Here is a 55,640-nt window from a genome sequence, read left to right as displayed (position 1 = left end):
ATAAGTCACATGTTCAACTCGGGTGGATTTGCAGGCTTCGCATGATCGGTGACTATGTCAATGGTCGTTGCCACGGGAATGGCCGATATCGGCGATATCCCGGGTTTGCCGGAGTTATTCCACGGGGACCGGCTCCCTGGCTGCGCGTGATTTGCGGAGTTCGGCCAATCGCAGCGCCGAGCGCAGATCGCCGACCTCGTGGATACGCATCGAACCGATCTTGGTTTTCTCCGATCCCGGTGGTACCAGCGCGGTGGTGAAGCCGAGTCGCTCGGCCTCGGCCAGGCGCCGCGACAGCCCGGTGACCTTGCGGACCTCGCCCGCCAGCCCGACCTCGCCCAGGATCACCCAGCCCGCGGGAAGCGCGATATCGGCCTCGGCGGAGGCGATGGCCAGCGCGATGGCCAGGTCGGCCGTCGGCTCGTTCAGGCGCATGCCGCCGACGGTGGCGGCGTACACGTCGTGCTTGCCCAGGAACACCCGCCCACGGCTCTGCAGGACGGCCAGCACCATGGCGACGCGGTTGTAGTCCAGGCCGCTCACCGCGCGCCGTGGCTGCGGGATCTCGGTCTTCACGGTCAGCCCCTGCACCTCCGCCACCAGCGGGCGCTTGCCGTCCATCGCGACGGTCACCGCGGTACCGGGGACGGTGTCGGTGCGGTGGTGCAGGAACAGGCCCGACGGGTCGTCGACGCAGGCGATGCCGTCTTCGTGCAGTTCGAAGCAGCCCACCTCGTCGGCGCTGCCGAAACGGTTCTTGATGCCGCGGATCATGCGCAGCGTCGAGTTCTTGTCGCCCTCGAATTGCAGCACCACGTCGACCAGATGCTCGAGGGTGCGCGGACCGGCGACATTGCCGTCCTTGGTGACGTGGCCGACCAGCAGCACCGCGATCCCGCTGGCCTTCGCCAGCGAGGTCAGCGCCGCGGTCACCGCGCGCACCTGGGTGACGCCGCCGATCACGCCGTCCACCTCGGGCGCGAGCATGGTCTGCACCGAGTCGACCACCAGCAGTGTCGGCCGCACCTGTTCCACGTGCCCGAGCACGATCGACAGGTCCGATTCGGCGGCCAGGTACACCCGGTCGTGCACCGCGCCGGTGCGGTCGGCCCGCAGCCGCACCTGCCCGGCCGACTCCTCCGCGGTCACGTACAGCGAGGTCTCGCTGCGCTGGGCGGCCCAGCGGTGCGCGACCTCGAGCAGCAGGGTCGACTTGCCGACGCCGGGCTCACCCGAGAGCAGCACCACTGATCCGGGCACCACGCCGCCGCCGAGCACCCGGTCCAGCTCGCTCACCCCGGTCGAGCGGGCCTGGGTGATCTTGGCGTCGATCTGCGACAGCGGCGCCGCAGCCGTGCTCGGCAGCATCGCGCGCCTGCCCGGCGCCGCGGCGGCCGCGGACACGGCCACCTCGTTCACCGTGCCCCAGGCGCCGCAATCCGGGCACTTACCCACCCATTTGGACACCTCGTGCGAGCACGCGGTGCACCGGAAGACAGCTTTGGTCTTGGCCACACGCGCACCCTACGGACCGGCTCCGACAAAAGAAAAGCCGCCGCGGACACGCCGCGACGGCTCTCTGTTCGGCCTGGTCTCAGTGACCGGCGCCCTCGGGGGCCGGGCCGGACTTCTCGTTCTCGACGCGGTCGACCTCGGCGGCGTCGACCGGGACCGACACCTGCACGGTGCCCGCGTCCTTGAAGTTGAAGGTGACGTTGTAGGTCAGGCCGGGGTAGATCTGCTTGCTCAGGCCGGTGATCTCGATCGAGCCGGGCTTGGCCTCGGGATCGATCGAGGGCACGTCGTGACCGGCCGCGGACGTGGTGGGCGCCGCGGAGGTGGTCGGGGCCGCGGTGGTGGTCGGCGCGGCCGTGGTGGTCGGCGTGGCGCCGTGGTGGTCGTCGGACTCGGCGGCGGCGACCTTCACCGGGCCCGCGACGACGGTCTGCTGCGGCTTCAGCACGAACTTGGGGTCGCCCGCCGGGCCGGTGAGCTTGACGGTGCCGAGGTCGGTGGTGACGCTGGTCAGCTCGTCGGTGACGGTCTCGCTGCCGTTGATGATCGACAGCGCGATCACCGCCTTGCCGCCCTTGTCGTGCTCCGCCGGGGACGCCGGGTAGATGATATGCACGTTGCGCAGCGAGATCGGGCCCACGTTCGCGTGGTTGCCGTTGATCGCGGCGGCCTGCGACGAGGTCTGCGTGTGCTGGCCGGCACTGCAGCCGCTCAGGGCGATACCCGCGGCGGCGGCGAGCGCGGCAACCGTCGCCATGCGACGTCGCGCCGACGGGGCGGTCACAGCTTTCAGGGCAGTCACGGTTTGTCCTCCATGTCGACCGGGCTCACTCCGTCCACACAGCGGATCGGAGGGTAGTAACTAGGCAGCGTAGTAGTTCGCTTCGCGCGCGTGGCGTCCGGGCTCGCGACGCGCGGGCGCGGAAGTAACAGTTCGGTGTCTCGGACGGGGTTGCCGGATCGGTGCCGGGGGAGTGGGGCGCGGATACGGCTCGCTGTGCTGGTGGTTAACCCGTTCTGGCGCAACACAATGCACACCAATTCCGCGTTGTCAACCCCTACGATGGCCTCGTTGTGGCCCTGACCTGCACAGTTGATCGCGCCGTTATCGAGTCGCATGTTAAACTGTGAACATCGAAAGGGGCACGGGACACATGATTTTTAAGGTCGGAGACACCGTCGTTTACCCCCACCACGGAGCGGCGCTGATCGAAGCAATCGAGACCCGCACCATCAAGGGTGTGCAGAAAGAGTATCTGGTCCTGAAGGTCGCGCAAGGCGACCTGACCGTTCGGGTTCCCGCGGAGAACGCCGAATATGTCGGCGTCCGTGACGTCGTCGGCCAGGAGGGTCTCGACCGCGTCTTCCAGGTGCTGCGCGCGCCACACACGGAGGAGCCGACCAACTGGTCCCGCCGTTACAAGGCCAACCTCGAGAAGCTCGCCTCCGGCGATGTGAACAAGGTGGCCGAGGTCGTGCGCGACCTGTGGCGTCGCGAGCAGGATCGCGGCCTGTCCGCCGGTGAGAAGCGGATGCTGGCCAAGGCTCGCCAGATCCTCGTCGGTGAGCTCGCGCTCGCCGAGGGCACCGACGACGGCAAGGCCGAATCGCTGCTCGACGAGGTCCTCGCCGCGGCTTCCTAGAGTGCGACCTGTCGTAGCACTGGTCCCTGCCGCCGGTCGTGGCGTGCGCCTGGGTGAATCCACCCCGAAGGCGTTCGTCCCGGTCGGCGGCACACCTATGGTCCGGCTGGCCGTCGACGGGCTGATCGCGTCCGGTGCGGTGCACCGGGTCGTCGTGGTCGTGCCCGCCGAGCTGGTCGATGCCGCGTCCGCTCTGCTGTCAACCTCCTCGCTGACCGGCGGTTCGATGCCCCCTGTGCCGGTGCAGGTCGTCGTTGGCGGCGCCGAGCGCACCGATTCGGTGCGCGCCGGGATCGCGGCCGCGCCCGACGCCGCGTTCTACCTCGTGCACGACGCCGCTCGCGCGCTCACTCCACCGGAGCTGATCGCGCGGGTGGCCGCCGAGCTGCACGCGGGCAGTCCCGCCGTCGTGCCCGCCCTACCGGTCGTCGACACCGTGAAATCGGTCGACGACGCCGGCGTCGTCACCGGCACCCCCGATCGCGCCCACCTGCGCGCCATCCAGACCCCCCAGGGCTTCGCCGCCGACCTGCTGCGCGAGGCGTACGCCACCGAGGTCGGCGCGACCGACGACGCGGGCCTGGTCGAACGCCTCGGCGTCGCCGTGCGCACCGTCGCGGGCGACCCGCTCGCCTTCAAGATCACCACCCCGCTCGACCTGCGCCTGGCCGACGCCCTGCGCGCCGATCAGGCCACCGTCGAAGCACCACGTGCCGCGCAGGCGGTCGCGCGATGAGAGTCGGCATCGGCAGCGATGTGCACCCCATCGAGCCAGGTCGTCCCTGCTGGATGGCCGGTCTGCTGTTCCCCGACGCCGACGGCTGCGCCGGGCACTCCGACGGTGACGTCGCCGCGCACGCGCTCTGCGACGCGCTGCTCTCGGCCGCAGGCCTCGGCGATGTCGGCGCCGCCTTCGGCGTCGGCCGTCCCGAATGGGCCGGGGTCACCGGCGCCGCCATGCTCACCGAGGTCCGCAGGCTGCTGGCCGAGGAGGGCTTCGAGGTCGTCAACGCCGCGGTGCAGGTCATCGGCAATCGCCCGAAGATCGGGCCGCGCCGCGTCGAAGCCCAGAAAGTGCTGGGCGAACTGCTCGACGCGCCGGTCTCCGTTTCCGGCACCACCACGGACGGTCTCGGGCTGACCGGCCGCGGCGAAGGCATCGCGGCCATCGCCACCTGTCTGATCGCGGCGTGTTCGTAGCCCGCACGGGCCCCGAAAATTTCCTGCCGCACCACGCTTTCTCGCCGCTTCGTTCCGCCGTCGTACAACCACGGCGAGCCACGAACCGGCCGGTCATCTCCACCACCATCCCACCGACTAGGATCGAATGCCGTGACCTTGCGCCTTTTTGACACCGACACGCGGACCCTGCGGGAATTCACCCCGCTGGTCCCCGGCCGTGCCTCGGTGTATCTGTGTGGGGCCACCGTGCAGGGTCAGCCCCATATCGGGCACGTGCGCAGCGGCGTCGCGTTCGATGTGCTGCGCCGCTGGCTGCTCGCGCACGACTACGACGTCCGGTTCATCCGCAATGTCACCGATATCGACGACAAGATCCTGAACAAGGCCGCCGAGGCGGGCAGGCCGTGGTGGGAATGGGCCGCCACGCACGAGCGCGCCTTCGACGCGGCCTACGAGGTGCTCGGCGTGCTGCCGCCCTCGGCCGAGCCGCGCGCCACCGGCCACATCACCCAGATGGTCGGGCTGATGGAGCGTCTGATCGAGCGCGGCCACGCCTACGCCGCCGACGGTGACGTCTACTTCGACGTGCTGAGCTGGCCGAACTACGGCGAGCTGTCCGGCCACAAACTCGACGACGTGCACCAGGGCGAGACCCCGACCCGCGGCAAGCGCGACCCGCGCGATTTCACGCTGTGGAAGTCGGCCAAGCCGGGCGAGCCGAGCTGGCCCTCGCCGTGGGGCCCCGGCCGCCCCGGCTGGCACCTGGAATGCTCGGCCATGGCCGAGTTCTATCTGGGCCCCGAATTCGATATCCACTGCGGTGGTATGGATTTGATTTTCCCGCACCACGAGAACGAGATCGCTCAGTCCAAGGCGGCCGGTGACGGTTTCGCGCGTTACTGGCTGCACAACGGCTGGGTGACGATGGGCGGGGAGAAGATGTCGAAGTCGCTCGGCAATGTGCTCTCGGTGCCGAATGTGCTCAGCCGGGTCCGCCCGGTCGAATTGCGTTTCTATCTGGGCAGCGCGCATTACCGCTCGATGCTCGAATACTCCGACAAAGCACTCGACGACGCGGTCGCCTCGTATCAGCGCATCGAGGCATTCGTGCATCGCGTGCTGGACCGGGCCGGCGAGGTCCCGATCGGTAAATGGACCGACGGATTCGCCGCCGCGATCGACGACGATCTGGCGATTCCGAAGGCGCTGGCCGAAATTCACCACGTGGTGCACGAGGGCAATCGCGCGCTGGAGGCGGGCACCGTGGAGACCGCGGCCGAATTGGCCGGTCAGGTCCGCGCGATGCTCGGCATCCTCGGCGTCGACCCGCTCGACCCGCACTGGTACACCCCGGCCGACAACTCGGCGGCGCTGGAGGCGCTCGACGTGCTGGTCCGCTCCGAGCTGGATCGCCGGGCGAGCGCGCGGGCGGAGAAGAACTGGGCAGAGGCCGATGCCGCGCGGGATCGGCTCGTGGCGGCGGGTATCGAGGTCACCGACACCCCGCAGGGGCCGGAATGGTCGCTGGGCGCAGCTAGCGGAAAGGCGAACTGATGGCAGGCAATTCACAGCGACGCGGAGCGATCAGGAAGGGCGGCACCAAGAAGGGTGCCGTCGTCGGTTCCGGCGGCAAGCGCCGCCGCGGCCTCGAGGGCAGGGGCGCGACGCCGCCCGCCACCGAGCGCACCAAGCATCCCGCCGCCAAGCGCGCCGCGGCCGCCGCCAAAGCCAAAGCGGCGCAGTCCCGTCCGACCGGTAAGGCCGGGGTGCCGCGGGTCGGCCGCAAGTCCGACGACGGTCCCGAGCTGGTGCTCGGCCGCAACCCCGTGCTCGAGTGCCTGCGCGCCGACGTGCCGGCCACTGCGCTCTACGTGGCTGTCGGCACCGAGAACGACGACCGCCTCTCCGAGAGCGTGCAGCGCGCTGCCGACATGGGCATCTCCATCCTCGAGGTGCCGCGCACCGATCTGGATCGGCTCAGCGCCAACGGTTTGCACCAGGGCGTCGCCCTGCAGGTGCCGCCGTACCGCTACGCCCACCCGGACGACCTGATGGACCGGGTGAAGACCTCCGGCGAGCCGGGTCTGCTGGTCGCGCTGGACAACATCTCCGATCCGCGCAACCTCGGCGCGGTCATCCGCTCGGTCGCCGCGTTCGGCGGTCAGGGCGTGGTCATCCCGCAGCGGCGCAGCGCCAGCGTCACCGCGGTGGCCTGGCGGACCAGCGCGGGCGCCGCAGCGCGCCTGCCCGTCGCGAGGGCGACCAACCTGACCCGCACGCTGAAGGACTGGGCGTCCCAGGGCTTCCAGATCGTCGGCCTCGACGCCGGCGGTGACACCCCGCTCGACGAGTTCGACGGCAGCGTGCCGACGGTCGTCGTCGTCGGGTCCGAGGGCAAGGGTCTCTCGCGCCTGGTGCGCGAGAACTGCGACTCGATCCTGAGCATCCCGATGGCCGGTCCGGTCGAGTCGCTCAACGCCTCGGTCGCCGCCGGTGTGGTCCTCGCCGACATCGCCAGGCAGCGCCGTCTGGGCTGACCCCGCGCGGTTTCCGGGCAAATCGGCTCTGTCGCCGTAGAATTCGATGCGTGGCGATACCCAACCAGCCGATCGGTGAGACGGTCGAGCACCCGCAGGCCAACCTGATCCTGACGCTCGGGCTGCTCAGCCCGTTCTGCTGCGGGATCTTCGGGCCGGTCGCGTGGGTGCTCGGCAAGCGGGCCCTCAACGAGATCGACGCGTCCTACGGCGCCCTCTCCGGGCGCTCCCAGGTGTTGATCGGGTACATCGCGGGCGTCATCGGCACCATCTTGATGGTGTTGTTCGCGATGCTCTACATCGCGGGTTCCTGCAACGGGAACTTCTGACCCTCAGTCCAGGCTGGGGCGCTCCTCGGGGGCGTCCCAGGCCGGCCATTCCGCGCTGATGCTGCCGGTCCACTTGGGCTGACGGCGCTCCTTGAACGCGGCCATCGCCTCGCCGCCGTCGATGCTCTTGGCGACGTGCGCGTTGAGCTCGGATTCGAGCTGCCCGACGACGGCGGGTGTCATCCCGAGGCTCTCCCAGATCAGTCGCTTGGTCAGCGCGACCGGCAGCGGAGCGGGCCCGTTGGCGATGTCGTGGGCGACCGCCATCGCGGTGGGCAAGACCTCGCCCGCGGGCAGGCTGGCATTGGCCAGGCCCATCGACTTGGCCTCGTCGCCGTCGAAGGTGCGTCCGGTCAGCATGATGTCGGCGGCGTTGGCCAGCCCGGCCAGGCGTGGCACGGTCCAGTGCGCGTAGCCGTCGGCGAGCACACCGCGGCGGACCTGGCTGAGCCCGTAGACGGCGTCGCGGGCGAAGTACCGCAGGTCGCATTGCAGCGCCAGGGCCAGCCCGATCCCGACCGCGTGGCCGTTGACGGCCGCGATCACCGGCTTGCGGACCTGCCACGGCGGCGGATCCAGCGACACCTCGCCGTTGACCCGGGCGGACAGATCCGCGCCCGCGCAGAAGGCGGGCGCGGTGCCGGTGATCACGACGGCGCGAATCGAGTCCTCGCTGTCGCAGCGGCGCAGCGCCGCGCTGAGCTCGGCGGCCATCGTCGGGGTGACGGCGTTCTGCTGGGCCGGCCGGTTGAGCGTGAGCACGGCGACTCCGGCAGAGACATCGACGAGCAGTTCCGAACTCATGGGATCGAATGGTACTAGCGGGCGGGCGTCAGCGGCCGGAGACGGTGGCTTGCGTGGCCCGGCCTGCCGCGCCCGAGGTCATTCGCGCAGCAGATGCTTGCCGATGGCGTACTTGTGCACCTCGGTCGGGCCGTCGTAGAGGCGGAACGCGCGCATGTCCCGGAACAGCATCTCCACGACCGTCTCGTCGCTGATCCCGATCCCGCCGAGCACCTGCACACAGCGGTCGGTGACCTTGAACAGCTCCTCGGAGACGTAGGACTTGGCCATCGACGACTCGTGCCTGGCCTGCTGCCCCTGATCCATCAGCCAGCAGCTGTGCCAGATGGTCAGCCTGCACTGGTGCAGCGCCACCTCGTTGTCGGCGAGCATGAACGACACGCCCTCGTGCTCGCCGATCGGCCTGCCGAACGCGGTGCGGGTGCGCGCGTACTCGACGGCGATGTGCTGCGCCCGTTCGGCCGCGCCGAGCCAGCGCATGCAGTGCGTGAGCCGGGCGGGCGCCAGCCGCAGCTGGGCGTAGCGCAGGGCCTGCCCGGTGCGGCCGAGCACGGCCGAGGGCGGCAGCGTCAGGTTCTCGAACCGCACGACGGCGTGCCCGCCGACGTAGTTGCGGTCCATCGTGTTCATGATCCGCTCGATGACGATGCCCTCGGTGCCGCCGTCGGCGAGGAACAGCGTCGGGCCCGCGGGCAGGTGCGGGTTCTCGGCGAGGCGGGCCATGATGATCCAGGTCTTGGCGCCGTCGGCGCCGGTGATCAGCCACTTGCGCCCGTTGATCACGAAGTTCTCGCCGTCGAACACCGCTTCGGTGCGCAGCTGACCAGGGTCGGAGCCGGCGCCGTCGGGTTCGGTCATCGCGAACACCGAGCGCTGTTCGCCGCGGATCATCGGCATCAGGTACCGGTCCACCTGGTCCGGGTCGGCGACCTTGCCGAGCAGGAACATATTGCCCTCGTCGGGCGCGGCGCAGTTCATCGCGACCGGGCCGAGCGTCGACCAGCCCGCGGCCTCGTAGACCACCGCCTGCTCGACATGGGACAGGCCGAGCCCGCCGTATTCCACCGGGGCCTGGACGGTCAGCAGCTTCTCGGCCCTGGCCAGGTCGACGAGTTCGGCGCGCAGGTCGTCGTTCGGACCGTGCGCGGTGAGGCGCGGATCGCGTTCGAACGGCACGATCTGTTCGGCGACGAAGGCGCGAACTCGATCCCGCAGGGCGGCCAGATCTTCCGGGACGGCGAAGTCGATCATGCTGTGTAGTCTGCTCGCCCGCGCCCCGGTTCGGGCAATTTCGGCCCCAAGTGGCACCAAATTTCAGCGAGCGGTGGCCAGCCGCCGATTGCGGTGGCCGACGAACCGGCACACCAGATAGATGGTGAACGAGATTCCGGTGACGAACGTCGACACCGGTACCCCGGGCGCCAGCGACAGCAGCAGCCCGCCCACCGCCGCGACCTCGGCGAAGACCACCGACAGCACCGTCGCCCGCAGCGGGCTCGCGGTCAGCTGCGCCGCCGCGGCGGCCGGGGTGATCAGCAGCGCCAGCACCAGCAGCGCGCCGACGATCTGCACGCCGAAGGCGGCGGTGATGCCGAGCAGCACCGCGAACACCACCGACAGCGCCCGCACCGGCACCCCGCGCGCCACCGCGACCTCGGGGTCGGAGCTGGCGAACAGCAGCGGCCGGTAGATCACCGCGAGCACGGCGAGCACGGCCGCGGTGCAGGTGACCAGCAGCGCGAGCCCGTCGTAGCCGACGCTGGCGACCTGGCCGGTGAGCAGCGAGAACTTCGAGCCGGCCCGGTCCGGTGCCAGCCACAGGAACAACACGGACAGGCCGAGACCGAACGAGAGCACCACCGCGATCACCGAATCGCGTTCCCGCGCACGGGAACCGAGCCAGCCGAACAGGACGGCGGCGACCACCGATCCGGCGATCGCGCCGATCCCGACGCCGACACCGGCGAGCAGCGCCGCCGACGCGCCGGTCAGCGAGAGCTCGCTGGTGCCGTGCACGGCGAACGACATCTGCCTGCTGACGATCAGCGGCCCGATCAGTCCGGCGAGCAGCCCGAGCAGCGCGCTCGCGAGCAGCGCCTGCTGGACGAAGTCGTAGGTGAGCAGGTCGGCGGTGGTGCCGAGGTCGAACATCTGGTGCAGCACCTTGGTCAGCTTGTCCATCAGGCGGTACCGCCGAGCGCGTCCATGTCATCGCCGGTGCCGACGACGACGAGCCGATCCCGCACCCGCAGCACCTCGACCTCGGTGCCGTAGAGCTCCGAGAGCGTCGCCGAGGTCATCACCTCGTCGGGGGTGCCGATCCGGAACTCGCCGTCGACCAGGTAGAGCACCCGGTTGACCATCGGCAGGATCGGGTTGATCTCGTGGGTCACGAACAGCACGGCCGTGTCGTGTTCGCGGCGGCGCTTGTCGACGAGTTCGGCGACCAGCCGCTGGTTGGCCAGGTCCAGGCTGAGCAGCGGTTCGTCGCAGAGCAGCACCGCCGGGTCGCCGACGAGTGCCTGCGCGACCCGCAGCCGCTGCTGCTCACCGCCGGAGAGGGTGTCCAGCGGGGCGTGCGCGAAACGCTGCGCGCCGACCGCGGCCACGGCGGCCTCGACCTTGCGCGCCCGCTCCCGGCGGCCACGCCAGCCGAGTCCCCACCGGTGCCCGTCGACGCCGAGTCCGACCAGATCGAGCCCGCGCAACTGCACCCCGGCGTCGATCGTCTTCTGTTGCGGCACATAGCCGATGCCCGGATTGCCGACCCCGGCGGGCGCGCCCGCGACCTCCGCGGTGCCCGAGCCCAGTTCCAGCAGGCCGAGCAGGACGCGCAGCAGCGAGGTCTTGCCGGAGCCGTTGGGCCCGAGAACGGCGATGAATTCCCCTGGCGCCACATCGAGATCGAGATCGCGCCACAGGGCGCGCTCGCCGAAGGACAGGCTCGCCCCGCGCAGCCGGATGGCCCCGCCGACGGGGTCGGCGGGGGCGATCGGCGCGGCGGGCGGGGCCGCTCCCTCGGTCGTGGACATGGCGATCAGCGCAGCGCCGCGGCGAGCGCCTTGGCGTTCGCGGTCTGCCACTGGATGTAATCGACCCCGGCGGGCAGGGTTTCGGTGACCTCGACGACGTTGACCCCCGAGCTCTGGGCGGCGGCCCGCAGGTCCTGGGTGATCTTGTCCTGGGTCTGGGTGTTGTAGATCAGCGCCTTGACCTGCTTGCCGGTGATCAGGTCGCGGGTGGCGGCGACGGCGGCGGGCGCCGGGTCGGTCTCCTGCTCGATCGCTTCCTGGAACTCGTGCGGGGTCTTGTCCTGCGCGGTCGCGGCCAGCAGCAGGTAGTGCGCGAGCGGCTCGGACTGGGCGACCGGCGCGTTCGGGTGCTGGGTGGCGATGGTGCCGGTGATGGTGCTGACACCGATCAGCTGGTTCTTGAAGGCGGTCGCGCGCTCGGTGTAGGCGGCGGCGTTGGCGGTGTCGACCTCGCCGAGCTGGGCGGCGATCCGGTCGGCGACCGCGGCGACGGTGGTGACGTCGTACCAGACGTGCTCGTTGTCGTCGCTCTTGTCGGTCCGCTGCTCGAACGCCTCGACGGTCCGCTTGTTCTTGCCCGAGATGGCCTTCTCGATGAACTCGTCGTAGTGCCCGCCGTTGAACACCACCAGATCGGCGTCGCTGATCTTGGCGGTGTCGGTCGCCGACGTCTCGAACGAGTGCGGGTCGGCGGCGGGATCGCTGATGATCGAGGTGACCTGCACGTCCGGCCCCGCGACCGCCGTCGCGATAGAGCCCCACACATTGGTGGAGGCCACGATCGAGAGACCGTCGCTGTCCTTCGAGCTGCCCCCGCAGGCCGTGAGCACGACCGCGGCCGCCACTCCCGCCGTGAGACCGGCACACATGCGGGCGAATCGACTGTTCACGCGGTACTCCTGGCCGTGCTCGATCAGGCACGGCGAGCTGTGCCCTAGATCATAATGGAAATCGTTACCGTTTTACTTTAGCAGGAACGAGTACTCGGTACGAACCACACGGAAAAGCCGGGCTCGGAGTCCGAGCCCGGCTTTGCGGTGATCCGTCAGACCAGGACGTCGGCGGGCTGGCTGAGCAGTTGGGCGCAGCGCAGCAGGCCGAGGTGGCTGTAGGCCTGGGGGTGGTTGCCGAGGGAGCGTTCGGCGACCGGGTCGTACTCCTCGCTCAGCAGGCCGGTCGGCCCGGCGGCCGCGACGAGCTGGGCGAACAGCGCTTCGGCGTCGGAGCGCCTGCCGATGAGCAGGTAGGCCTCCACCAGCCAGGCGGCGCACAGGTGGAACCCGCCCTCGCCGCCGGGCAGGCCGTCGTCGTGGTGGTAGCGGTAGACCGTCGCGCCGCTGCGCAGTTCGGCCTCGGTCGCGACCACCGTGGCGGCGAACCGCGGGTCGGCCGGGTCGATCAGCCCGCTCAGGCCGATGTGCAGCGTCGCGGCGTCGAGGTCGGTGCCGTCGTAGGCGGCGGTGTAGGACTGCACCTCCTCGTTCCAGCCCTTCGCCTTCACCTCCTCGGAGATGGTGTCGCGCAGCGTCGCCCACTCGGGATCGACCGGGCGGTCGAAGCGCGCGGCCAGGGTCAGCGCGCGATCGATCGTGAGCCAGCCCATCACCTTCGAGTACACGTGGTGGCGCGGGTTGCCGCGGATCTCCCAGATGCCGTGATCGGGTTCGGTCCAGCGCCGCTGCACCGCCGAGACCATGGCGTGCACCAGTTCCCAGTCGGCGTCGGGCAGCGCCTTGACCGCCTCGACCGCGCCCTGACGTTCCCGCTCGTGCGCCATCGAGGTGATCAGGTCGACGATCGGCCCGAACACGTCGAGCTGCACCTGCATGTTCGCCGCGTTGCCGACGCGCACCGGCCGCGAACCGGCGTAGCCCGGCAGCAGGTCGATGACGGCCTCGGGCGGCAGCGTCTCGCCGTAGATCGTGTACAGCGGGTGCAGGCGCTCCGGGCCGGGCAGGGTGTCGAGGACCCGGTGCACCCAGCCGAGGAACTCCTCGGCCTCGGTCAGCGAGCCCAGCGTCACCAGCGCCTGCGCGGTCAGCGAGGCGTCGCGCAGCCAGCAGTAGCGGTAGTCCCAGTTGCGCACGCCGCCGATGTCCTCGGGCAGCGAGGTGGTGGCCGCCGCCAGGATCGAGCCGGACGGGCGGTGCACGAGCCCGCGCAGGGTCAGTGCGGAGCGCTTCATCAGATCCGGCTTGAGCGGCGGCAGCTGCAGCCCGGCCGCCCACTGCGACCAGTACTGCTCGGCCAGCTGACGGCGCTGGTGCTCCGGCGTCATCGAGGGGGCCAGATCGGCGGTGCCGCAGCGCAATTCGAGGATCACCGGCGCGCTGGCCGGATCGACGACGGCGCGTGCCTGCTCGTTGGTGCCGTCGGAGGAGATCTCCCACTCCACGCCGGGCGAGCGCAGCACCATCGGATCGTTGGTGCCGCTGACCCGCAGGCCGTTGGGCACCGCTTCGATGCGCACCGGCACCTGGCCGAATTCCGGCCGCGGCGCGAAGGTCACGACGGCCTTCGCGTCACCGGTGATCACCCGGGTCAGGTCGGTGCGGTCGGGGGCGACGTCGTGCGGCAGGTAATCGGTGACCTGCAAACTGGCCCAGCGGGTTTGGACGGTCATCGTGCCGTCCACGTACCGCTGCGACAGCGGCAGGCCCGCCCGCTCCGGCGCCACCGTGAAGTGGCCGGCGCCCGCGCCGCCGAGCAGGTGCGCGAACACCGCCGCGGAATCCGGCTCGGGGTGGCAGAACCAGGTGACCGTCGCGTCGGGGGTGAGCAGCGCGACCGAGCGCGGGCTGGCCAGCATGCTCAGCCGCTCGATCCGGGGCGCGCTGGCACCGGCCAGCCAGGTCCGGCGCTCCTCCACCAGGAACGCCAGCGCGCGCGCCACGTCCTCGGTCGAGCTCACCCGCAGTTTGGCCAGGCTCTCGCCGTCGCCGACCTTGATGCCGACGTCGGGACCCGACAGCACCCGGAACGCCTTCTCGTCGGTGACGTCGTCACCGAAGAACACTGCGGCCGAGGCGCTTTCCTGATGCCGGATGGTGTCCAGCGCGGTGCCCTTGTCGGTGGGAATCACCGCGAGCTCGATCACCGCCTTGCCTTCGGTCACCTGGACGCCGACCCAGCAGGCCGGGCCCTGGCGCACGGAGTTCAGTGCGCGCCTGCCGATCTCGGGGCTGGCGTTGCGCACGTGCAGTGCGGCGCTTGCCGGTTTCGACTCGACGGTCACACCGGGGTTCTCGGCCGCGATCTGCGCGAAGGCGGTCTGGATCTCGGCGAGCAGTTGTTTGGCGTCGTTGTCGATCGCGTGCACGAAGCCGACGTCGAACTCCGAACCGTGACTACCGATCAGCTGCACCTCGACCGGCAGGCGCGACAGCGCGGCCAGATCGCGTAGTGCCCGACCGGAAATCACCGCGGCGGTCGTGTTGGCCAACCCCGCCAGCGCGCGTAAGGCGCTGACCGATTCCCGTTGGGGAAACGCTTTCGCGGGGTCGGACACGATCGGGGCAATAGTCCCGTCGTAGTCCGAGGCAACCAAGAGCCGTGGCACGCGCGCAACCGACGCCAGTGCACGGCGGACATCCAAGGGCAGATCCTGTGCGCTCACGCATCCAACCTAGTGATGGGAGGAGTTGATCAGGGGGCGCGAAAAACAATACTGCGTCAATTTTGCCGCGCGAGCGGCGCGGCGGGTTGTGCGCTCGGGTGTCGGCCGGTTGCTCGCGACCGCGCCGCTAATTCCGGGCCTTTCGCCCATCGGGGCGGACCGTGTTCGCCGAGCTCATCGGGCCCGCGGGCCGGTCGGGGAGGCCCGCGGGGCTGGTAGATGCATGGTTCCGCATATGCGACGTCGGCTATGCATCTTCTCAGGGGAAGACGCGCAGCCGACGCGTGTCAACGGGCGTGGGTGATTTGTGGTCTATCCGCGATCGCCCAGCAACAGGTCGACGGTGAGCTCGAGCCGTTCCGTGACGTCGGTCGCCGAAGCGCGGCGGGTGAGCCACGCGACGAGGTTGGACAGCCACACATCGGAGATGACCCTGGCGATGGCGAGCTGACGCTCGTCGGGCTCGCCGTCGCTCATCGCGCGGGCGAAGACCCGGTCCATCACCTTGCCGACCCGGTCGACCTCGGCGGCCGCCGAGGCGTCGGCGAACATGAACGCGCGCGTCATGGCCTCGGTGAGCAGCGGGTCGCGCTGCATCATCCGGGTGATCTGGGTGAGCAGGCCGTGCATGCGCTCGGACGGGCCGTCGCCGGGTAGCGGACGGCGCTTGCCCTCGAACTGCTCGAATTCCCTGGCCAGCGCCGAGACCAGCAGGTGCACCTTGGACGGGAAGTACCGGTACAGGGTGCCGACGGCGACATCGGCCCGCTCGGCCACCGCGCGCATCTGAACAGCGTCGTAGCCGCCCTTGGAGGCCAGCGACAGGGTGGCGTCGAGGATGCGCTTGCGGCGCTCCCGCTGCGCGTTGGAGCTCAGCTCGTCCTCGGACAGTGTCGTCACGGTGGGCGTGGGGGCCGGACTGTCCATCGTGGAAACCCTTTCGCTGCGAGCGCCTGAAAACACGGGCCAAGTGTAGGTCTCTTGACTTACACCCGGCCCGGATATTAGAACATGTTCTAGGAGTGGGAGCCACGCCGGAAGGGCGGTTTTTCTTGTGACCATCGCCACCACTGACGAGCATAAAGCCGCCGCGGAGTCGCTGCGGGGCTGGGCGAGTTCGGTCGCGCCGATTGCAACAATGCGGGCCGGCGGCGCCGGTAGCTGGCGCCAGTACTGGCCCGCGCTGACCGAGTTCGGCCTGTTCGAGGTCGCGCTCGACGAACAGCACGGCGGCCTGGGCGGCACCGTGGCCGACCTGGCCGTGCTGCTGGAACAAACAGCCGATGACCTGGTCGGCGGTCCGGTACTGGCCACCGCGCTGGCCGCGCTGATCACCCGGGGCGCGGTCGCCGAGGGTGCCCCGTGCGGCATCGCCGTGCCGACCGAGGAGCCCACCGCGAAGGCGGTCGGCACCGACGACGGCTGGACCGTCACCGGCACGTGGGACTTCGTCTACGGCGCCGACGCCGACACCCAGGTGCTGCTGCCTGCGAACACCGTCGACGGCGTGCGCTGGCTGCTGATCCCGGCGGCCGATGTGACGATCACCACGCTGGCGAACAGCGATCACACGGTGCCGCTGGCCCGTGTCACCGCCGCCGACGTGCCCGTCGCGGCGGCGCGCGGCTTCGAGGCGGCCGCCGATGTCACCGACCTGTTCGTCGCCCTCGCGGTCGCCGAGCTGGCCGGCGTCGCCGGCTGGTGCCTGCGCACCGCGGTCGACTACGCCAAGGTCCGCGAGCAGTTCGGCAAGCCGATCGGCAGCTTCCAGTCGATCAAGCACATCTGCGCCTGGATGCTGTGCCGCACCGAGCTGATCCGCGCCGTCGCCGCCGACGCGGCCGCCGCGATCGACGAAGGCGGCGCCGAACTGCCGATCGCCGCCGCCGTCGCCGCGGCCACCGCGCTCGACGCCGCGGTCGACACCGCCAAGGACGCCATCCAGGTGCTCGGCGGCATCGGCTTCACCTGGGAGCACGACGCGCACTTCTACCTGCGCCGGGCCAGCGCGCTGCGGCAGCTGCTCGGCGGGTCCGCCCGCTGGCGGGCCAGGGTCGCCGAGCTCACCAGGGCCGGGCAGCGCCGCACCACCGGCGCCGAGCGCGTGCTCGGCGACGTGGCGGGCGATACCGCGCTGACCGCCGAGATCGCCGCCATCGCCGCGCTCTCGCCCGAGGTGCAGCAGCGTGCCCTGGTCGAGGGCGGCTTCGTGATGCCGCACTGGCCGAAACCGTATGGGCGCGAAGCCGATCCGATGACCTGCCTGCAGATCGGTGAGCAGCTGCGCCGCGCCGAGCTGACCACCCCCGACCTCGCGGTCGCCGGCTGGGCGGTGCCGACCCTGCTGCGCTACGGCACCGAGGCGCAGATCGAGCGCTTCGTCTGGCCGACCCTGCGTGGCGAGGTCACCTGGTGCCAGCTGTTCAGCGAGCCGGGCGCAGGCTCGGACCTCGCCGCGCTGCGCACCACCGCCGAGAAGGTCGACGGCGGCTGGGTGCTGCGCGGCCAGAAGGTGTGGACCTCGCTGGGCTCCGAAGCGAACTGGGGCATCTGCCTGGCGCGCACCGATCCCGCCGCGGCCAAGCATCGCGGGATCAGCTACTTCCTGGTCGACATGCACGCCGCGGGCGTGCAGGTGCGCCCGCTGGTGACGATCACCGGGGAGGCCCGCTTCAGCGAGGTCTTCCTCGACGAGGTCTTCGTCCCCGACGAGGGGCTGGTAGGCGCGCTGAACAACGGCTGGAAGATCGCCAGGACCACCCTGTCGGCCGAACGTGTCGCCATGGGCGGCGGCGGTATCGGCGGCGCGCTGGAGGCGCTGCTGGACCGTTTCCCGGTCGGCGGATGGGGAACCGAACTGCGGGAGGACCGCTTCGGCGAGCTCATCACCTCCTCGATCGCAGGCTCATTGCTGGAGCAGCGCATCGCGGTGGCGACGATGGCGGGCGTCGACGCGGGCGCCCAAGCCAGCGTCCGCAAGCTCGTCGGTGTCCGGCACCGGCAGGACCTGGCGGAGTACGCCCTGGAGCTTTCCGATCGAGAAGGCTCCCTGGAAGACGAAGCCCTGAAAGAATTCTTGCTCACACGCTGTCTCTCCATCGCGGGCGGTACCGAGCAGATCCTGTTGACCGTGGCCGCCGAGCGGATTCTCGGCCTGCCGCGCGATGCGGACAGTTAGCTCGATGAGGGAGGACGCCGTGGACTTCACCCGCGACGAAAGCGCCGACGCCGTAGCCGAGGTGGTCGTGAGCCTGCTCGAACGTGAGCAGGCCCGAGATATGGAATTGTGGCCGAGCCTGATCGACTCCGGCCTGCTCGCGGTCGCCGTGCCCGAGCAGTTCGGTGGCGACGGCATGGGCCTGCTCGAGGTGTCGGCCCTGCTCATGGAGCTGGCCACCGACGCCGTCGCGGTACCGGCGCTGCCGACCTTCGGGTTCGGCGTGCTGCCGCTGCTGCCGTCGCTGTCGGACGAACTGGCAGGCCGCGTGGTCGCCGAGGTCGGCAAGGGCACCGTGCTCACCGCCGCCCTGAGCGAGCCGGGCGCGCCGTTCACCACCGCGCCGACCACCAAGGCGGTCCGCGACGGTGACACCGTGCGGATCACCGGCCGCAAGGTCGGCGTGATCTACGCCGAACAGGCGCGCTGGATCCTGGTGCCCACCGACGCGGGCGTCGCGCTCGTGGAATCGGTCGCGCCGGGGCTCACGCTCCTGCCGGTCGAGGGCTCGGCGGGCATCCCCGAGGCGACCGTGGTGCTCGACGACGTCGAGATCCCCGCCGACCAGCTGCTGCCCGCCGACGTGCTGCCCCGGCTGCACCGGTACGCGCTGGCCGCCATCGGCGCGGTCGCCGACGGCCTGCTCAAGGGGGCGCTCGCGCTCACCGCCGAGCACGTGCGCACCCGGGAACAGTTCGGCAGGCCGCTGGCCGAATTCCAGGCCGTGGCCCAGCAGATCGCGGATCTGTACGTGGTCTCGCGCACCCTGCACGTGGCGGCGGAATCGGCGTCCTGGGCCCTGGCTCAGGACGACGCGTCGCCCGAACACCAGCACCGTATCGACGAGGATCTCGAGGTGCTCGCCTACTGGGCGGCCGCCGAAGTTCCGCGCGCCATGCAGAAATGTCATCACCTGCACGGTGGACTGGGTGTGGATATCACCCACCCGATGCACCGCTACTACTCACAGGCCAAGGATCTCGCCCGTCTGCTCGGTGGCGAGGGCCTGCGCCTCGACCTTCTGGGAGCAAGATGTTCATCGATCTGACCGCCGAACAGCGGCGGTTGCGCGAGGAATTGCGTTCCTATTTCGCCGATCTCGTCACGCCCGAGGAACACGCCGAGATGGCGGTCAACCGGCACGGCGACGCCTACCGCGAGGTGGTGCGCCGGATGGGCCGCGACGGCTGGCTCGGCGTCGGCTGGCCGAAGGAATTCGGCGGCCAGGGTTTCGGCCCGATGGAACAGCAGATCTTCTTCAACGAGGCGGTGCGCGCCGATGTGCCGCTGCCCCTGGTGACGCTGCTGACCGTCGGCCCGACGCTGCAGAAGTACGGCACCGACGCGCAGAAGCAGAAGTTCCTGCCCGGCATCCTGTCCGGTGACATCCATTTCGCGATCGGCTACTCCGAACCCGAAGCGGGCACCGACCTGGCCGCGCTGCGCACCACCGCGGTGCGCGACGGCGACGGCGACTGGATCGTCAACGGGCAGAAGATCTTCACCACCGGCGCGCACGAGGCCGACTACGTCTGGCTGGCCTGCCGCACCGGTTCGGTGGAGTCGCGCCACCGCGGCATCACGATCCTGATCGTCGACACCAAGGATCCGGGCTACTCCTGGACCCCGATCATCACCTGCGACGGCGCCCACCACACCAACGCCACCTACTTCGACGACGTGCGGGTACCCGCGGAGATGCTGGTCGGCGAGGAGAACCGGGGCTGGCGGCTGATCACCACCCAGCTCAATCACGAGCGGGTCAGCCTCGGCCCGTCGGGCAAGATCGAGCAGCTCTACGACCGCCTGCACGACTGGTCGGCGCAGCATCAGCTGCTCGGCGAGCCGGAGGTGCGGCGCGCGCTGGGCCGGGTGCGGACCATGGTGCGGCTCAACGAGTTGCTGAACTGGCAGGTCGCGGCCGCCGACCCGGCCGCGGCGCAGAACACCGTGATCGCCGACGCGTCGGCCACCAAGATCTTCTCCACCGAGTCGCTGCAGGAAGCGGGCCGCGTGGTCGAGGAGATCATCGGCCGCTTCGGCGATCCGGCCGAGCCCGGCACCGCCGAACTGCTGGGCTGGCTGGACCGGCGCACCAAGCAGAACCTCGTCGTCACCTTCGGTGGCGGCGTCAACGAGATCATGCGCGAACTGGTCGCCTCCGCCGGCCTCGAACTGCCGCGCGTCCCCCGATGAACAAGGAGCAGGGCGTGCAGGAAGCACTGTCGAAACTCGCCGCGGCGGGCGAGTCCGCGCCGCGGGCCGGGCGCGACCCGGTGAACCAGCCGATGATCCACAACTGGGTCGAGGCGATCGGCGACACCAACCCGATCTACGTCGACGAGGCAGCAGCCAAGGCCGCCGGTCACCCCGGCATCGTCGCCCCGCCCGCCATGGCCCAGGTGTGGACGATGAACGGTCTGCACGGCGTGCGCACCGCCGACGACCCGCTCGGCCTGGCCACGCAGCTGCTCGACGACGCGGGCTTCACCTCCGTCGTCGGCACCAACTGCGAGCAGACCTACCACCGCTACCTGCGGCCGGGCGAGGAGGTGACCGTCTCGAGCCGGCTCTCGGAGTTCAAGGGCCCCAAGCGCACCGGGCTCGGCGACGGCTGGTTCCTCACCTTCACCACCACCTGGTCGGTCGGTGACGAGGTGGTCACCGAGATGCTGTTCCGCATCCTGAAGTTCGTGCCCGCCGCGAAGGAGGCGCCCGCGGCGTCCGAGATCGCGGTCGCGCCCGCCGAACGGGTCGGCCCGGTCATCTCCAAGGACACCGAATTCTTCTGGGCCGGTACCGAGATCGGCGAGCTGCGGATCCAGCGCCTGCCCGACGGTTCGCTGCGGCATCCACCGATCCCCGCCCTGTGGCAGGACAAGGCGGAGACCACCGATTACGTCGTCGCCGCCGGCACCGGCACGGTGTTCAGCTTCGTCGTGCACCACGCGCCGAAGGTGCCCGGCCGCGAGCTGCCGTTCGTCGTCGCCCTGGTCGAGCTCGACGAAGGGGTGCGCATGCTCGGTGAGCTGCGCGGCATCGAACCGGGCGAGGTCGCCGTGGGCGTGCCCGTCCGGGTCGCCTTCGAAAAGCTAGCCGACGGAACCGTTCTGCCCTACTGGGAGGCCGCGCAGTGACCGCCACGACCGAACCCACCGCCGTCGCGGTGGGTGACTCGCTACCCGAGCTGGTGATCCACGCCGATCCCACCTTCGTGATCAGCACGGCCCTGGCCACCAGGGATTTTCAGGACGTGCACCACGACCGCGACAAGGCGGTCGAGCGCGGGTCCAGCGACATCTTCGTCAACATCCTCACCGACACCGGTCTGGTGCAGCGCTTCGTCACCGACTGGGCCGGGCCCACCGCCCTGGTGAAGTCGATCGCGCTGCGGCTGGGCGTGCCGCTGTACGCCGGTGACACGCTGACCCTCTCCGGCACCGTCACCGCGGTGTCCGGCGCGCTGGTCACCATCGATGTGCGCGGCCGCGACAGCCTCGGTGAGCACATCACGGCGACCGCGGTGATCGCCCTTCCCTCTTTGGAGAACTCATGACGGGCCTGTCCGGGCATGCCGCCATCGTCGGCATCGGCGCCACCGATTTCTCGAAGGACTCCGGCCGCAGCGAGCTGCGGCTGGCCGCCGAGGCGGTCAGCGCGGCACTGGCCGACGCCGGGCTCACGCCCGCCGACGTCGACGGCCTGACCACCTTCACCATGGACACCAACACCCAGGCCGCGGTGGCCAGGGCGGTCGGCATCCCCAGCCTGAAGTTCTTCAGCCACATCGGCTACGGCGGCGGCGCGGCCTGCGCGACCGTGCAGCAGGCCGCGATGGCGGTGGCCACCGGCGTCGCCGACGTGGTGGTCGCCTACCGCGCGTTCAACGAGCGCTCCGGCGCCAGGTTCGGGCAGTTCTCGCCCGCGCTGGCGGCCGCGCCGACGTCCTCGGGCATCGACGCGGGCTGGGCCTACCCGCAGGGCCTGGGCACCCCGGCTGCGCAGGTCGCCATGGTGGCCCGCCGGTACATGCACGTCACCGGCGCGACCAGCGCCGATTTCGGCGCCGTCGCGGTGGCCGATCGCAAGCACGCCGCGGTGAACCCGAACGCCTTCTTCTACGGCAAGCCGATCACCCTGGAGCAGCACCAGGATTCGCGCTGGATCGCCGAACCGCTGCACCTGCTCGACTGCTGCCAGGAGTCCGACGGCGGCGTCGCCATCGTGGTCACCAGCGCCGAGCGCGCCCGCGACCTGCCGCAGCGTCCCGCGATCATCGCGGCCGCCGCCCAGGGCAGCGGCGCCGACCAGTACGTGATGACCAGCTACTACCGCGACGCCATGACCGGCCTGCCGGAAATGGGTCTCGTCGGTGACCAGCTGTGGGCCCAGAGCGGCCTGAGCGCGGCCGACATGCAGGCCGCGATCCTCTACGACCACTTCACCCCCTTCGTGCTGATGCAGCTCGAGGAGCTGGGCTTCTGTGGTCGTGGCGAGGCCAAGGACTTCATCGCCGACGGCGCGATCGAGATCGGCGGCAGGCTCCCGCTCAACACCCACGGCGGCCAGCTGGGCGAGGCCTACATCCACGGCATGAACGGCATCGCCGAGGCGGTGCGCCAGATCCGCGGCACCTCGGTCAACCAGGTCGAGGACCTGGAGCGCATCCTGGTCACCGCGGGCACCGGCGTTCCCACCTCGGGGCTGGTCCTCACTTCGTAGGCTCGACCGGGTGACCCCACGCCACCTGGTCGACGTCCACCTACTGCTGATCCGCGACGGCGCGCTCCTGCTGAGTCTGCGCCGCAGCGGTGACGAGTACGACCACCGATGGCATCTGCCGTCGGGCAAGGTGGAGCTCGGCGAGTCGGTGACGGCAGCTGCCGCCAGGGAAGCCGCGGAGGAGGTCGGGGTGGACATCGACCCCGCCGCGCTGCGGCTGATCCACGTCGCGCACGTGACCGCGCCCGGCCGGGACGCGCGCCTCGGGCTGTTCTTCCGCGCCGATCGGTGGCAGGGCGAGCCTTTCAATCGGGAACCCGATAAATGCTATGCGGTGCAGTGGTTTACACCGCATGAACTCCCCGCGGATCTGATCGAGTATTCCGCGCTCGGAATCGCCGCGCTGAATTCGAACGAGCCCTATTCCGAATTCGGTTGGGCAGGCGCCTGATCAGATGCGGCCGAATCGGCGACGCCGGTCAGGAATATCGACAGCGGGCGGGTGAGTTGCTCGACGCTGTCCGGCGTACCTGCCGGTAGGTCGGCGCGGGTGCCCGCGAGCCGATCGAAGACCAGGCCTTCGAGCAGCGCGAGGAAGTCGCCCGCCGAGTCGCGGGGCCGGACCGCGCCGAGGGCGGTGCACAACTCGGTGGCCCGGTCCAGTGAGAACAAACTGCCTGCCAGGCGGGACCGCACCGGGGGATCGGCGAGCACCTCGACGATCAGCGCTTGCCGGGCGATGAGCTCGTTGCGCCGCTGGTCCAGCAGCTGATCCAGCCAGCCCGCGACCCCGCGCGCGATGTCGTCCGGGTGCCCGCCCTGGCGGCTGAGCCCGGCCTGCGCTGCGTGTTTGCCGGAGCCCGGCCCTTCGCGCATCGCCGCGAAGTCGGCGCGCGAGCGCGCGGTGATGCCGTCGGCGACCGCTTCGATCAGCGCCTGCCTGGTGCGGAAGTAATAGGACGCCGAGCCGAGCGGCAGTCCCAGCCGGGAGTCGAGCGCGCGGTGGGTGAGCGCGCGGATTCCGCTGGTCGCGATGAGGTCGATCGCGCCGGTCACCAGCTGTGCGCGGCGGTCTGTGGACATCGTCACCTTCCCTGGTCGTCGTTCCATCGATCCTCTACAACTGTAGAGGACGAGGAGGTCGGCATGACATCAGGAACGGTTGCTCTGGACCCGGCGCAGGTCGCGGCGGCCGACGCGCTCGCGGCGCTGCTCGATCGCCACGGCAGGCCGCGCAGGCGTCATCGCGGCGTCTACCTGCACGGCAGGCCCGGCCGTGGCAAGACGATGGTGATGGACCGCTTTTTCGCGAGTGCGGCGCCGGAACGCAAGCGCCGCTTCCACTTCCACACCTTCTTCGCCGCGCTGCACACGGCCGCGCACACGCTGGGCTCCATCGAACGGGCCGTCGGCGACCTGCTCGGCGACGCCGATCTGGTGTGTTTCGACGAGTTCCACGTCCACGACATCGGCGACGCCATGCTCATCGCCCGCCTGCTCGAGACCCTGTTCGCCGAGCGGCGCACCCTGGTCGTCACCTCGAACTACCCGCCGCGCGAGCTGCTGCCGAACCCGCTGTTCCACGACCGATTCGTGCCGACCATCGAGCGCATCCTGGCCCACCTCGACGTGGTCACCCTCGACGGACGGCTGGACTACCGCACCATCGGCGCCCACCGCGACAGCGGTTTCGTCGCCGGTCGCTACGTGCTGGCGCCGGACGAACCCACCGACGACGGCGTCGATCTCGACCTGGGCGACGGCCGGACCGTGCGGGCGCGCGCCGTCGACGGCGACGCGGTCACCTTCGACTTCGCGCACCTGTGCGGCGCGCCGACCAGCGCCGCCGATTACCTGCGCCTGACCGGCCGATTCCGCCGCTGGACGGTGCGCGCGGTCCCCCCGCTGCGCGAGGTGCCGCCGGACTGGGCGATGCGCCTGGTCAATCTCGTCGATGTCCTCTACGACGCCGACCTGCCCTGCACGATCCACGCGCCCGAGCCGGTGACGATGCTGACGGCGGGTGTCCCCGCGGTGCCCGACCTGGCCAGAACCGCGAGCAGACTCGGTGAGTTGCCCCTGGTCGGCGCGGCGATCGTTCGCGGCGCGTAACAAGACACGGAATTCGGGGGGACAATAAATAGGGAGGTCATCCAAACTATCGATTTCCTCCCGAGCGAACCACTCGGCGTGTAACTATGTGGCTGTTTTGTGCAGGCTCTGGGGTTTGGTGGTACAGCTGTGATCGGGGTGAGTCAGCCCATTCCGCGTGCGATCGTCGTGATCGCCCTGCTCGCCGCCGCGACGATCGCGTTGCGGGGTTATCTCCCCGGTGCCGGGCCCGCCGAATCGAACGGCACGCCCTCGCCGCTGCTGGTCGCGGTGATGCCGGTGCTGCTGCTGGTGTCGGTCGTGATCCTGGTCGCCGGGGTGATCGCCAGTCAGCATCGTCTCCCGCTGGCCATGCCGCAAGCCGAACGTGAAGCGACACCGCGCTTCCGGTGGCGCAGGCTGGCCCTGCTCGGACCGATCGTCCTCGCCGTGATCGCGCTGGTCTTCGCGGGCGGCGTCACCGCACTGTTCCTGCTGCCGGGAGCGCGTCCGATGCGCCCGGCCTCGGAGACCCTGCCGGAGGGCTCGGGTCCCGTCCCGACCCCGACCGACGCGCCCGCACCCGATCCCGGCACCGGCGCCGCCGAACTCACCGGCACCGCGCTCATCATCGCCGCGGTGCTGGCCGTCGTGCTGATCGTTGTGGCCCTGCTCGGGCTCGTCGTGGTCGCGATGGCCACGCGCCGCGAGCCGGTGCAGGCCGCCCCGGCCGCACCCGAGGTCACCCCCAGCGCGGTCGACTCGCTCACCAGGGCCGCCGAGATGGGCCTGGCCGCGATGAACGCGCCGGGCCAGGACCCGCGCACCGCGATCATCGCCTGTTACGTGGCCATGGAGCGCGGCCTGTCCAGCGACCGCGCCGCCCGTCCGCAGGCCTCCGACACCCCCATGGAAGTGCTCGCCCGCGCGTTCGAAAGCGGTGTGCTGCACGACGCTTCGGCGCGCGAGCTGGTCGCGCTGTTCGAGGAGGCGCGGTTCAGCCCGCACTCGATGCTCGAATGGCAGCGCATGCGCGCCGAACAGCTGCTGCGCATCGTCCTGTCCGACCTGCAGCGAAGGCTGGTACCCGCATGAGCGCCACAACGCCGGAATCCGGTGCGGCGATGAGCCGTTCGGCCGTCATCGTCATCGCGGTCGTGGTGGTGCTGCTGATGGAGGTCGCGCTGGTGCGGATGGCCCGCGACACCGTACTGCTCGCCGTCGCCCTGCCGGTCGCGATCGCGCTGGCCACGCTGCTGTGGTCGCTGCGCAAGCGCGTGGTGCGCGAGGAACCGCTGACCGAGTACATCGACAACGGCCCGGCCGAGATGCTCGGCCGCTGGCACGCGCGCGCGGAGATGCTGACCGCCCGTGCCGACGGCACCCGCGCCGACTGGGACCGCCACCTGCGGCCCCTGCTGGCCAAGGAATTCGAATTGTCGACCGGATTGCGGGTAGCCAAGAACCGGCGGGCCACCGAGGTGGCCGGGCAACTGCAGTTCGGTCCCGAACTGTGGCGCTGGGTCGACCCGGCGAATTCCGCACTGCGCGACCAGACCGGTCGCGCGCCGGGTAGGGAGGCGCTGGACGAGATCCTGCGCCGATTGCAGACGATGTGAGGGGTTAGAGGCCACCGATGACCATGCCGTTGAACGTGACCGTCCAGCGCTCCGACGCCGTGCTGCGTGAGCTGGGCCGAGTCGTGGTCGGCAAGCGAGATGAGTTGCAGCTCATCATGATCGCCGTGCTGTCCGGAGGACACATCCTCATCGAGGACCTGCCAGGTCTGGGCAAGACGCTGATCGCGCGGTCCTTCGCGGCCGCGCTCGGCCTGGATTTCACCCGCGTGCAGTTCACGCCCGATTTACTGCCCGCCGACCTGCTCGGCTCGACGATCTACGACATGTCGTCGGGCCGGTTCAACTTCCGTCGCGGTCCGGTCTTCACCAATGTCCTGCTCGCCGACGAGATCAACCGCACCCCGCCCAAGACCCAGGCGGCGCTGCTGGAGGCGATGGCCGAGGGGCAGGTGAGCATCGACGGCGAAACCTTCCTGCTGCCACAGCCCTTCATCGTGCTGGCCACCGACAACCCGATCGAGTACGAGGGCACCTACCCGCTGCCGGAGGCCCAGCTCGATCGCTTCGCCATCCAGCTGCGGCTGGGGTATCTGTCCGAGCAGGACGAGACGCAGATGATCCGGCGCAGGCTCGAACGCGGATCGACGCCGCCGCAGGTCGGTCAGGTCGTCGACGCGCAGGGCCTGATGGAGATGCGCCAGTCGGTCGAGTTCGTCACCGTGCACCCCGATGTCGTGAACTACGTGGTCGCGCTCGCCTCGGCGACGCGCAGCCACCCGCAGGTCGAGGTCGGCGCCAGCCCGCGCGCCGAGCTCGATCTGGTGCAGATGTCGCGGGCCCGCGCCCTGCTGCTCGGCCGCGACTACGTGATCCCCGAGGACGTGAAGGCACTGGCGGTGCCCGCGATGGCGCACCGCATCACGCTGCGGCCGGAGATGTGGGTGCGCCGCATCCGGGGTGAGGACGTCATCTCCGAGCTACTGCGCCGGCTACCGGTGCCCCGCGCCACCAGCACATGAAGCACCGCGACGAATCCAGGACGGTCGAGGTCGACCTGCGCTGGCGGCCCGCCCCGCTGGTGTTCATCCTGGCGGGGTGCGCCGCGGCGGCACTGGTCGTCGCGGTGTTGCGCGGGCAGTGGCAGCTGGTGGTCTTCGCCGCCCCGATGCTCGGCGTGCTCGCCACCGCGCCGTGGCAGCAGAACCCGACCAGGATCCAGGTCGACGGCAGCGGCACGGTGCGCTGTTTCGAGGGCGAGGTGGTCGGCTGCAACGCCGCCGCCTTCGTCGACAGCGGGCACGCGCTGCTGCGGATGACGCCCGTCCCGCTGACCGGCCTCGAGGTGGAGGTCGAGGAGTCGCACGATTCCGGCGGCGCGCCCGCCGGCCTCCAGCTGGCGCTCTCGGCGAAGCGCTGGGGCCGATATCCGGTGCAGGTCGAGGTCTCCGCGCTGAGCCCGGCCGGATTGGCGGTGGCCACCGCCGAGCTGCCCGCGGCCGAGCTGTACGTGTACCCGATCGCCGACCCGCAGCGAATGCGCCTGCCGCGCACCGAACTTCCCGACCGGATCGGCACCCATCTGACCCGCAAGCACGGTCCCGGTGTGGAGTACGCCGATATCCGGGCGTACGCGCCCGGCGACCAGTTGCGCACCGTGAACTGGCCGGTGAGCGCGCGCCGCGGCAGGCTCTATGTCACCGAACGCTTCACCAACCGCTCCGCCGACGTGGTCGTCCTGGTCGACACCTCCCAGCAGGCGCCCGGCCCGGCCACCGCCTCGCTGGAGCTGTCGGTGCGCGGCGCGGCGCAGGTGGTGCAGTCCACCCTCCAGGCAGGCGACCGGACCGCGGTGGTGTGCCTGGGCGACACACCGCGCTGGCTGCGTCCCGATATCGGGCGCAGGCAGTTCTACCGGATCGTCGACACGGTGCTCGGCGTCGGTGACGAGCACGTCGAGACCACCGGCACGCTGGCCCCGCACGCCGCGGTGCCGATCGGCGCGATCGTGGTCGCGTTCTCCACGCTGCTCGACACCCAGTTCGCGCTCGCCCTGATCGACCTGCGCAAACGCGGTCACGTGGTGATCGCCGTCGACGTGCTGCGCGGGACCCCGTTCGAGGACGGCCTCGACCCGACCATGGCCAAGATGTGGCAGCTGGAGCGGGCCTCGATGTACCGCGACATGGGCACCGTCGGCGTCGACATCATCGCCTGGCCCGCCGAGACCAGGCTCGATCAGGCCATGCGCCTGCTGCCCGACCATCGCCGAACAGTGCGGGTGCGCCGATGACCAGATTCCTCGCCCTGCTAGCCGGACTGCTGCTGGTGGCCGCGGTCGCGCTGATCAACCCGTTCGCCGGGGTGGCCGCGCTCGCGCTGGTGATCGTGAGCTGGTGGTGGCGGCCCGCCGCCGTCGGCGCGGTGCTGGTGGTGATCGCGGCGCTCGCCTTCGCCGACGTCGGGGTGATCGCCGCGGCCGCGACCGGCCTGGTCGCCACCACCTACCTGCTCAACGCCGCCGTGCTGCACGCACCGGAAGGCGTTGTGCCGACGACGATTCCGTCGGTCGGCGGCGCGGTGCTGTTCACCATCGCCGCCGCCACCGCGGCCCTGGTCCCGGTGGAATTGCGGTGGGCGCCGTTGGCCGCGCCCATCCTCATCGTCCTCATCTACGCCCTGCTGGTCGGCGGACTCACCCTGCGCCCGCCCGCCGGTTAGCCACGCGCTACCCGATCAGGGCGCCCAGCCAGTGTTCGGGCTCCAGCCAGACGGTGACGTGCTCGCCCAACTGCTCGTGCGCGAACACCAGGTACTGCTCGAGGGCGTCGCCGCTGAGATACCGCGCGGCGATATCGGCGATCTGCGCGCCGGTCGAGGGCTGGACATCGGCCACCGGTCCCTCCACCGACACGTACTTCACCTCGGGCTCGACCGTGTCGACCATCAGGGTGAATCGGCCGGCCTCGGTGATCGCCCGCATCTTCGCCGAGGCGGGCAGGGTGGTGATCCACGGCCGGTCACCGGGGGTGTAGGCGTACCAGATGGGGACGGTCAGCGGGCCCCGAGCGGAGCGGGCGACCGACAGCGCGGCCACGTGCGGTCGCGCGAGAAACTCTTGCTTTTCCGTGTGTGTGAGCGCCATCGTCCGATGGTCGCACCGCGCACCGACAGGTCCGCCGGGCGCACACGAATGCCCTGGTGACGAGACCGGCGCGGGCCGATCCGCCACCAGGGCAGTGTGTCGATCAGGCGATCTTCAGCGCGATCTCGCCGAGCACCGGCGCGTCCTCGCGTTCGACCACAGTGGCGGCGCCGATCAGCTCGTCGCCCTCGCGCCACACCTTGATCCGCAGCGTCTCGCCCGGGTACAGCACCCCGGCGAACTTGGCGCGGAAACCGCCGACCCGGCTCGCGTCACCGTCGAGCAGGCCGTCGGTGATCGCCTTGCAGACCACGCCGTAGGTGCACAGGCCGTGCAGGATCGGCGCGGGGAACCCGGCGCCCTTGGCGAACTCCGGGTCCGAGTGCAGCGGGTTGCGGTCACCGCAGAGCCGGTAGAGCAGGGCCTGCTGCGGCAGCGTCGGGGTGATGAGCTCCGCGTCGGGCGCTCGGTCCGGCAGCGCGGCCTTGGCGCTCGGGCCGCGCTCGCCGCCGAAACCGCCCTCGCCCCTGGCGAAGATCGAGGAGCGGACGGTCCACAGCGGCTCGCCGTCGGAGCCGACCACGGTGTTCTCCTGGACGATCACCGCGTTGGCGCCCTTGTCCCAGATCTCGCTGATCCGGCCGGTGCTGCTCGCCTTGCCGCTGGCCGGAATCGGCTTGTGCACCACCACTTCCTGGTGGCCGTGCACGACCTTGGCCAGGTCGATCTCGATGCCGGGGAAGCTGACCCGCGGCGCCTCGGTCTCGCGCAGGGTCGGCGCGACCGTGGCGAACGTGGGCAGCACCTGGGGCGCCTGGTCGTCGAGATAGGTCAGCTCGGCCGGGTCCGTCGGGTGCGCGCCCGCCCCGAGGCCGAGGTGGTAGAGCTGCACGTCGGTGGGCGTCCAGCTGAACTCGCGCTCCGGCAGCGGGGCGCCGAGCGCGGTCTGGAGGTCGATGGGCATTGCTTACTCCTGCGAGGTCGGGGTCGGTGCGTGCGTCACGCGGTGGCTTTCGCCTTCTCCGCGATGTCGAGCACCGCGAGGTAGGCGAAGGTGATCGCGGGGCCGATGGTCGCGCCGGGGCCCGCGTAGGTGTGGCCCATCACCGGCGCGCTGGTGTTGCCCGCGGCGTAGAGGCCATCGATCACCGAATCGTCTTCGCGCAGGACGCGACCGGCGGTGTCGGTGACCAGGCCGCCCTTGGTGCCCAGGTCGCCGGGGACCATCTTGGCCGCGTAGAACGGGCCCTGGGAGATCTCGGCCAGGCACGGGTTGGGCTTCACGGTGGGGTCGCCGTAGTAGCGGTCGTAGTGGCTGTTGCCGCGACCGTAGTCCTCGTCCTTGCCCGCGGCCGCGAAGCCGTTGAACCGGGTCACCGTGGCGCTGAGGCTCTCGGCGGGCACGCCGATGCGCTCGGCCAGTTCTTCGATGGTGTCGGCCTTGACGATGTAGTCGTTCTCCAGCCAGCGCGACGGGAAGCGCTGCCCCGGCTGCAGCCCGGCGAAGATGTAGCGGTTGCGGTAGCGCTGGTCGAACACCAGCCAGGCCGGGATGTTCTCGCCCGGACCCGCGCCCTGGCCGTACTCACCGCCGTACATGGTGTGCACCGCCTCGACATACGGCGCCGACTCGTTGCCGAACCGCTCGCCGCGGTCGTTGACCATGATGGTGCCGGGCAGATTGCGCTCGGCGAGGGCGAACCAGGGCTTGCCGCCCTTGAAGATGGTCGGACCCCACCAGGCGTCCTCCATGAATCCGACCGTCGCTCCCGCTGCCATGCCCGCGACGATGCCATCGCCGGTGTTGGCCGCGGCGCCGGTTGTCCACTCAGTGGTTATCGGCTGCCGCTGGTACTTGGCGCGCATGTCGGCGTTGTGCTCGAACCCGCCGCTGCCGAGCACGACGCCGTAGCGCGCGGTGAAGGTGACCGGCTCGCCGTCGACGGTGGCCTTGACCCCGGTGACCTTGCCGTCGGTGACCACCAGGTCGGTGAGCGGGGTGTTCAGCAGCACCGGGACGCCCGCGTCGAGCAGGCCCTTGCGCATCGCGGCGATGATCGCCTGGCCCATGCCGAGCAGGTGCTTGCCGGTGAACTTGGCCAGGTAGGTGCGCGCGCCGACGCGCAGCGCGCGCATCATGCCCTTGGGGTGGCGCTTGATCAGGTTGAGCCGCACGAAGTCGGCCTGCATGACGACCACGTTCAGCGGCGCTTTGGCGTAGGGCGGTTCCAGATTGGCCAGCTCCGCGCCGAGCACCTTGCCGTTGAACGGCGTCGGCTCGCACGAACGCCCGTCGCCGAGGCCGCCCGGAGCCTCCGGGTAGTAGTCGGAGTACCCGGGCACCCACTTCATCTTCAGCGGGGTGTGATCGAGGACGAAGTCGAACGCCTCGGCACCGCGATCGAGGTAGGTGTCGATCTTCTCGGCGGGCACCACGTCGCCGATGATGCTGTGCAGGTAGGTGCGCGCGTCCTCGCGGTCGTCGGGCCGGCCGGAGGCCTTCAGCGCCTTGTTGCCCGGAATCCAGACGCCGCCGCCGGATCGGGCCGTCGACCCGCCGTAGTGCGCGGCCTTCTCCAGCAGCACGACGCTCAGTCCCTTGTGGGCCGCGGCGAGGGCGGCCGTCATCCCGGCGGCGCCGCTACCGACCACCACCACATCGTATTCCCGATCACTCATGTGCAACACGTTATAGAAGGGGTCCGATGTTTGACAGTCCAAACTGGAACTTGTTCCAGTGGGCTCGGCGTTTCCCCTCCACATACTGGAACGTGTTATAGAAATCACCTGAGGTTGCGTTGTATTGTCAGGTGAATGGGCGACGGTCGTCCGGGAAACCCGTTACAGTTTTGTGGTCTGGAGGCCTCGCTGTGCGGCCTGCTCCGACCGACGTGTTGCCACAACCATCGACCGTGCTGCCAAGGAGGTCCGCGTGCTGCCTGACGCGGTACGAACTCAACTCGCCGACGAACTGGCCCGTGCCGAAGACGATCGGGTGGCCGTGTCGCCGCTCGTCGACCGGTATCCCGACATCGACGTCGTCGACGCCTACGAGATCCAGCTGCTCAACATCCGGCGCAGGCTGGCCGGTGGCGCGAAGATCGTCGGCCACAAGGTGGGGCTGTCGTCGAAGGCGATGCAGGAGATGATGGGCGTCGACGAGCCCGACTACGGTCATCTGCTCGCCGAGATGGAGGTCTTCGAGGACGTTCCCGTCGACACCTCCAAGTACCTGCTGCCGCGCGTGGAGGTCGAGGTCGGGTTCGTGCTCGGCGCCGACCTGCCCGGCGAGGACTGCACCGAGGCCGACGTGCTGGCCGCGACCGTCGCCTACGCGCCCTCGATCGAGCTCATCGACTCGCGCATCAACGACTGGAAGATCGGTCTGACCGACACCATCTCCGACAACGCCTCCTCGGCCGGTTTCGTGCTCGGCAAGGAACGCGTCGCGCCCGGCGACATCGATATCAAGGGCATCGACGCCGTGCTCACCCGCAACGGTGAGGTCATCGCCGAGGGCCGCAGCGACGCGGTGCTCGGTGATCCGGTGATCGCGGTCGCGTGGCTGGCGCGCAAGGTCGCGACCTTCGGGGTGCGGTTGAAGAAGGGCGACATCGTGCTGCCCGGTTCCTGCACGCGCGCCATCGACGCTCGCCCCGGTGACGACTTCCACGCCGAGTTCTCCGGACTCGGTTCCGTCCGCCTGCGTTTCAGCTGAACCAGACTTCCCAAGGAGTACACCGTGACCAGCAAAGTCACCGCCGCGATCGTGGGGTCCGGCAATATCAGCACCGACCTGCTCTACAAGCTGCTGCGCTCGGACAAGATCGAGCCGCGCTGGATGATCGGCATCGACCCCGATTCGGAGGGGCTCAAGCGGGCGCGCGGACTCGGTCTGGAGACCTCCGCCGAGGGCGCGGACTGGCTGCTGGCTCTCGACGAGAAGCCGGACCTGCTGTTCGAGGCCACCTCCGCCTATGTGCACCGCGCCTACGCGCCGAAGTACGAGGCCGCGGGCATTCGTGCCGTCGACCTCACTCCGGCCGCGGTCGGCCCGGCCGTGATCCCGCCGGTCAACCTTGACTCGCTGCGGGACGCGGCGAACGTCAACATGATCACCTGCGGTGGCCAGGCCACGATTCCGATGGTCAACGCGGTCTCGCGGGTCGTGCCGGTGTCCTATGCCGAGATCGTGGCCTCGGTGTCCTCGGTCTCGGCCGGACCGGGTACCCGGGCGAACATCGACGAGTTCACCAAGACCACCTCCAAGGGTGTGGAGACCATCGGTGGCGCGCAGCGGGGTAAGGCGATCATCATCCTGAACCCGGCCGAGCCGCCGATGATCATGCGCGACACCATCTTCTGCGCCATCCCCGAGGACGCCGACCGCGACGCGATCTCCGAGTCGATCTTCCGGATGGAGAAGTCCATCCAGGAGTATGTGCCCGGCTACCGCCTGCTCAACGACCCGCAGTTCGACGACCCGTCACTGGTGTCCGGTGGCTTGGCGAAGGTGTCGATCTTCGTCGAGGTCGAAGGCGCGGGCGATTTCCTGCCCCCGTACGCGGGCAACCTCGACATCATGACGGCCGCGGCCACCAAGGTCGGCGACGTGCTGGCCGATCAGATCATCTCGGCTCGGGTGTAAGGAGATTCGACCATGAACAACATCCTGCAGCCCTTCTCGGGCGAACTCGATGTGCGCGTCACCGATACCTCGCTGCGTGACGGCTCGCACCACAAGCGTCACCAGTTCACCGTCACCGAGGTCCGCGACATCGTCGGCGCGCTCGACGCGTCCGGTGTGCCGGTCATCGAGGTGACCCACGGTGACGGCCTGGCCGGGTCCTCGTTCAACTACGGGTTCTCCAAGACCCCCGAGCAGGAACTGATCAAGGCCGCCGCGGAGACCGCCAAGCAGGCCAAGATCGCCTTCCTGATGCTGCCCGGTGTCGGCATCAAGGAAGACATCAAGATCTCCCAGGACAACGGCGCCTCGATCTGCCGGATCGCGACCCACTGCACCGAGGCCGACGTCTCCATCCAGCACTTCGGCTACGCCCGTGACCTCGGCCTGGAGACCGTCGGGTTCCTGATGATGGCCCACTCCACCACGCCGGAGAACCTGGCCAAGCAGGCCCGCATCATGGCCGACGCGGGCTGCCAGTGCGTCTACGTCGTCGACTCCGCCGGCGCCCTCGTCCTGGAGCAGGTCTCCGACCGCGTCTCCGCGCTGGTCGCCGAACTCGGTGACGACGCCCAGGTCGGCTTCCACGGCCACGAGAACCTCGGCCTCGCCGTCGCCAACTCCGTCTACGCCGTCCGCGCCGGCGCCACCCAGATCGACGGCTCCGCCCGCCGCTTCGGCGCCGGCGCGGGCAACCTGCCCGTCGAAGCCTTCATCGGCGTCTGCGACAAACTCGGCATCAAGACCGGCGTCGACTTCTTCGCCGTCACCGACGCCGCCGAAGACGTCGTCCGCCCCGCCATGCCGTCGGAATGCCTCCTCGACCGCCAAGCCCTGATGATGGGCTACGCCGGCGTCTACTCCAGCTTCCTGCGCCACGCCGAACGCCAGGCCGAACGCTACGGCGTCTCCGCCGCCGAAATGCTCGTCCGCGCAGGCAAGCGCAAACTCGTCGGCGGCCAGGAAGACCAGCTCATCGACATCGCCCTGGAACTCCAGCGCGAAGCCTCGGCCCCGGCCTGACCCAACCACCCCTGACGGCGTGACCCGAACCCTCGGGCCACGCCGTTCGGCGTTTCCGGGCGACTCCGCCCGGGGCAGGCAACCGTCGGTCGGACGGAACACCTCGGTTCGCGAAAAGTGCTGGACAGGGGGGATATAAGTGGTTCATGAGTGATGACTTGGGGACGTTGTTCTGTGGGGGTGCGATGGCGGCTCGGGTCGAGGGGCTGGAGGCGGATGCCATTGTGGGGGCTACGCGGGTGGCGGCGGGGCGGGGGTCGGGTGGGTTTGTGCGGGAGTTCGCTGGTGGGGCGGCGTGTTTCGCGGAGGTGGGGTCGCCGTTGAACAAGGTGGTGGGGGTCGGGTTCGGTGGGGTGCCTTCGGTGGGGGAGTGGGCGGAGATCGAGGGCGCGTATGCGGCGGTGGGGGTGCCGGTGCAGGTGGAGTTGGCGCAGTTGGGGGATCCGCGGATCGGGGCCGAGTTGACCGGGCGGGGGTATCGGTTGGTGTCGTTCGAGAACGTGCTGGGGACGGAGCTGGGCGGGCGACGGTGGGTGGGGTCCGCCGACGTCGAGGTGCGGCGGGACGCGGGGGATGGGCTCGAGCAGTGGCTCGATGTCGTCGTCGACGGGTTCGCGCATCCGGACGACGAGGGTGTCCCGTCGCACGAGGAGTTTCCGCGGGAAGCGCTCGCCGCCGTGATGCGGGATATGGCCGCCACCGGTGACACCCGTCGCTATCTCGCCTATCGGGACGGGGTGCCTGCCGGCGGGGCGAGCATGCGGACCGACGGTGGCGTCGCCGCGCTCGCGGGTGCGGCGACGTTGCCGGCGCATCGCAGGCACGGAGTGCAGACCGCACTTCTGTCGACGCGCCTGACGGAGGCGGCGGCAGCGGGCTGCGACCTCGCGGTGATCACGACCCAGCCGGGCTCCAAGTCGCAGCAGAACGCGCAGGGCAGAGGGTTTTCGCTGCTCTACACCCGCGCGGTATTGGTCAAAGAGGTCTGACGGGTCCGGTCGCATGGTCAGCCCCCACGGTGCGAACACTCCGGCGGCGGCGGGGCCGTGCACCGCTCGCCGACGGCCCAGCCCGCGTACCGGTGGCGCTCCGACGCTGGTAGCGCTCGGCACCACAATCGCGGTGCGCTACAGGGCGTTGACGGCCTGGGCAACTCGCGTCGCACGTTCGGCCGGGGTCGTCGCCTTGAGGATCGGCAGGAACAGCCGGTACTGATCGGAGCGGCCGAGTGCGGCGTAGGCGGCTTGTGCCTCGGGTGCGTCGGCGAGTGCGGCGACGAGGTCGGCGGGTGTCTCGGCGGTGCGCTGGCGTTCGTACGCACCCGCCCAGCGACCATCGGCGACGGCTTCTTCGATGGCCGCGAATCCGGCGGGCCGCATTCGTCCGGCCGCGATGAGCGCCTCAGCCTTGGCCACATTGACCTGCGACCACGGGCTGCGAGCCCGGCGCGGGGAGTACCGCTGCAGGTAGTGGTGGGCGTCGAGGCCACGGCGATGGCTGTCGATCCAGCCGTAGCAGAGCGCGCCGTCGAGGGTCTCGGTGATCGTCACCGACGGGTCGGGGGCGCCCTTCTTGGCGATCCGCACCCAGACCTCACCGGCGGTGTCGTGATGGGCGGCCAGCCACGAATCCCAGTCGCTCGCTTCGGCGCAGGTGATGTAGTCGATGGTCATGGAAACCATGATCCGCCGCAAAGTGCTCACCGAATGAGCACTTAAAAGCGAAAGAAACGGGTGCGGCCGCGCATTGTGTGGGCGGCCGCACCCGCGGGACTCACAGCCAGGTGTCGAGGCTGGTGGTCGTGAGGAAATGGTCCAGGTCCGCGCGCCAGGGCGCGGGGGTGGTCTTGTCGGGCTCGATGCCGGTGTACTGGCCCCGGTAGAACAGCAGCGGACGACCGTTGGTGGTCTCCGATTCCGACAGGGCGTGCACCCGGCCGATGACGATGTAGTGGTCACCACCGTCGACGACGGAGTCGACGGTGCACTCGATGGTGGCCAGCGACTCGTCGAGCACCGGCACCCCCAATTCGGAGGTGTGCCAGGCGACTCCGGCGAACTTGTCGGTCTCCCGCGAGCCGAAGCGTGCGCAGGTCGGCTGCTGCGCCTCGGCGAGCACGTTCACGCAGAACTTGCCCGCCGCCTCGATCGCCGCCCAGGAGCGCGACCCCTTGGTGGGGCAGAACAGCACCAGGGGCGGGTCGAGGGAGAGGGCGGCGAAGGACTGGCAGGCGAAGCCGATCGGCTCGCCCGCCGGATCGAGCGCGGTGATCACGGTGATGCCGGTGCAGAACTGCCCCAGCACATTACGGAATTGCCGGCCGTCGATCGCCGGTGTCTGTTCGGTCATGTCCCTCGCCGCCATTCCTATTGCTGCTTGAATCCGACGGTGAAGTCGTGACCCCACAGGCTGACCGCGGTCGATTCGCGCGCGATCCAGTCGTCGTCGTCGACTTCGAGTCCCTCACAGCCGAATTCGATGTCGAATCCGCCGGGAGTCTTCATGTAGAAGGACAGCATCTTGTCGTTGATGTGCCGGCCGAGGGTGGCCGACATCTTCACCTTCTTGCGGTACGCGCGGTCCAGGCAGAGGCCGACGTCGTCGGAGTTCTCCACCTCGACCATCAGGTGCACGATGCCGGTCGGGTTCGGCAGCGGCAGGAACGCCAGCGCGTGATGGCGCGGGTTGCAGCCGTAGAAGCGCAGCCAGGCCGGGTCGCCGTCGGCGGGACGGCCGACCATCTGCGGTGGCAGCCGCATGGAGTCGCGCAGCCGGAAGCCGAGGACGTCCTGGTAGAACGCCTGCGCGGCGGCATCGTCGGTGCAGGTCAGCACCACGTGGCCCAGACCCTGCTCGGCGGTGACGAACTTGTGGCCGTAGGGACTGACGAAGCGGCGGCCCAGATACTGCGCGCCGTAGAACGCCTCGAGGGTGTTCCCGGACGGATCCTGGAACCGGATCATGCCCTCGACGCGGCGCTCGCCCAGCTCTTCCTTGGTGCCCTCGGTGAAGGCGACCCCGGCCTTGTCCAGGGTCTCCCGCAGCCGCTGCAGGCCGGGACCGTCGGTGACCTCCCAGCCGGAGACCAGCAGCCGGTCCTGCTCACCCGGGACGATCACCAGGCGGGCGGCGAAATCGTCCATGCGCAGGTAGAGCGCGTCGGGGTTCAGCCCGGTGCCCTCCATCATGCCGAGGACCTTCAGGCCGTACTCGCGCCAGGCCGCCATGTCGGTGGCCTCGATGCGCATGTAGCCCAGGGCGCGGATACTCATTGCTTCTCCTCGAGGAAATCGACCGTGAGCCGGTTGAATTCGTCGAACTTCTCCAGCTGCGCCCAGTGGCCGCAGCCACCGAAGACGTGCAGCTGCACGCGCGGGATGACCTTGGTGGCCACCAGCGCGCCGTCGAGCGGGTTCACCCGGTCCTCGCGACCCCAGATGAGCAGCACGGGCTGACGCAGCTTGTACGCGTCACGCCAGAGCATGCCCTTCTCGAAGTCGGCGCCGGCGAAGGACTTGCCCATCGCGCGGACCGCGGCCAGCGATTCGGGCGTGCTCGCCAGGGCGAACCGCTCGTCGATCAGTTCCTCGGTAATCAGCGACTGGTCGAAGACCATGATCCGCAGGAACTTCTCCAGGTTCTCCCTGGTCGGCGCGTAGCTGAAGGCCGAGAGCAGCTTGACGCCCTCGGTCGGGTCGGGCGCGAACAGGTTGGTGCTCAGCCCGCCGGGGCCCATCAGCACGAGCTTGCCCGCGCGCTTGGGGTTGTCCAGGGCGAAGCGCACCGAGGTGCCGCCGCCGAGCGAATTGCCCAGCAGGTGCACGCGATCGGTGATCTGCAGGTGATCCAGCAGCGCGAGCAGCGCGGTGGACGCGTGCACGAAGTACTGCGGGTGGTCGACCGGCTTGTCGGACTTGCCGAAACCGGGCTGGTCGAGCGCGATCACGTGGAAGTTCTCGGCCAGCACCGGGATGTTGCGGGCGAAGTTCGACCACGCCGAGGCGCCGGGCCCGCCGCCGTGCAGCAGCACGATCGTGGGGCCGTTGCCGACGCCCGCCTCGTGGTAGTGCAGCTTCAGTTCGGGGGTGACCTGCGCGTAGCGGGAGGTCGATTCGTAGGTGAGTTCAGCGGTCTGGGTCATCGGCTACACCATGGCGTCGGTGACGGGCAGGCCGAACTCGTGCGTGCCGTACATGACGTAGGCGCGCTCGGGATCGTTGGCCGCGTGCACCCGGCCCGCGTGCGCGTCGCGCCAGAAGCGCTGCAGCGGCGTGCCGTTGGCCAGGGCGGTGGCGCCCGAGGACTCGAAGAGCTTGTCGATCGAGGCGATCACCCGGCCGGTCGCGCGGACCTGGTCGCGGCGAGCCCGCACGCGCAGGTCGAACGGCACTTCCTGGCCCGCCTGCAGCAGCGCGTACTCCTCGGCGACATTGCCCGAGAGCTGACGCCACGCGGCGTCGATGTCGCTGGCCGCCTCGGCGACGCGCACCTTGGCGAACGGGTCGTCCTTGGCGTTCTCGCCGGCGAAGGCCGCGCGCACGCGCTTGCCCTGGTGCTCGACGTGCGCCTCGTAGGCGCCGTAGCCCATGCCGACGATCGGCGTGGAGATGGTGGTGGGGTGGATGGTGCCCCACGGCATCTTGAAGACGGCGTCGGTGTTCTGCTCGAGGCCGGGCGCGCGGCCCTCGCTCATCGCGCGGAAGCTCAGGAAGCGGTGCGACGGGACGAAGACGTCCTCGACGACCACGGTGTTGGAGCCGGTGCCCCGCAGGCCGACGACGTTCCAGACGTCGTCGATGCGGTAGTCCGAGCGCGGGATCAGGAAGGAGCCGAAGTCGACCGGCTTGCCGTTCTTGATCACCGGTCCGCCGAGGACGGCCCAGGTGGCGTGATCGGAACCCGAGGACCAGGCCCACGAGCCGCGCACGATGTAGCCGCCGTCGACCGCCTGGCCCGCGCCCATCGGGGCGTAGGAGGAGGAGATCCGCACGTCGGTGTCCTCGCCCCAGACGTCTTCCTGGGCCTGCTGGTCGAACAGCGCGAGGTGCCAGTTGTGCACGCCGATGATGCCGGCCACCCAGCCGGTGGAGCCGCACGCGCTGGCGATCTTGCGGACCGTGTCGTAGAAGACGACCGGATCGGCGGCGTGGCCGCCCCACTGCTTGGGCTGGAGCAGCCGGAAGAACCCGGTCTCCTGCAGCGCCTTCATGGATTCGTCGGGAATGCGGCGCAGGTCTTCGGCCTCCTGCGCACGTTCACGCAGTGTCGGCAGCAGTGCCTCGACCCGTTCGGTCACTTCTTGCGTCATTTCGGAGCCCGCTCCTGCCTTGTCGGATCGACAACCGGTTCTTGTTCGACTCTGAGATTAGAACAGGTTCTCATTTCTGTCGAGAAGATCGCCCTACCTCGGATATAACAGGGGCTCGGAGCGAAGTTCGCTGGATAGCTGGCGTGAAGCGCCCTCGTTTTGTAACGTGTTCTAGTGAAGAAGGAGGGTTCGGGATGGCAGTCAACCCCAAGGTGAGGGAACTCGATGTCGGTACAACGCCGACCAGGTTTGCGCGCGGCTGGCACTGTGTCGGCCTCACGAAGACCTTCCGCGACGGCAAGCCGCACGCGATCGAGATCTTCGGGACCAAGCTCGTGGTGTGGACCGACACCAACGACGAGATCCGCGTGCTCGACGCCTACTGCAGGCATATGGGCGGCGACCTGAGCATGGGCACGGTCAAGGGCGACGACATCGCCTGCCCGTTCCACGACTGGCGCTGGGGCGCCAGCGGCAAGTGCACGTCGATCCCCTACGCGCGCCGCGTTCCGCCGCTGGCGCGCACCCGGAAGTGGACGACGCTCGAGCGCAACGGCCAGCTGTTCATCTGGCACGACCACGAGGGCAACGAGCCGCCCGCCGACGTCACGATCCCGCACATCGAGGGTCCCTACACGGACTCCGAGGGCAACCCGCGCGAGGATCATGACAGCGGCTGGACGCCGTGGACGTGGAACACGATGCGCATCGAGGGCTCCAACTGCCGCGAGATCATCGACAACGTCGTTGACATGGCGCACTTCTTCTACATCCACTATGCCTTCCCGACGTACTTCAAGAACGTCTTCGAGGGGCATGTGGCGACGCAGTTCCTGGAGACCAAGGGCAGGCCCGACATCGGCATGGCCGCCAAGTACGGCGGCGAGACGCTGCTGAAGTCGGAAGCGTCCTACTTCGGCCCGTCCTACATGATCAATCCGCTGGTCAACATCTACGGCGGGTACGAGATCAAGGTCGTGCTGATCAACTGCCACTACCCGGTCAGCCAGGACGAGTTCGTGCTGCAGTACGGCCTGGCCGTGGAGAAGCCCAAGGGCATCGACGACGCGACCGCCGAGAAGCTGGCGGCCTCGATGACCGAGTTCTTCGGCGACGGCTTCCTGCAGGACGTCGAGATCTGGAAGCACAAGTCCAAGGTCGAGAACCCGCTGCTGTGCGAGGAGGACGGCCCGGTCTACCAGCTGCGCCGCTGGTACGAGCAGTTCTACGTCGATGCCGCCGATGTCACCGAGAAGATGACCCAGCGCTTCGAGTTCGAGGTCGACACCACCAAGGCCAACCAGGCCTGGGAGGCCGAGGTGGCGGAGAACCTGCGCCGCAAGGCCGAGGCAGAAGCCGAAGCGGGCGTGTAACCATGACACCGACCTGGGCCAAAGCCCCCGATTTCGCCGATCAGCCCGTGCGGCAGGCCGCGGTGCGGGCCCAGACCACGGTCGACAAACAGCACTACCTGGACGACGGCCTGACACCGGTGCGGTGTCAGGCCTGTTCCGCCGAGGTGCTGGTGCGCAAGTCCAGCGCGCACCAGACCTCGGTGCAGTGGACCGAACGACCGGACACGCACTGCCCGGTCTTCGCCCAGCTCAGCGCGCACGGTGCCCGGCCGGGCAGGCCGGAATCGTGCCCGTCGCTGGAGAAGTCCATCAAGTGGGCGGTCGACGAGGGCGTGCTCGAGATCCCCGAATGATCAGCTGAACGGGGTGTGCGGCCGGTCCTGCCGGACGCCGTCGAGGTAGATGTCGACCTTCTCGTTGTAGAAGCACGCCAGGCCGGCGATCTTCTGGCTCTCCGGCAGCGGCGTGCGATAGATCCACACGATGTCGCGGTGTTCGGTGCCGTCGATCTCGACGTTCCAGTAGTCGGCGGTGCCCTTGTACGGGCAGCTGGTGTGGGTGTCGGAGGCGGTCAGCAGATCCATCCGGACATCCGGCAGCGGCAGGTAAAACCGTGCGGGCAGGCCGGTTTCGAACAGGATGCGCGGTGAGGTGGAGTCGGCGACGGTGACGCCGTCGATCTCCACCCGCACCTGTCGCGTGCTGGCGAGGACGTCGACGCGCGAGTACGGGTCGCGGGGATGGACCATGATCGGCTCGTCCTCCTCGAACCAGTCGAACGCGGCGAAATCCAGGCGGACGGCGTCGTTGAGATCCGGCAGCGGCGAGTCCGGATACCGCTGTGCCGCCGCGTCGGCGCGCACGCCGTCGACGACCACGTCGTAGCCGGTGGCCTCGCCCCGGCTGGGGGAGTGCTCGCTGATGCCGTTGGGCTCCAGGTCGGCGTGCACGTCGGTGAGCGGGACGTAGTAGGTGGGGTAGTACGGGATCTCCCAGACGAGCAGTGGCCGCAGCGTGTCGGCCACCAATCGGCCACCGAGATAAGCCCTTACCCGCTTCTGTGATGCCTCGACTCGGACGCGTCCGCGCTTGTCATCGCTCATGGGGGCGACGCTACGCCCGCCGGGTGAACGCGGCCCGCGCACACGAGCGCCCCCGGTGCTCATGGCTCCGGAGGCGCTCGGGGTCACCGAGGGCGGGCTGGTCAGTCGCCGACGGTGATGGCCTGTGCTTCCTCGACGCTGTGCGGCGCCGGGTCGTGCTCGTCGAGGTGGGCCAGCGCCTTGCGGCCGACGAACAGCGCGCCGACGGCGGCGGCGGTGAAGGCGGCGCCGAGCCAGAACGGCAGCGAGACGCTGTGCTCGCCGAGCTTGCCCGCCACCCACGGCGCCGCGGCGCCACCGGCGAACCGGACGAAGCTGTAGGCCGCCGACGCGGTGGAGCGCTCGACCGGCGCGGAGATCATCACGGCCTCGGTGATCAGCGTGTTGTTCACGCCGAGGAACAGGCCGGCGATGACGACGCCGACGACCAGCACGATCTTGTGCTCGGTGAACATCCCCATCACGGCCAGATCGACGGCGAACAGGCCGAGCGACAGGGCCATCATCGGCAGGGTGCCGAAGCGCGCCTGCAGTTTCGGTGCCAGGAACACCGAGGCCAGCGCGAGCAGGATGCCCCAGCCGCAGAAGATGAAGCCGATCGCGTAGGTGCCCATGTCCAGGGGGAACGGGGTGTAGGCGAGCAGGGTGAAGAAGCCGAAGTTGTAGAGCAGCGCGGTGATGCTGACGGTCAGCAGGCCCCGGTGCCGCAGCGCCTTGAACGGCGCGGTGATCGAGGTCGGCTTCACGGGCTTGGGCATCTCGGGCAGCAGCACGACGATCGCGATGAACGCGACGGCCATCAGCACCGAGACCCCGAAGAACGGTCCGCGCCAGCTGATCCCGCCGAGCAGGCCGCCCAGCAGCGGGCCGGTCGCGATGCCGATTCCCAGCGCGGCCTCGTAGAGGATGATCGCCTTGGCGACACCGCCGGTGGCTGCGCCGACGATGGTGGCCAGCGCCGTCGCGATGAACAGCGCGTTGCCCAGGCCCCAGCCCGCGCGGAACCCGATGATCTCGCCGATCGTGCTCGACATGCCCGCCAGCGCGGCGAACACCACGATGATCGCCAGGCCGGACAGCAGCGTCTTCTTGGCGCCGAAGCGGCTGGAGATGACCCCGGTGATCAGCATGGCGACGCCGGTGACGGCCATATAGCTGGTGAACAGCAGCGAGACCTGCGACGGGCTCGCGTTCAGCTGTTCGCCGATCGGCTTGAGGATGGGGTCGACCAGGCCGATGCCCATGAACGCGATCACGCTCGCGAAGGCGACGGCCCAGACGGCCTTGGGCTGTCCGGACGGGGTGGTGGCTGCGGCGGCGGTGTCGTCGGCGCGAGTCAACTGGGGAATGCTCACTGGCGCTCCTGGTTGCATCACTGATGACCGCGGGCAACCGCACGCAGGGCTGTCAGCAGGTCGTTCATGTCGGTGTCGAGCCGGATCAGGCGATCGAGATCGAAGTCGGCGAGTCCGGGAGCCACGGCGGCCGCGAAGGCGCGCCTGGCCTCGACGAGGCGGTTCCGGCCCGCCGGGGTCAGTTCGATGAGAACCGCCCTGGAGTCCTGCGGGTCCCTGCTGCGGGAGGCGAAGCCGTCGGCGACGAGCCGACCGATCAGCGCCGTTGCCGCCGGTTGGGAACATCGATCGATCCGGGCGAAGTCGCTGACCCGCAGACCGCCGTGCTCGTCGAGCACGGCGAGGGCACGCAGGACCGCGCGGGGCAGATCGTCGTCGCTGATCGCCCCGGCGAGCCGGGTGAGCCGACCGGCAGTGACCAACAGGTCGACCACGATGTCGTCCGGGGATGGCTGCTCTGTCTGCTGCACGAACAACATTATTGCATAAGCTAACTATCTAATTCCAGCGGTCGCTCCGGTGACCTCTCGCACAGACGCCGAAAGCCCCGGCCGCGGGGTCGCGACCAGGGCTTTCGATGGGATGCGGTCAGGCGGCCGCGACCGGGCGACGGCCGGTGCCGAAGAGTTCGGCGGTGGCGTGCGCCCGCTTGAAGTACAGGTGGGCGTCGTGCTCCCAGGTGATGGCGATGCCGCCGTGCAGCTGGATCGTCTCGGCGGCCACATGCGAGAAGGTCTCGGTGCAGTGCTTGCGCGCGACGTAGACGTCCTCGGCGGCCGAGGCGCTGTTCTCCGCCACGGCCTGGGCGGCGGCCAGCGCCGTCGACTCGGCCGACTCCACCAGCACGTACATATCGGCCATCCGGTGCTTGAGGGCCTGGAAGCTGCCGATCGGCCTGCCGAACTGCACGCGCGATGCGGTGTACTCCACCGTCATCTCCAGGCAGCGCCTGGCCGCGCCGACCTGCTCGGCGGCCAGCGCCGCCCAGGCGATCTCGCGCAGGCGGGTGCGCAGGGCCGCCGGGTCGGCCGCGCCGATCCGGGTCGCCGGGGTGTCGGTGAAGGCGATGACGGCCAGCTCGCGGGTCGGATCGAGGGCGGGCGTCGGGGCGACGACCACGCCCGCCGCGTCCGCCGTCGTCTCGTACAGGCCGTCGTCGGTGAGTACCAGCAGCAGGTCGGCCTGGGCGCCGTGCAGCACGTAATGCGCCGCGCCGTTGAGCTTGCCGTCGCTCGCGGTGACGCCGGAGGCGTCCCAGCCCGCCGCGTCGGCCCAGCACAGCGCGGCCGTGCGCGAGCCATCGGCGAGGTCGGGTAGCAGCCGGGCGCAGGCCTGCTCGTCGTCCGAGAGCAGGATCGCCTGCACGCCGAGCACGGCGGAACCGAGCATCGGCACACCGGCCAGCGTGCGGGCCAATTCGCCGACCACCATCAGTGATTCGACCAGGCCCGCGCCCGCGCCGCCCCACTCCTCCGGCACCGCGAGCGCGGCGACCCCGACCTGCTCGCACAGCATGGTCCACAGCTTCGGGTCGTACCCGAGGTCGGTGTCCATGGCGGCGCGCACCGCGGCGGGCGTGGAGTGCTTGGCCAGCAGGGCGCGGACGGAGGTGCGGAATTCGAGCAGTTCATTCGATGACATGAGATTCCTTCGATCAGCCCGCCGCGGGCGCGGCGCGCAGGGCGTCGGCGATGCGGCCGCGGTGGAAATCGGCGGTGCCCCAGGCGGTGCGCAGGGCCGCCACCTTGGTGATCCACAGCGACAGGTCGCATTCGGCGGTGTAGCCGATGGCGCCGTGCACCTGCAGACCGGCGCGCGAGGCACGATGGGCGGCATCGCCGCAGGCCACGATGGCCGCCGACACATCGCGCGCGCGATCGTCGGAGTCCAGCGTGAGGGCGGCGCGGTAGAGCAGCGGCTCGGCCAGATCCAGCGCGATCAGCACGTCCGCGAGCTGCTGCTTCACGGCCTGGAATTCACCGATCGCGCGGCCGAACTGCTTGCGCTGCTTGGCGTAGGTGGTGGTCTGGTCGAGCAGCGCGCGGCCCGCGCCGAGCAGCATCGCGGCACAGGCGAGGACGCCGAGATCGAAGGCGTAGTCGATGGCGTCGCGCGCGTCGTCGGCCACGGCCTCGTCGGCCTCGACCTGGAACAGCTTGCGCGCCGGGTCGATCGAGGCGAGCGGTCCCGCCGCGGTGCGCCGCCCGACGGCCAGCGCGCCGCCGTCGGCGACCAGCACCAGGTCGGCGGCATCGGCGTCGAGCGCGATGCCGCGCTGCGTGGCACCGAAGCTGACGGTGCCGAGCAGCGCGCCGCCCGCCAGCGCGGGCAGCCAGCGCCGCGCGGGCTCGGCGTTCGGAAGCCGCTGCAGCAGAGCCGGAATCACCGCGGCCGACTCGATCACCGGGCCCGGCGCAGCGGCCCTGCCCAGCTCGACGAGCGCGACGACGAGGTCCACCGGGGTGGCCTCGGCGCCGTCGTACTGCTCGTCGACGATCAGGCCGAAGGCGCCCATCTCGGCCACCTGGCGCAGCAGCGCGGTGCCCTTGGCGGTGTCGCCCGCGGCCCAGGCGCGGGTCGCGGCGGGCGCCTGCGCGGCGTCGAGGACCTTGCGCAGTTCGGCGGCGAAGTCCTGCTGTTCGGTGGCGAGTGCGAACTTCATCGCGGAACTCCTGTGGTCGAACGGGTGGCCGGCCCGCACGCTGCGGCCGGGCGGCTGTGGGTATCCGCCGAAGCGGCGACGGTCATCGCTTGCTCTCCCGCGGCAGGCCGAGGATGCGCTCGGCGATGATGTTGCGCTGGATCTCGTTGGTGCCCGCGTAGATCGGGCCCGACAGCGAGAACAGGTAGCCGTCGGTCCACTTGCTGGTCAGTTCGGCGGCGGGGCCGAGCAGGTCGAGTCCCGTCTGGTGCATGGCGATGTCGAGCTCGGACCAGAACACCTTGGTGATCGAGGACTCCGCGCCGAGCTGGCCGCCGTCGGTCAGCCGGGTGACGGTGCCGAAGGTGTGCAGCCGGTAGGCCTCGCTGCCGAGCCAGGCGTCCACCACGGCGTTGCGCGCGGCGGTGTCGGTGGGGTCGGCGGTCTCGGTCCACAGGTCGATCAGCCGCTGCGCGGTCGCGCTGAACCGGCCGGGGCTGCGCAGCGACAGGCCGCGCTCGTTGCTCGAGGTCGCCATGGCGACCCGCCAGCCCTCGTTCGGCGCGCCGATGACATCGCGGTCGGGGACGAAGACGTCGTCGAGGAAGATCTCGGCGAAGCCGGGCTCGCCGTCGAGCTGCGGGATCGGCCGCACGCTGACACCGTCGGCGGACAGCGGGAACATCACGTAGGTCAGGCCGTGATGGCGCTGCGCGTCCGGGTCGCTGCGGAACAGGCCGAAGGCCCAGTCGGCGTAGGTGGCGCGCGAGCTCCAGGTCTTCTGGCCGTTGAGGATCCAGCCGCCCTCGGTGCGGCGCGCGGTCGAGCGCAGGCTCGCCAGGTCGCTGCCCGATTCGGGCTCGGACCAGGCCTGCGCCCAGATGTCGTCACCGCGCGCCATCCGCGGCAGGATCCGGGCCAGCTGCTCCTCGGTGCCGTGCTCGAACAGGGTCGGCGCGAGCAGGAAGATGCCGTTCTGGGCGACGCGCCCCGGCGCACCCGCCGCGTAGTACTCCTGCTCGAACAGCACCCACTCGAGGATGGAGGCGTCGCGGCCGCCGTACTCGGTGGGCCACGACACCGCCGACAGGCGGGCCTCGGCCAGCTTCGCTTCCCAGGCACGGTGGGCTTCGAAACCCTCCGCGGTGTCCATGGACGGCAGCGGTTCGCTGGGGACATTGGCGGCGAGGAACTCGCGCACCTCCAGCTGGAACTCCCGGACTGCCGGGTCGATCTCGAGGTCCACTTACTTCGTCCCGTTCTGTTCGGTCGCGGCGCCCTTCATCGAGCGGGCGGTCATCCCGCCGAGCGAATCGGCGCCGACTTCGGCGTTGTGCGCGTGCGCGAAATGGTGCAGCCCGAAGACCGAGTCCATGCCGGAGCGCATGCCCATCAGGTCTTCGGCCTGGTTGACGGCCTTCTTGGTGAGCGCGAGCCCGAATTGCGGCATGGCGGAGATCTTCTCGGCCAGCGCCAGCACCTCGGACTCCAGGTCCTCGCGCGGCACGACCCGGTTGACCATGCCCCACTCCTTGGCCTGGGCGGCGTCGAACCGGTCACCGGTGAAGAGGAACTCCTTGGCCGCGCGCGGCCCCATCACCCACGGATGCGCGAAGTACTCGACGCCAGGAATGCCCATCCGGACAACGGGGTCGGAGAAGAAGGCGTCGTCGGAGCAGACGATCATGTCGCACACCCAGGCCAGCATCAGCCCGCCCGCGATGCAGGCGCCCTGCACCATCGCGACCATCGGTTTGGGGATCTCCCGCCAGCGGCGGCACATGCCCAGGTACACCTCGGACTCACGCGCGAAGCGCTGATCGCCGCCGGCGCGGTCGAGGTGGTCCCACCACAGCGCGGCCTTGTTCTCGTAGTGCACGTCGTGGTCGCGGCCCGGGGTACCGATGTCGTGGCCAGCGCTGAAGTGCTTTCCGTTGCCCGCCAGCACGATCACCTTGACCTCGGGGTCCTCGACGGCCCGCACGAAGGCGGCGTCGAGGGCGTAGGTCATCTTCGAGTTCTGCGCGTTGCGGAACTCGGGCCGGTTCATGGTGACGACGGCGACCGACCCGCGCACTTCATAGGTGACGACCTCGGTCTCGGTTTCGGAACTCACGACTTCTCCTCACGAAGCTCACGCTTGAGCACTTTGCCCGCCGCGCTGTAGGGCAGCTGGTCGCGGAACTCCACGAGCCGGGGCACTTTGAAATTGGCCAATGTGGACGCGGCGAAGGCGATCACCTCGTCCGCGGTCAGCGTCGAGCCTGCCTTGCGGACGACGACGGCCTTGCCGACCTCGCCCATCCGCTCGTCCGGGATACCGATGACCGCCGACTCGGCGACGCCGTCGAGCCGGGCCAGGGTCTGCTCGATCTCGGCGGGGTACACGTTGAATCCGCCGGTGATGTACATGTCCTTGAGCCGGTCGGTGATCTTCAGGTAGCCGCGCTCGTCGACGACGCCGATGTCGCCGGTGTGCAGCCAGCCGTCGGCGTCGATGGCCTCGGCGGTGGCCTCGGGATCGTCGAGGTAGCCGAGCATCACGTTGGGGCCGCGCAGCAGCACCTCACCGGCCTCGGACAGGCGCAGTTCGAAGTCGGCGATCGGGCCGCCGCAGGTGTTGGCGATGGTGGCGGCGTCGTCCTCGGGGCGGCACATGGTGCCGAAACCGGCCGACTCGGACAGGCCGTAGGCGGTGATGACCACCTCGAAGTCGAGGTCGTCGCGCATCCGCTCGATCAGCACCACCGGCACCGTCGCCGCGCCGGTCACCGCCACGCGCAGCGAGGACAGGTCGCGCGCGTCGCGCTGGGGATGCTCGAGGATGGTCTGGTAGATCGTCGGCGGGCCGGTCAGCACGGTGATCCGCTCGGACTCGATCAGCGCGAGCGCGGCGGGCACGTCGAAGGTGGCCTGCGGGACGATGGTGGCCCCGGTGACCAGGCAGGCGAGGATGCCCGCCTTGTAGCCGAAGTTGTGGAAGAACGGCGGGATCATCAGGTAGCGATCGCCCGCGCGCAGGGTCGAGCACTCGACCCAGCCGCGCACGACGCCCAGCGCCTGCCGGTGCGCGACGAGCGTGCCCTTGCTGCGGCCGGTGGTGCCGGAGGTGAACAGGATGTCGGAGATGTCGTCGGGGGAGACGGCGTTCGCCCGCTCCTCGCCCGCCTCGGCGGTCACGGTCGCCGCCAGCTCGAGCAGCGCCGACCAGCTCAGCGACCCGTCGTCGACGGCGGATTCGCCCTCGACCGGGATCACCACGACGGTGCCGATCTTCAGCTCCGGCGCGGTCTCGCGCAGTTCGGCGGCGCGATCGCGGCCGAGGAACGACCCGGCGACGAACAGCGCCTTGGCGTCCACCCGGACCAGCACATCGGCCGCCTCGGCGGCGACATAGCGGGTGTTGAGCGGTACCAGCGCGGCGCCGACCGAGTGCGCGGCCAGCGCGGCCACCACCCAGTGATGGGTATTGGGCGCCCACATCGCGACCCGGTCGCCGCGGTCGATCCCGCGGGCGATCAGGGCGCGCGCCGCGATCCGTACCTGGTCGAGCAGGTCGGACCAGGTCAGGCGGGTCGCGCCGTCGATCAGGGCCGGCTCGTGCGGATGCGCCGCGGCGACGTCTCGCAGAGCCTGCGGGGTGGTCTGTGCAGGGGTTGTCACGGGGTCCTCACCAATCGGCTAACAAAGCAAGTGCTTGGTAGGTTATCCTATCGCCGTGGGCGTGATCCAGACCTCAGATTCCGATACCGCGACCTCCGACGCGGAGTTTTGCGCGGAAATACGCGACTGGCTGGCCGAAAACCTGGCCGGAGAGTTCCGTGACCTGCGCGGCACCGGTGGCCCGGGGCGCGAGCACGAGTTCTTCGAAGAGCGGCTGGCCTGGGACCGGCACCTCGCCGCGGCGGGGTGGACCTGCCTCGGCTGGCCGGTCGAGTGGGGCGGCCGCGGTGCCAGCGTGCGCCAGCAGGTCATCTTCCACGAGGAGTACGCGAAGGCCGACGCGCCCGCGCGCGTCTCGCACGTGGGTGAGGAACTGCTCGGCCCGACGCTGCTGGCCTTCGGCACCGAAGAACAGAAGAAGCGATTCCTGCCGGGCGTGCGCTCGGTCGGCGAGCTGTGGTGCCAGGGCTACTCCGAGCCGGGCGCGGGCTCCGACCTGGCCGCGGTGAGCACCACCGCGCGCCTGGACGGCGACCGCTGGGTGATCAACGGCCAGAAGATCTGGACCTCGCTCGCGCACGTCGCCGACTGGTGCTTCGTCATCGCGCGCACCGAGAAGGGGTCGAGCAGGCACAAGGGCCTGTCCTACCTGCTGGTCCCGATGAACCAGCCGGGCATCGAAGTGCGCCCGATCGAACAGCTCACCGGCACCTCCGAATTCAACGAGGTGTTCTTCGACGACGCCGTCACCGAGGCCGGTCTGGTGGTCGGCGAGCCGGGCGACGGCTGGCGCATCGCCATGGGCACGCTGACCTTCGAGCGCGGCATCTCCACGCTCGGTCAGCAGATCCGCTTCGCCCGTGAGCTCGCCGACATCGAGGCGCTGGCCCGGCGGACCGGCGCGGCCGACGACCCGCTGATCGCCGAGCGCATCGACAACGCCTGGGTCGGCCTGCGGGTCCTGCGCGCGCACGCGCTGCGCACCATGAGCGAGGACGTCGACGACGCCGGTGGCGCGTCGGTCTCGAAGCTGTTGTGGGGCAACTGGCATCGCGGGCTCGGCGAGCTCGCCATGGCGGTGCAGGGCGCCGCCGGGCTGGTCCTCGGTCCCGACGACATGACCGCATGGCAGCGGCTGTACCTGTTCAGCCGCGCCGACACGATCTATGGAGGTTCGAACGAAGTGCAGCGCAACATCATCGCCGAGCGTGTGCTCGGCCTGCCGCGGGAGGCCCGCCCGTGACCGGTCCGCTCTCCGTCCCGCCCCCGTCCATCCCCGGCCACGGCCTGCTGACCGGCCGCAAGGCCGTCATCACCGCCGCGGCGGGCACCGGCATCGGCTCGGCCACCGCGCGCAGGCTCCTGGAAGAGGGCGCTGACGTCGTCGTCTCCGACTGGCACGAGCGCAGGCTCACCGAGACCGCCGAGCTGCTCGCCAAGGAGTTCCCCGAGCGCAAGGTCGGCGCGGTGGTCTGTGACGTCCGCGACACCGCGCAGGTGAACCAGCTGCTCACCGATGCCGCCGCCGAACTCGGCCGGATCGACGTCATGGTCAACAACGCGGGCCTCGGCGGCGAGACGCCGGTGGTCGACATGACCGACGAGCAGTGGGATCAGGTCCTCGACATCACGCTCACCGGCACCTTCCGCTGCACCCGTGCCGCGCTCGGGTACTTCCGGTCGGCGGGCCACGGCGGCGTGATTGTCAACAATGCCAGCGTGCTCGGCTGGCGCGCGCAGCACGGCCAGGCGCACTACGCTGCCGCCAAGGCCGGCGTGATGGCGCTGACCAGGTGCAGTGCGGTCGAGGCCGCCGAGTTCGGGGTGCGGATCAACGCTGTCGCGCCGAGCATCGCGCGGCATCCGTTCCTGGACAAGGTCAGCTCGACCGAGCTGCTCGACGCCCTGAGCGAGCGGGAGGCCTTCGGCCGCGCCGCCGAGCCGTGGGAGATCGCCGCGACGATCGCCATGCTGGCCAGCGACTACACCTCGTACCTGACCGGCGAGGTGGTCTCGGTGAGCAGTCAGCGCGCATGACGAGCGGGCGCCCGGGTGCGGAGTTTCCAGAAACCAAGCAAGTGCTTGGTTGTAGGATGACGTCGTGACCGCATCCGACACCGTGAAACGTTCTCGCCGCGCCGAACTCCTCGACCTCGCCGCGAACCTGTTCGCCGAGCGCGGGTTGCGCGCCACCACGGTGCGCGACATCGCCGACTCGGCAGGCATCCTGTCCGGCAGTCTCTACCACCATTTCGACTCCAAGGAGTCGATGGTCGACGAGATCCTGCGCGGCTTCCTCGACGACCTGTTCGGCCGCTACCGCGAGATCGCGGCCGCCGGGTTGAGCTCGCGAGCGACCTTGGAAGCCTTGGTGATCGCCTCCTACGAGGCCTTCGACCGGCACCACGCCGCGGTCGCCATCTACCAGGCCGAGGCCAAGAACCTGCGCGACGTCGAGCGGTTCGGCTACATCCGCGACTTCAACACCGAGTTCCGCGAGCTGTGGCACAAGGTGCTGGCCGCCGGTGTGTCCGACGGCAGCTTCCGCCCCGAACTCGACGTCGAACTGGCGTTCCGCTTCCTGCGCGACACCGTGTGGGTCGCGGTCCGCTGGTACACCCCCGGTGGCCCGATCACCGTGCAAAGCCTTGCTCAGCAATATCTCACCATCGTGCTCGACGGGCTGACCGTGCCCGGGAGCACCGCGAAATAGGAGTTCCATCATGACCGCATCCGCCGAGCGCCGCCCCTACGCCCCGTTGCGGGAGGCCTATGTGATCGATGCGGTGCGTACCGCGGTCGGCAAGCGCGGTGGCGCGCTGGCCGAGGTGCACTCCGCCGATCTCGGCGCGGCCGCGCTGCGTGGTCTCGTCGAGCGCACCGGCATCGACCCGGCGATCGTCGACGACGTGATCGTCGGCTGCGTCGACAACCTCGGCCCGCAGGCGGGCAACATCGGCCGCACCATGTGGCTGGTCGCCGGCTACCCCGAGGAGGTGCCCGGCGTCACCGTCGACCGGCAGTGCGGTTCCAGCCAGCAGGCGATCAACTTCGGCGCGCAGGCCATCATGAGCGGCACCGCCGAGGTCATCGTGGCAGGCGGCGTGCAGAACATGAGCGCCATCCCGATCGGCGCCGCCATGCTCGCGGCCAAGCCGTACGGCTTCGAGTCCTCGTTCATCGGCGCGAAGGGCTGGGACTCGCGCTACGGCACCGGCGAGGTCTCCCAGTTCAAGGGCGCCGAGATGATCGCCGAGAAGTGGGACATCAGCCGCGAGGACATGGAGCGCTGGGCGCTGCAGAGCCACGAGCGCGCCAAGGCCGCCATCGCCGAGGGCCGCTTCGACAACGAGATCGTGCCGGTCGGCGACTTCACCGTCGACCAGGGTCCGCGCGAGACCAGCCTGGAGAAGATGGCCTCGCTGCAGCCGCTGTCGGAGGGCAGCCCGCTCACCGCGGCGGTCGCCAGCCAGATCTCCGACGGTGCCAGCGCGACGCTGCTCGCCTCGGAGTGGGCGGTCAAGGAGTACGGCCTCACCCCGCGCGCCCGCATCCATCACGTGAGCGCGCGCGGCGCCGACCCGATCTTCATGCTCAGCGCGCCGATCCCGGCGACCCAGTGGGCGCTGGAGAAGACCGGCCTGACCATCGACGACATCGACGTCATCGAGATCAACGAGGCCTTCGCGCCCGTGGTCCTGGCCTGGATCAAGGAGATCGGCGCCGATCCGGCGAAGGTGAACGTCAACGGCGGCGCGATCGCGCTCGGTCACCCGCTCGGCGCGACCGGCGCCAAGCTGTTCGCCACGCTGCTCAACGAGCTGGAGCGGGTGAACGGTCGCTACGGCCTGCTCACCATCTGCGAGGGTGGCGGCACGGCGAACGTGACGATCATCGAGCGGCTGGACGCGGACAAGTAGTTCCGGGCGAAGTCCGGTGGTCCTCGGCGGATTCCGCCGGGGACCACACCTCGTTCACCACCAATAGGTCACGACATCCCAGCGTTGGAGTGTCCCGGGGAAATCGCAATGGGCCCAGGACTGCTGGCCATCCCACGCGATCGGGCCGCGGCGTTCGTAGGTGGCCCAGCTGCTGCCGAACCAGCCCCACCAATGCCTGCATTCGATCCGCACCTGATGCCGGACCGGCCAATAGCACTGTGAGTACGCCGACGTGTTGTTGATCGGATACGCCGAGCATCCCGACGGACCCCATTGCGCCTGTACCGGCGCCGCACCCATCACCACCCCCGCGCCGAGCAGCATCGCCGCCGACGCGCTGACCACCATCTTCTTGCCGAGCTTTATCATCTCCTACCTCCCACCGAGCGTGGGGGCACGACGCCCCGACCTGTGACAGGGCCTCCGCGCATCTCGTGCTCCGACGGCGCCACATCCGCGAAACCGTCCTTACGTGACTTACATCACATTCCGGGCGGTCGGTGTTACCGCTGTCGGCCGCCGGGCGGCTGTCGTACCCCCGGCCTACGATGGGTCGGGTGAAGGTGCTCGGTGCGTGCCCGCTCGATTGCCCCGACGCGTGCTCGTGGGTGGTGACCGTCGAGGACGGCGCGGCCACCGCGCTGCGGGGGAACAAGGAGCACCCGGTGACCCGGGGCGCCTTGTGCGTCAAGGTCAATCGCTATCTGGAGCAGGTCGGCTCGCCCGACCGGCTGCGCTATCCGCTGCGCCGGGTCGGGCCCAAGGGCTCGGGCCGCTTCGAGCGGATCAGCTGGGACGACGCGCTCGACGAGATCGCCACCCGGCTCACCGGCATCATCGACGAATTCGGCGGCGAGGCGATCTGGCCGTTCCACGGCACCGGCAGCCTCGGCTACCTCCAGGGCCTCGAGGGCTATCCCGGTCGCCGGATGTTCAACGTGCTCGGTGCCTCGCACCACGCCGCGACGATCTGCTCGGTCGCCGGCGGCGCCGGCCTGCGCTACACGCTCGGTACCTCCGGCGGCATGGATCCCGAGGACTTCGCGAAGTCGGAGCTGATCCTGCTGTGGGGCACCAACCCGCTCACCTCCGGGCACCACCTGTGGAAGTTCGTCCAGGACAGCGGCGCCTACCTGGTGTCGATCGATCCGGTG

Annotated in this window: 57 protein-coding genes (1 of these 57 cut by a window edge); 30 read left to right on the top strand and 27 right to left on the bottom strand. The window is 69.8% G+C overall.

The window, feature by feature from the left end; all coding sequences use genetic code 11:
* Positions 1–114 precede the first annotated feature (114 nt).
* Together radA and ACFYWJ_RS03300 are read right to left on the bottom strand one after the other, a co-directional pair.
* Positions 115–1,515, bottom strand: a complete 1,401-nt coding sequence (gene radA, locus ACFYWJ_RS03305) for a DNA repair protein RadA (protein ID WP_355270733.1) — start codon at positions 1,513–1,515, stop codon at positions 115–117.
* A 79-nt stretch (positions 1,516–1,594) separates the two neighbouring features.
* The gene (locus ACFYWJ_RS03300) at positions 1,595–2,317 is read right to left on the bottom strand and encodes a hypothetical protein (RefSeq protein ID WP_355270735.1); all 723 of its coding nucleotides are present in this window, start codon (positions 2,315–2,317) and stop codon (positions 1,595–1,597) included.
* Between the two features lie 352 nt (positions 2,318–2,669).
* Here ACFYWJ_RS03300 and carD point away from each other — a divergent pair, with 352 nt between their 5' ends.
* The 6 genes from carD to ACFYWJ_RS03270 all read left to right on the top strand — a co-directional run bounded on the left by carD (position 2,670) and on the right by ACFYWJ_RS03270 (position 7,206).
* On the top strand, positions 2,670–3,158 hold the full coding sequence (gene carD / locus ACFYWJ_RS03295) for an RNA polymerase-binding transcription factor CarD (protein ID WP_019044685.1): 489 nt from the start codon (positions 2,670–2,672) through the stop codon (positions 3,156–3,158).
* A gap of 1 nt (position 3,159) precedes the next feature.
* Positions 3,160–3,894 (top strand): 2-C-methyl-D-erythritol 4-phosphate cytidylyltransferase, encoded by a 735-nt coding sequence (ispD, locus tag ACFYWJ_RS03290; RefSeq protein ID WP_355270736.1) that lies wholly within the window; start codon positions 3,160–3,162, stop codon positions 3,892–3,894.
* Complete coding sequence (gene ispF / locus ACFYWJ_RS03285; protein WP_355270738.1) at positions 3,891–4,358, top strand: 2-C-methyl-D-erythritol 2,4-cyclodiphosphate synthase; 468 nt, start codon at positions 3,891–3,893, stop codon at positions 4,356–4,358. The genes ispD and ispF overlap by 4 nt, the downstream gene beginning before the upstream one ends.
* A gap of 132 nt (positions 4,359–4,490) precedes the next feature.
* Complete coding sequence (gene cysS / locus ACFYWJ_RS03280) at positions 4,491–5,894, top strand: cysteine--tRNA ligase (RefSeq protein ID WP_355270740.1); 1,404 nt, start codon at positions 4,491–4,493, stop codon at positions 5,892–5,894.
* Complete coding sequence (gene rlmB, locus ACFYWJ_RS03275; protein WP_355270742.1) at positions 5,894–6,877, top strand: 23S rRNA (guanosine(2251)-2'-O)-methyltransferase RlmB; 984 nt, start codon at positions 5,894–5,896, stop codon at positions 6,875–6,877. The genes cysS and rlmB overlap by 1 nt, the downstream gene beginning before the upstream one ends.
* Before the next feature lie 50 nt (positions 6,878–6,927).
* Positions 6,928–7,206: a DUF4190 domain-containing protein gene (locus ACFYWJ_RS03270; RefSeq protein ID WP_355270743.1), complete on the top strand. Its 279-nt coding sequence runs from the start codon at positions 6,928–6,930 to the stop codon at positions 7,204–7,206.
* A 3-nt stretch (positions 7,207–7,209) separates the two neighbouring features.
* Here the strand turns inward: ACFYWJ_RS03270 and ACFYWJ_RS03265 are convergent, their stop codons facing one another.
* The 7 genes from ACFYWJ_RS03265 to kstR form a co-directional block, all read right to left on the bottom strand.
* A complete protein-coding gene (locus ACFYWJ_RS03265; protein ID WP_355270745.1) occupies positions 7,210–8,010 on the bottom strand; it encodes an enoyl-CoA hydratase-related protein in 801 nt (266 codons plus the stop codon).
* A gap of 78 nt (positions 8,011–8,088) precedes the next feature.
* Positions 8,089–9,261 (bottom strand): acyl-CoA dehydrogenase, encoded by a 1,173-nt coding sequence (locus ACFYWJ_RS03260; RefSeq protein ID WP_355270746.1) that lies wholly within the window; start codon positions 9,259–9,261, stop codon positions 8,089–8,091.
* A gap of 63 nt (positions 9,262–9,324) precedes the next feature.
* Positions 9,325–10,191, bottom strand: coding sequence for a metal ABC transporter permease (locus ACFYWJ_RS03255; RefSeq protein ID WP_387160720.1), 867 nt, complete (start codon positions 10,189–10,191; stop codon positions 9,325–9,327).
* A complete protein-coding gene (locus ACFYWJ_RS03250) occupies positions 10,191–11,042 on the bottom strand; it encodes an ATP-binding cassette domain-containing protein (protein WP_355270747.1) in 852 nt (283 codons plus the stop codon). Before ACFYWJ_RS03250 ends, ACFYWJ_RS03255 begins: the two co-directional genes overlap by 1 nt.
* A 5-nt stretch (positions 11,043–11,047) precedes the next feature.
* A complete protein-coding gene (locus ACFYWJ_RS03245; protein WP_355271707.1) occupies positions 11,048–11,911 on the bottom strand; it encodes a metal ABC transporter solute-binding protein, Zn/Mn family in 864 nt (287 codons plus the stop codon).
* A gap of 176 nt (positions 11,912–12,087) precedes the next feature.
* The gene (gene otsB / locus ACFYWJ_RS03240) at positions 12,088–14,658 is read right to left on the bottom strand and encodes a trehalose-phosphatase (protein ID WP_355270749.1); all 2,571 of its coding nucleotides are present in this window, start codon (positions 14,656–14,658) and stop codon (positions 12,088–12,090) included.
* A 312-nt stretch (positions 14,659–14,970) separates the two neighbouring features.
* The gene (kstR, locus tag ACFYWJ_RS03235; protein WP_218720591.1) at positions 14,971–15,585 is read right to left on the bottom strand and encodes a cholesterol catabolism transcriptional regulator KstR; all 615 of its coding nucleotides are present in this window, start codon (positions 15,583–15,585) and stop codon (positions 14,971–14,973) included.
* 127 nt (positions 15,586–15,712) lie between these two features.
* On the opposite strand from kstR, the gene ACFYWJ_RS03230 reads away from it, so the two are divergent.
* From ACFYWJ_RS03230 to ACFYWJ_RS03200, 7 genes are read left to right on the top strand one after another with little or no spacing between them, the layout of a single operon-like run.
* Complete coding sequence (locus ACFYWJ_RS03230; RefSeq protein ID WP_355270751.1) at positions 15,713–17,836, top strand: acyl-CoA dehydrogenase; 2,124 nt, start codon at positions 15,713–15,715, stop codon at positions 17,834–17,836.
* A 4-nt stretch (positions 17,837–17,840) separates the two neighbouring features.
* Positions 17,841–18,923, top strand: a complete 1,083-nt coding sequence (locus tag ACFYWJ_RS03225) for an acyl-CoA dehydrogenase family protein (RefSeq protein ID WP_355270753.1) — start codon at positions 17,841–17,843, stop codon at positions 18,921–18,923.
* On the top strand, positions 18,908–20,071 hold the full coding sequence (locus ACFYWJ_RS03220) for an acyl-CoA dehydrogenase family protein (RefSeq protein WP_355270755.1): 1,164 nt from the start codon (positions 18,908–18,910) through the stop codon (positions 20,069–20,071). Before ACFYWJ_RS03225 ends, ACFYWJ_RS03220 begins: the two co-directional genes overlap by 16 nt.
* Positions 20,068–21,012, top strand: a complete 945-nt coding sequence (locus tag ACFYWJ_RS03215; protein WP_355270757.1) for a MaoC family dehydratase N-terminal domain-containing protein — start codon at positions 20,068–20,070, stop codon at positions 21,010–21,012. Before ACFYWJ_RS03220 ends, ACFYWJ_RS03215 begins: the two co-directional genes overlap by 4 nt.
* The gene (locus ACFYWJ_RS03210; RefSeq protein WP_355270759.1) at positions 21,009–21,431 is read left to right on the top strand and encodes a MaoC family dehydratase; all 423 of its coding nucleotides are present in this window, start codon (positions 21,009–21,011) and stop codon (positions 21,429–21,431) included. Before ACFYWJ_RS03215 ends, ACFYWJ_RS03210 begins: the two co-directional genes overlap by 4 nt.
* On the top strand, positions 21,428–22,597 hold the full coding sequence (locus tag ACFYWJ_RS03205; RefSeq protein ID WP_355270761.1) for a lipid-transfer protein: 1,170 nt from the start codon (positions 21,428–21,430) through the stop codon (positions 22,595–22,597). The genes ACFYWJ_RS03210 and ACFYWJ_RS03205 overlap by 4 nt, the downstream gene beginning before the upstream one ends.
* A gap of 10 nt (positions 22,598–22,607) precedes the next feature.
* Positions 22,608–23,048 carry an NUDIX domain-containing protein gene (locus ACFYWJ_RS03200; RefSeq protein WP_355270763.1) on the top strand — a complete coding sequence of 147 codons (441 nt, stop codon included), beginning with the start codon at positions 22,608–22,610 and terminating at the stop codon, positions 23,046–23,048.
* Here the strand turns inward: ACFYWJ_RS03200 and ACFYWJ_RS03195 are convergent.
* Positions 23,018–23,680, bottom strand: a complete 663-nt coding sequence (locus tag ACFYWJ_RS03195) for a transcriptional regulator (protein WP_355270765.1) — start codon at positions 23,678–23,680, stop codon at positions 23,018–23,020. The two genes, ACFYWJ_RS03200 and ACFYWJ_RS03195, sit on opposite strands and share 31 nt — an antisense overlap.
* A gap of 63 nt (positions 23,681–23,743) precedes the next feature.
* On the opposite strand from ACFYWJ_RS03195, the gene zapE reads away from it, so the two are divergent.
* The 6 genes from zapE to ACFYWJ_RS03165 all read left to right on the top strand — a co-directional run bounded on the left by zapE (position 23,744) and on the right by ACFYWJ_RS03165 (position 28,986).
* The gene (zapE, locus tag ACFYWJ_RS03190) at positions 23,744–24,709 is read left to right on the top strand and encodes a cell division protein ZapE (RefSeq protein WP_355270766.1); all 966 of its coding nucleotides are present in this window, start codon (positions 23,744–23,746) and stop codon (positions 24,707–24,709) included.
* A 138-nt stretch (positions 24,710–24,847) separates the two neighbouring features.
* Positions 24,848–25,783 (top strand): DUF4129 domain-containing protein, encoded by a 936-nt coding sequence (locus tag ACFYWJ_RS03185; RefSeq protein ID WP_355270768.1) that lies wholly within the window; start codon positions 24,848–24,850, stop codon positions 25,781–25,783.
* Entirely contained in the window at positions 25,780–26,307 is a 528-nt protein-coding gene (locus ACFYWJ_RS03180; protein WP_355270769.1) for a hypothetical protein, read from the top strand. Before ACFYWJ_RS03185 ends, ACFYWJ_RS03180 begins: the two co-directional genes overlap by 4 nt.
* 17 nt (positions 26,308–26,324) lie before the next feature.
* Positions 26,325–27,287 carry a MoxR family ATPase gene (locus ACFYWJ_RS03175; protein WP_355270771.1) on the top strand — a complete coding sequence of 321 codons (963 nt, stop codon included), beginning with the start codon at positions 26,325–26,327 and terminating at the stop codon, positions 27,285–27,287.
* Positions 27,284–28,558 (top strand): DUF58 domain-containing protein, encoded by a 1,275-nt coding sequence (locus ACFYWJ_RS03170; RefSeq protein WP_355270773.1) that lies wholly within the window; start codon positions 27,284–27,286, stop codon positions 28,556–28,558. Before ACFYWJ_RS03175 ends, ACFYWJ_RS03170 begins: the two co-directional genes overlap by 4 nt.
* Positions 28,555–28,986, top strand: coding sequence for a hypothetical protein (locus ACFYWJ_RS03165; protein WP_355270774.1), 432 nt, complete (start codon positions 28,555–28,557; stop codon positions 28,984–28,986). Before ACFYWJ_RS03170 ends, ACFYWJ_RS03165 begins: the two co-directional genes overlap by 4 nt.
* 7 nt (positions 28,987–28,993) lie before the next feature.
* Here the strand turns inward: ACFYWJ_RS03165 and ACFYWJ_RS03160 are convergent, their stop codons facing one another.
* The 3 genes from ACFYWJ_RS03160 to kstD all read right to left on the bottom strand — a co-directional run bounded on the left by ACFYWJ_RS03160 (position 28,994) and on the right by kstD (position 32,089).
* Positions 28,994–29,410, bottom strand: a complete 417-nt coding sequence (locus ACFYWJ_RS03160) for a pyridoxamine 5'-phosphate oxidase family protein (protein ID WP_355270775.1) — start codon at positions 29,408–29,410, stop codon at positions 28,994–28,996.
* Positions 29,411–29,513: 103 nt separating this feature from the next.
* Positions 29,514–30,374, bottom strand: a complete 861-nt coding sequence (locus tag ACFYWJ_RS03155; RefSeq protein WP_355270777.1) for a MaoC/PaaZ C-terminal domain-containing protein — start codon at positions 30,372–30,374, stop codon at positions 29,514–29,516.
* A 35-nt stretch (positions 30,375–30,409) separates the two neighbouring features.
* Positions 30,410–32,089, bottom strand: a complete 1,680-nt coding sequence (gene kstD / locus ACFYWJ_RS03150; protein ID WP_355270778.1) for a 3-oxosteroid 1-dehydrogenase — start codon at positions 32,087–32,089, stop codon at positions 30,410–30,412.
* Positions 32,090–32,342: 253 nt separating this feature from the next.
* Between kstD and ACFYWJ_RS03145 the strand changes: the two genes are divergently transcribed.
* The 4 genes from ACFYWJ_RS03145 to ACFYWJ_RS03130 all read left to right on the top strand — a co-directional run bounded on the left by ACFYWJ_RS03145 (position 32,343) and on the right by ACFYWJ_RS03130 (position 36,109).
* Positions 32,343–33,128, top strand: a complete 786-nt coding sequence (locus ACFYWJ_RS03145) for a 2-keto-4-pentenoate hydratase (protein WP_355270780.1) — start codon at positions 32,343–32,345, stop codon at positions 33,126–33,128.
* A gap of 24 nt (positions 33,129–33,152) precedes the next feature.
* Positions 33,153–34,058, top strand: a complete 906-nt coding sequence (locus tag ACFYWJ_RS03140) for an acetaldehyde dehydrogenase (acetylating) (RefSeq protein ID WP_355270781.1) — start codon at positions 33,153–33,155, stop codon at positions 34,056–34,058.
* A 12-nt stretch (positions 34,059–34,070) separates the two neighbouring features.
* Entirely contained in the window at positions 34,071–35,120 is a 1,050-nt protein-coding gene (dmpG, locus tag ACFYWJ_RS03135; RefSeq protein ID WP_355270782.1) for a 4-hydroxy-2-oxovalerate aldolase, read from the top strand.
* A gap of 329 nt (positions 35,121–35,449) precedes the next feature.
* The gene (locus ACFYWJ_RS03130; protein ID WP_355271709.1) at positions 35,450–36,109 is read left to right on the top strand and encodes a GNAT family N-acetyltransferase; all 660 of its coding nucleotides are present in this window, start codon (positions 35,450–35,452) and stop codon (positions 36,107–36,109) included.
* Between the two features lie 138 nt (positions 36,110–36,247).
* Here the strand turns inward: ACFYWJ_RS03130 and ACFYWJ_RS03125 are convergent, their stop codons facing one another.
* The 5 genes from ACFYWJ_RS03125 to hsaA form a co-directional block, all read right to left on the bottom strand.
* Positions 36,248–36,793, bottom strand: a complete 546-nt coding sequence (locus tag ACFYWJ_RS03125; protein ID WP_355270784.1) for a YdeI/OmpD-associated family protein — start codon at positions 36,791–36,793, stop codon at positions 36,248–36,250.
* A gap of 100 nt (positions 36,794–36,893) precedes the next feature.
* Positions 36,894–37,469: a 3-hydroxy-9,10-secoandrosta-1,3,5(10)-triene-9,17-dione monooxygenase reductase subunit gene (gene hsaB, locus ACFYWJ_RS03120; RefSeq protein WP_019044727.1), complete on the bottom strand. Its 576-nt coding sequence runs from the start codon at positions 37,467–37,469 to the stop codon at positions 36,894–36,896.
* A 17-nt stretch (positions 37,470–37,486) separates the two neighbouring features.
* The gene (hsaC, locus tag ACFYWJ_RS03115; protein ID WP_355270786.1) at positions 37,487–38,392 is read right to left on the bottom strand and encodes an iron-dependent extradiol dioxygenase HsaC; all 906 of its coding nucleotides are present in this window, start codon (positions 38,390–38,392) and stop codon (positions 37,487–37,489) included.
* Positions 38,389–39,261, bottom strand: coding sequence for a 4,5:9,10-diseco-3-hydroxy-5,9,17-trioxoandrosta-1(10),2-diene-4-oate hydrolase (hsaD, locus tag ACFYWJ_RS03110; protein ID WP_355270788.1), 873 nt, complete (start codon positions 39,259–39,261; stop codon positions 38,389–38,391). Before hsaD ends, hsaC begins: the two co-directional genes overlap by 4 nt.
* Positions 39,262–39,264: 3 nt before the next feature.
* The gene (gene hsaA / locus ACFYWJ_RS03105; RefSeq protein WP_355270790.1) at positions 39,265–40,428 is read right to left on the bottom strand and encodes a 3-hydroxy-9,10-secoandrosta-1,3,5(10)-triene-9,17-dione monooxygenase oxygenase subunit; all 1,164 of its coding nucleotides are present in this window, start codon (positions 40,426–40,428) and stop codon (positions 39,265–39,267) included.
* A gap of 194 nt (positions 40,429–40,622) precedes the next feature.
* On the opposite strand from hsaA, the gene ACFYWJ_RS03100 reads away from it, so the two are divergent.
* A complete protein-coding gene (locus ACFYWJ_RS03100; protein WP_355270792.1) occupies positions 40,623–41,801 on the top strand; it encodes a Rieske 2Fe-2S domain-containing protein in 1,179 nt (392 codons plus the stop codon).
* Positions 41,802–41,803: 2 nt separating this feature from the next.
* Complete coding sequence (locus tag ACFYWJ_RS03095; protein WP_355270794.1) at positions 41,804–42,136, top strand: hypothetical protein; 333 nt, start codon at positions 41,804–41,806, stop codon at positions 42,134–42,136.
* On the opposite strand, the gene ACFYWJ_RS03090 is transcribed toward ACFYWJ_RS03095, so the two are convergent.
* The 8 genes from ACFYWJ_RS03090 to ACFYWJ_RS03055 all read right to left on the bottom strand — a co-directional run bounded on the left by ACFYWJ_RS03090 (position 42,137) and on the right by ACFYWJ_RS03055 (position 50,545).
* Positions 42,137–42,886 carry a DUF427 domain-containing protein gene (locus ACFYWJ_RS03090; protein WP_355270796.1) on the bottom strand — a complete coding sequence of 250 codons (750 nt, stop codon included), beginning with the start codon at positions 42,884–42,886 and terminating at the stop codon, positions 42,137–42,139.
* 101 nt (positions 42,887–42,987) lie between these two features.
* Complete coding sequence (locus ACFYWJ_RS03085) at positions 42,988–44,241, bottom strand: MFS transporter (protein WP_387160702.1); 1,254 nt, start codon at positions 44,239–44,241, stop codon at positions 42,988–42,990.
* A 17-nt stretch (positions 44,242–44,258) separates the two neighbouring features.
* Complete coding sequence (locus ACFYWJ_RS03080) at positions 44,259–44,720, bottom strand: MarR family winged helix-turn-helix transcriptional regulator (protein ID WP_378825197.1); 462 nt, start codon at positions 44,718–44,720, stop codon at positions 44,259–44,261.
* Positions 44,721–44,829: 109 nt separating this feature from the next.
* Positions 44,830–45,882, bottom strand: a complete 1,053-nt coding sequence (locus ACFYWJ_RS03075; protein ID WP_355270799.1) for an acyl-CoA dehydrogenase family protein — start codon at positions 45,880–45,882, stop codon at positions 44,830–44,832.
* A gap of 13 nt (positions 45,883–45,895) precedes the next feature.
* Positions 45,896–46,903: an acyl-CoA dehydrogenase family protein gene (locus tag ACFYWJ_RS03070; protein WP_355270800.1), complete on the bottom strand. Its 1,008-nt coding sequence runs from the start codon at positions 46,901–46,903 to the stop codon at positions 45,896–45,898.
* 82 nt (positions 46,904–46,985) lie between these two features.
* Positions 46,986–48,128: an acyl-CoA dehydrogenase family protein gene (locus ACFYWJ_RS03065; RefSeq protein ID WP_355270802.1), complete on the bottom strand. Its 1,143-nt coding sequence runs from the start codon at positions 48,126–48,128 to the stop codon at positions 46,986–46,988.
* Positions 48,129–48,998 carry an enoyl-CoA hydratase gene (locus tag ACFYWJ_RS03060; RefSeq protein ID WP_355270804.1) on the bottom strand — a complete coding sequence of 290 codons (870 nt, stop codon included), beginning with the start codon at positions 48,996–48,998 and terminating at the stop codon, positions 48,129–48,131.
* Positions 48,995–50,545 carry a FadD3 family acyl-CoA ligase gene (locus tag ACFYWJ_RS03055; RefSeq protein WP_355270806.1) on the bottom strand — a complete coding sequence of 517 codons (1,551 nt, stop codon included), beginning with the start codon at positions 50,543–50,545 and terminating at the stop codon, positions 48,995–48,997. Before ACFYWJ_RS03055 ends, ACFYWJ_RS03060 begins: the two co-directional genes overlap by 4 nt.
* Positions 50,546–50,600: 55 nt before the next feature.
* Here ACFYWJ_RS03055 and ACFYWJ_RS03050 point away from each other — a divergent pair, with 55 nt between their 5' ends.
* The 4 genes from ACFYWJ_RS03050 (at position 50,601) to ACFYWJ_RS03035 (ending at position 54,465) form a co-directional block, all read left to right on the top strand.
* Positions 50,601–51,788: an acyl-CoA dehydrogenase family protein gene (locus tag ACFYWJ_RS03050; RefSeq protein WP_355270808.1), complete on the top strand. Its 1,188-nt coding sequence runs from the start codon at positions 50,601–50,603 to the stop codon at positions 51,786–51,788.
* A complete protein-coding gene (locus tag ACFYWJ_RS03045; protein ID WP_355270810.1) occupies positions 51,785–52,582 on the top strand; it encodes an SDR family oxidoreductase in 798 nt (265 codons plus the stop codon). The genes ACFYWJ_RS03050 and ACFYWJ_RS03045 overlap by 4 nt, the downstream gene beginning before the upstream one ends.
* A 64-nt stretch (positions 52,583–52,646) precedes the next feature.
* A complete protein-coding gene (locus ACFYWJ_RS03040) occupies positions 52,647–53,258 on the top strand; it encodes a TetR/AcrR family transcriptional regulator (protein ID WP_355270812.1) in 612 nt (203 codons plus the stop codon).
* Positions 53,259–53,304: 46 nt separating this feature from the next.
* Entirely contained in the window at positions 53,305–54,465 is a 1,161-nt protein-coding gene (locus ACFYWJ_RS03035; protein WP_355271713.1) for an acetyl-CoA C-acetyltransferase, read from the top strand.
* A gap of 54 nt (positions 54,466–54,519) precedes the next feature.
* Here ACFYWJ_RS03035 and ACFYWJ_RS03030 read toward each other — a convergent pair whose 3' ends face one another.
* Positions 54,520–54,855, bottom strand: a complete 336-nt coding sequence (locus ACFYWJ_RS03030; RefSeq protein ID WP_355270813.1) for a hypothetical protein — start codon at positions 54,853–54,855, stop codon at positions 54,520–54,522.
* A gap of 188 nt (positions 54,856–55,043) precedes the next feature.
* Between ACFYWJ_RS03030 and ACFYWJ_RS03025 the strand changes: the two genes are divergently transcribed.
* A protein-coding gene (locus tag ACFYWJ_RS03025; protein WP_387160697.1) for a molybdopterin-dependent oxidoreductase crosses the window boundary here: on the top strand, positions 55,044–55,640 show its 5' end (the start). It continues 1,365 nt past the right edge of the window; the window shows 597 of its 1,962 coding nt (coding positions 1–597); the start codon lies at positions 55,044–55,046; its stop codon lies off the right edge, out of view.

The sequence above is a fragment of the Nocardia sp. NPDC003269 genome, assembly GCF_042888005.1.
Classification (GTDB): domain Bacteria; phylum Actinomycetota; class Actinomycetes; order Mycobacteriales; family Mycobacteriaceae; genus Nocardia.
Note: the sequence above shows the minus strand (reverse complement) of the source record. Positions and strands in the feature narration are given on the sequence as shown.

Coding starts and splice junctions, on each gene's coding strand:
- kstD (WP_355270778.1), bottom strand. CDS start 32,089: ATGAGTGATCGGGAATACGATGTGGTGGTGGTCGGTAGCGGCGCCGCC.
- hsaB (WP_019044727.1), bottom strand. CDS start 37,469: ATGACCGAACAGACACCGGCGATCGACGGCCGGCAATTCCGTAATGTG.
- ACFYWJ_RS03125 (WP_355270784.1), bottom strand. CDS start 36,793: ATGACCATCGACTACATCACCTGCGCCGAAGCGAGCGACTGGGATTCG.
- ACFYWJ_RS03070 (WP_355270800.1), bottom strand. CDS start 46,903: ATGAAGTTCGCACTCGCCACCGAACAGCAGGACTTCGCCGCCGAACTG.
- ACFYWJ_RS03225 (WP_355270753.1), top strand. CDS start 17,841: ATGAGGGAGGACGCCGTGGACTTCACCCGCGACGAAAGCGCCGACGCC.
- dmpG (WP_355270782.1), top strand. CDS start 34,071: ATGAACAACATCCTGCAGCCCTTCTCGGGCGAACTCGATGTGCGCGTC.
- ACFYWJ_RS03165 (WP_355270774.1), top strand. CDS start 28,555: ATGACCAGATTCCTCGCCCTGCTAGCCGGACTGCTGCTGGTGGCCGCG.
- hsaC (WP_355270786.1), bottom strand. CDS start 38,392: ATGAGTATCCGCGCCCTGGGCTACATGCGCATCGAGGCCACCGACATG.
- ACFYWJ_RS03090 (WP_355270796.1), bottom strand. CDS start 42,886: ATGAGCGATGACAAGCGCGGACGCGTCCGAGTCGAGGCATCACAGAAG.
- ACFYWJ_RS03080 (WP_378825197.1), bottom strand. CDS start 44,720: ATGTTGTTCGTGCAGCAGACAGAGCAGCCATCCCCGGACGACATCGTG.
- ACFYWJ_RS03265 (WP_355270745.1), bottom strand. CDS start 8,010: ATGAGTTCGGAACTGCTCGTCGATGTCTCTGCCGGAGTCGCCGTGCTC.
- zapE (WP_355270766.1), top strand. CDS start 23,744: ATGACATCAGGAACGGTTGCTCTGGACCCGGCGCAGGTCGCGGCGGCC.
- ACFYWJ_RS03195 (WP_355270765.1), bottom strand. CDS start 23,680: ATGTCCACAGACCGCCGCGCACAGCTGGTGACCGGCGCGATCGACCTC.
- ACFYWJ_RS03095 (WP_355270794.1), top strand. CDS start 41,804: ATGACACCGACCTGGGCCAAAGCCCCCGATTTCGCCGATCAGCCCGTG.
- ACFYWJ_RS03260 (WP_355270746.1), bottom strand. CDS start 9,261: ATGATCGACTTCGCCGTCCCGGAAGATCTGGCCGCCCTGCGGGATCGA.
- ACFYWJ_RS03100 (WP_355270792.1), top strand. CDS start 40,623: ATGGCAGTCAACCCCAAGGTGAGGGAACTCGATGTCGGTACAACGCCG.
- ACFYWJ_RS03180 (WP_355270769.1), top strand. CDS start 25,780: ATGAGCGCCACAACGCCGGAATCCGGTGCGGCGATGAGCCGTTCGGCC.
- ispF (WP_355270738.1), top strand. CDS start 3,891: ATGAGAGTCGGCATCGGCAGCGATGTGCACCCCATCGAGCCAGGTCGT.
- ACFYWJ_RS03205 (WP_355270761.1), top strand. CDS start 21,428: ATGACGGGCCTGTCCGGGCATGCCGCCATCGTCGGCATCGGCGCCACC.
- ACFYWJ_RS03255 (WP_387160720.1), bottom strand. CDS start 10,191: ATGGACAAGCTGACCAAGGTGCTGCACCAGATGTTCGACCTCGGCACC.
- ACFYWJ_RS03220 (WP_355270755.1), top strand. CDS start 18,908: ATGTTCATCGATCTGACCGCCGAACAGCGGCGGTTGCGCGAGGAATTG.
- ACFYWJ_RS03215 (WP_355270757.1), top strand. CDS start 20,068: ATGAACAAGGAGCAGGGCGTGCAGGAAGCACTGTCGAAACTCGCCGCG.
- ACFYWJ_RS03175 (WP_355270771.1), top strand. CDS start 26,325: ATGACCATGCCGTTGAACGTGACCGTCCAGCGCTCCGACGCCGTGCTG.
- ACFYWJ_RS03245 (WP_355271707.1), bottom strand. CDS start 11,911: ATGTGTGCCGGTCTCACGGCGGGAGTGGCGGCCGCGGTCGTGCTCACG.
- ACFYWJ_RS03250 (WP_355270747.1), bottom strand. CDS start 11,042: ATGTCCACGACCGAGGGAGCGGCCCCGCCCGCCGCGCCGATCGCCCCC.
- carD (WP_019044685.1), top strand. CDS start 2,670: ATGATTTTTAAGGTCGGAGACACCGTCGTTTACCCCCACCACGGAGCG.
- ACFYWJ_RS03030 (WP_355270813.1), bottom strand. CDS start 54,855: ATGATAAAGCTCGGCAAGAAGATGGTGGTCAGCGCGTCGGCGGCGATG.
- hsaA (WP_355270790.1), bottom strand. CDS start 40,428: ATGACGCAAGAAGTGACCGAACGGGTCGAGGCACTGCTGCCGACACTG.
- ACFYWJ_RS03170 (WP_355270773.1), top strand. CDS start 27,284: ATGAAGCACCGCGACGAATCCAGGACGGTCGAGGTCGACCTGCGCTGG.
- ACFYWJ_RS03075 (WP_355270799.1), bottom strand. CDS start 45,882: ATGTCATCGAATGAACTGCTCGAATTCCGCACCTCCGTCCGCGCCCTG.
- kstR (WP_218720591.1), bottom strand. CDS start 15,585: ATGGACAGTCCGGCCCCCACGCCCACCGTGACGACACTGTCCGAGGAC.
- ACFYWJ_RS03155 (WP_355270777.1), bottom strand. CDS start 30,374: ATGCCCATCGACCTCCAGACCGCGCTCGGCGCCCCGCTGCCGGAGCGC.
- ACFYWJ_RS03160 (WP_355270775.1), bottom strand. CDS start 29,410: ATGGCGCTCACACACACGGAAAAGCAAGAGTTTCTCGCGCGACCGCAC.
- rlmB (WP_355270742.1), top strand. CDS start 5,894: ATGGCAGGCAATTCACAGCGACGCGGAGCGATCAGGAAGGGCGGCACC.
- hsaD (WP_355270788.1), bottom strand. CDS start 39,261: ATGACCCAGACCGCTGAACTCACCTACGAATCGACCTCCCGCTACGCG.